Genomic DNA, 55,034 nt, shown 5'->3' with positions numbered 1-55,034 from the left:
GCTTCAGCGCCTCCTGAACACGCTCCATCACGCGCTTGAGGTCCTCGTTCATCAGCTCGGACATGAGCTTGTGCAGCTCCTGCACCTTCTGCACCAGGTCATCACTGAGCAGCGGGCTCTCGGCCAGTAGCTTCTCCGCCTCGGCCATCGCCTGCCGCAGGTCCTCGGCTCGCCCGGCGAGGCGCTGCTGAGCCTCCTGGAGTTCACCGCGGGACACCTGGCCGGAGCTGCCTGAACTCTCCGCCTGCTGCGCCTGCCGGATCATCTCCTGGAGCTGCTGATCGAAGGCTGCTGCCTCGGTCTTCAGGTTCGCGAGCGCATCCTCTTCGCGCGTCTGGGCCTTCTCAACCGTCGCGGGCGTCGGCGGCAAGGGTGGCAGGGCTTTGAGGCCGACTCGGTAGAGGGAAGTCGCGGCGGTCTTGGGGCCGGAGACTAGGTCGGTGTCCTGCGCCACTGCCCGGTACTCAATCGCCTCACCGGGGCGCAGGGCCATCGGCGCAAGGTCCCACTGGAAGGCTGCGTTCAGATGCCGCTCGCCACCGGCGACCTCGAGACTGCGCCAGGTCCGCTCCCCGGCACGCCGGTACTGGAGTCGCAGCGCCGCTACGCCGAAGTCGTCGTCAGCGGAGAGCACCAGCCGCAGGGGCTCCACACGGTCCAGCACCAGGTCGCGGCCGGGCTCCACCAACCGCACCGTCGGCGACTTGTCCTCCTTGACCCGCAGCCTGTAGGGTCCAACAGAGGCGTGCTTGCCCGCTCGCTGCGCAGTCAGGGTCCACTGCAGGCTCCCGGTCGCGGTGAAGCTCCGGCTCAGGTCTGGCCCGCGAAGACCCGAGGCCTGCACCTGCCCGATCTCCAGGACCGCCGTCGCCTCAGGGTCGATGGTAGCGCGAATCGTGACCCGACTCCCCCGGAGTACCTCCAGGCTTCCGAAGTCCTCGTGCAGCGTCTGCCCGGGAAGGCCACTGTAGGCCGGCGGCTCAACCTCGACCGATAGATCGCGCAGCCCCAACTGCTCCAACTCGGGAGGCAGGACGGGCCGCCTCAACGCCGGTCTCTCGGTCTGGCCGATTCCACCCGGTCCCGTCAGCCGCGCCAGACCAACCGGACAGGCTGCCGTAATCAGCGCCGCCGTCAGCAGGAGCGGCAAGGCTGCGAGCGCCAGTCGCCGCAGGCCACGCAAGTCCAGCGCCGTTAGCAGGTCCAGGCCCTCAAGTCGGCGCGAGACCTCCAGTCCCAGTAGGTCGGTCAGTGTCCGCGCCGGCCGTGCCGACTCTTGTGCACTAGCCTTAGTGAACTCCGGCGCCGGATCCACGAGGGTCAGCAGGCCATCCTGCAACTGCGGGAAGCGGCCCTCGACGAGTCGCGCGGCATCTTTGAGGGAAACGGGTCGCAGTGCCGGGACCAACACCAGCGCGACCCACAGCAGAAGAGCCAGGCTAGTCAGCCCGGCGGCGAGGTACGGGGCAATCGCGGCATAGCGGGGAATCTGGTCGAGCAAAGCAACAAGCGCCGCGAGCACAAGGGCAGTCGCGGCGCTCCACAGTACAAGGCCCCGCAGGGCACGGACACAGCGCAGGGCACGAGCCAGCGCCCTCAAGCGCGGCAGCACAGCCTTCGGACCCACAGACGCGTCTCCCATCACGGCACATCGTCCCCCGGGGCCGGTGCAGCGCAGGCCTTAGCCTCCGCTACCGGGGTCGCGCGGACCGCCCATACCCATTCCGCCCGCATTGCCCACACCGGAGGGGATGCCCCAATCCTCCTCAAACTGGAACTGGCGGTTGTACATCTCGGCGTAGAGGCCCTGATTCTCGATCAGCACCTCGTGCCGGTCCTGCTCGACAACCTGCCCGTCATCGATGACCACGATCTTGTCAGCCTTGCGAATCGTCGACAGGCGGTGGGCGATCACGAAGGTCGTCCGCCCGTGCATCAGGTTCGCGAGGGCCTTCTGGATGATCTGCTCCGCCTCGGTATCGACCAGGGAGGTCGCCTCATCCAGGATCAGGATGCGCGGATTCGCCAGCAGCGCCCGGGCAATGGACAGTCGCTGCTTCTGCCCGCCGGAGAGTCTCACTCCGCGCTCGCCGCACATCGTGTCATAGCCCTTCTCCAACTCGACGATGAAGTCGTGGGCATAGGCAGCCTTGGCCGCCTCCACCAACTCCTCCTCGGTCGCGTCGGGTCGGGCGTAGAGGATGTTCTCGCGGATCGTGGCGTTGAACAGGAAGGTTTCCTGCAGCACCATCGCGAGATTGCGGCGCAGGGACTGCTTCGTCACCTCTCGCACGTCATGGCCGTCGACCAGCACCCGGCCCTCGAAGGGGTCATAGAAGCGGGGGATGAGGTTGACCAAGGTGGTCTTGCCCGCGCCGCTGCGGCCCACGATCGCGACAGTCTCACCCGGTGCCGCCGACACCGAGACATCGTGGAGCACGACCTCGCCGGTCGTGTAGCGGAAGCGCACGTGCTCAATGTCGACGCGACCTTCCACCTGTTCCAGCTCGACGGCGCCTTCCTTCTCGGCCACTTCGGGTTTCTCATCCAGCAACTCGAAGATCCGTGCCATCGAGGCCAGCGCCCGGTTCATCGTGTTGTAGGTCTGCACCAGGGTGCTGATGGGCTGGTAGAACTGCTGCAGGTACAGCAGGAAGGCGACCACGTCACCGGCGGTCGCCAGGGCGTTGCCGCCGGTAGCCAGTCGAGCGCCGTACCAGGTCATGACCACGCTGCCGGCTGAGGTGATCAGGCCGACGGCCGGGAAGAAGGTGCTCCACATCCAGATGCTCCTGGCGTTGACCTTCCAGTACTCTTTGGCGGAGACGTCGAAGAACTCGGCCTCCGCGTCCTCGCGGGCGAAGGCCTTGATGACCTGGATGCCCGAGATGCGCTCCTGCAGCTTGACGTTGATGTCGCCCAGCTCTTCGCGGATGCGCCGGAAGACGGGGCGAATCACCCGACCGAAGACGATCATGCTGACCAGAAAGATGGGCAGCGGAACCAGGGCGACCACGGCCATCCGCCAGTTCATCCAGAACATGAAGGCGACGACACCGATGATCCGCAGCGCGTTGCTGATCAGGTTGTCGGTGCCGTGGACCACCATGTCTTCGACGGTCCCCACATCATTGCTGATGCGGGACATGATGTCGCCGGTGCGCTGGTTCTCGAAGTAGGCGATGTCCAGCGTCATCATGTGGCGGTAGCACTGCATCCGCAGCGTGTACATGAACCGCTGCCCCAGCAGGTGCATCACGGTCATCCGGGCAGCGCCGAGCACGCCGCCGAGGATGGTCCACATCATCAGGGCGGCTGCCAGGGGATACAGCAGGTTGGTCTGGCCCTGCCCGATGACCTTGTCGAAGATGTCGCGCAGCAGCTTCGGCTGGTACAGACCTGCCCAGGTCGCGCCGGTCATGGTCAGGACGCCAAGCACGATCTTGTGCCAATGCGGGCCCAGATTCGCGTAGAACCAGCCCAGCATCCGTTTGTCGGTAATGCTCAGCGGCGGTGGCCCTTCACCCTCCCGCCCAGAGTCCTCCCCACGTCCGTGTCCGCGGCCACCTCGCATCGGCTGGCCCATGTTCATACTCGTCGATCCGTCTCCCGTCCCGGGCGTCTGGGCCCGGCTTCTAGAGGTTCGGCTGCTAGGAACTGGACTTGGGAAGCTTGGGAATCAGGAACTTCAGGAAGGCGTCCATGCTCCGGGTCTGCAGGTAAAGTCTTCCCGGTCCGGTGAAGTCGCACACCAGGCCCTCGCCGGAGAGGAAGGTCTCCTTCAGCCCGCCGGCCCCACGCACCTTGTAGGTGATGGTGTCCTCGAAGGCCACCATGTGGCCGGTGTCGACCACGTACTGCTGGCCCTCGGCAAGCTGCACCGCATGGATCGCGCCGTAGGAGCTGATGAACAGGTCGCCCTGGCCCTGGCACCTGAGCAGGAACAGACCCTCGCCGGAGAAGAACAGCTTTGCGCCACCCCACTTGGTGTCCATCTGAATGCCCGGCGTGCTGGCGATGTAGGAGCCCGACTGGACATAGAAGGTCCCGTTCAGCGGCACGTGCAGCAGGTCGCCGGACAGCGACGGAGCCAGCGTCAGCTCGCCCTGGCCGCTCGTGCAGGTGAAGGTGTTCATGAAGAAGCTCTCGCCGCCCAGCAGCGACCGTTTGAGGCCGCCGAGGATGCCGCCGCGAGCCGCCGTCTGCATCAGTACATTCGGCGTCATCGAGACCATTGCGCCTGCTTCGGCCTGTACGGCTTCGCCCTGTTCAAGCACCAACTGCAGCAGCGAGTAGGACGGCTGGTAGAAGACGTGGCTTTGCATGTGCGCCTCCCTGTGTTGTCTTGCTCCGTGCTCTTGCCCGGCCCGGTTTGCAGGCTATCCGGCGGACCACTCGTCTCTCACCGGCTCGCCCTTCAGTGCATGGGACAGGCTGTCGAGGGCCGCAGACTCGGACCTGAGGACCGCGTCGAAAGCCTCCTCCAGATTGCTCTCTTCTTCGGCGGAGTCCAGGTCGTCTCCTTCTAGCTCTTCCTCCAGAGGCACCGGCACCCACTCGATGGCACGGGCCGCTTCCTCGTAGTGGCCAACCGCTGCCTCCAGCCCCTCAAGAGCACTGGCCGGAGCGAGATCCGCACAGCATTCCACGAACTTCGCCGCAGAATAACGAGCATCGGCCAGCCAGGACCGGAGCCGGACATGGGCGGCCAGGCGCTCGCCGAGTGGCTTCGCAGCCTCTTTAGTGCCCTCTTTCTCCCGCTTAAGAACCTGACACCAGGTGTCATGTGCCGCCCTCATTTGCTGACGGCGCGCGAGCGCCCCTTCGAAGCTAGCTGTGGCGGCCTCCCAGGGCGCAGTCGTCTCACAGGTCCCGGCGATGACCACCGTCTTGCAGGCCCGAGGAGGTGCCCCGAGGCAGGTCTTCTCCTCATACCCCGCAGGCCAGCCGACCCAGACCCGCCGGCCGGGATCGACGCCGGTGAGGACCGCCCAGTCGTCCTGCTCCTCGGGCCATCCCAGCACCGGCACACCGAAGCCGGCACGCAGTGCCTGGGTGATCGGCTCCGTCCAGATCTGCGTCTCCTCCGGACCTGTCGCGCAGAGCACCGTTCCCTGCACTCCCAGCGCCCGCAAGGCCTGGGGCAGGAGCTCGCCGACGTCGCCTGTGTCCAACTCCGGTCCGCCGTCCGCGAAGGTGGGTAGCATGAAGGCGAGACCGCTCAGCCCCATGAGACTGTCATAGTCGGCGTCGTGGCCGGAGGGTGTCAGCGCCGCTGAGAGTGCCCGCAAGAACAAGCGGACGCCACCACGGAGGGTAGCCGGGTTCGGGACTGCGGCCAGCATCACCGCTTCCTGGTCGGGCTCTCGCAGCACCTGCAGACGTCTGAGCATCGCGGCAACTCCCCCGCCTCGGGTCGCTCGCAGGTGCGAGGCCCCGGGTCTTGCGCAATCTTGTGAACCGCCTTCGGCTTATGTTATCATGGCGGTGATGGGGGGTACAACCAATGGCGGGCGCACCTGAGCTCAGCTACACCTCGGCAGTCGTGCTCATGGTCATGGCGGTTGCTGTGGCAGTTGGCGCCGCCGTGCAAGTGTCCGGGTACTTCCGCAAGCGGCAACTCATCACACGCCCCCAGCTTGTTTTGCGCCTGGTTACCGCCGCGCTGCTCATGGCGATCATCGGCATGATCTTCTTCGGCACGGTTCACCGCTGGCCAGACGCCCTCTCCGAGCTCGTCTTCTGGTGCGTTCTCACCCTCCTGGCAGTCGTCGTGATCGTCCTCTCGGTCATCGATCTGCGGCTGCTGGAGCGCCAGAGACACCTGGAACAGGCGGCCATCTACAAGGCGTTGCAGGACTTGCAGGACAAGAAAGGTCCGGGAGGGGCCAACTAAGCGTGTCGCAGAGTGACCTGGCCGCAGAGCGCGCGGCAGATGAGAAGTTCATGCGCAGGGCCCTTGAGCTTGCTGCGCGGGGACTGGGCCGCACCAGCCCCAACCCCGCCGTTGGCAGTGTCGTTGTGGCCGAGGGCGAAATCGTCGGCGAGGGCTTCCATTCGCGAGCGGGACAGCCCCATGCAGAGCCTCTGGCCCTGCAAGAGGCCGGAGAGCGTGCCCGTGGCGCCACGATCTATGTGACCCTGGAGCCCTGCTGCCACTGGGGCCGGACGCCCCCTTGTACGGACGCCATCCTCCGGGCTGGGGTTCGTCGCGTCGTCTATGCCTGTGACGACTGTGATGAGCGCTGTGCCGGAAGGGGTGCCCAGAAGCTTCGTGAGGCCGGCCTTGAGGTCACTCCCGAGGTCCTGGCGACCGAGGCGCGACGGCTCAACGAGGCCTACATACATCACAAACAGACGGGGCGGCCCTTCGTCACGCTGAAGATGGCCTGCACCCTTGACGGCAAGATCGCCACGAGCACCGGCGATTCCCGGTGGGTGACCGGTGAGGCGGCTCGCAGACAGGTCCATGAGCTGCGCGACCGGTCGGAGGTCGTCATGGTCGGCGTCGGGACGGTGCTTGCCGATGATCCGCAGTTGACGACGCGCCTGGAGGACCCTTCTGCGCGGGATGCCCTGCGTGTGGTGGTTGACTCGCGGGCACGCACCCCGGTCTCAGCCAGGGTCCTTTGCGCTGAGAGCGAAGCCGGTTGCCTGATTGCCGTCACCAGTCAGGCCGCACCGGAACGCATCGAGGCCCTTCGGAAGGCCGGTGCCGAGGTGCTGGTGCTGGAGCCGATGCCGACCGCAGTCGGTGAGCCCGTGCGGGTGCCCCTGGGTGCGCTCATGGATCATCTGGGCGCACAGGGGCGGATGAGTGTGTTGCTGGAGGGCGGAGGCACTCTGGCCGCTGCAGCCCTTGCCGAGAATCTGGTTCACAAGCTCGTCCTCTTCTACGCGCCGAAGGTGTTGGGCGGCGACGGTATTCCGGTCTTTGCAGGGCCTGGGCCTGAGCGCATGGCCGGTGCTCGACCGCTGTCCATCACCGCCGTGGCGCGCGTGGGAGACGACCTCAGGGTTGACGCCTACCCATGTTCACAGGACTAGTTGAGGAAGTCGGATCGGTGCGCTCGGTGACTCCGGTCACCCTCGGTGCGGATATCACGCTCGAGGCCCGCACCGTTCTGGAGGGCACGCAGGTCGGCGACAGCATCGCCGTGAACGGCTGCTGCCTGACCGTCGTTGCGCTCGGGAGCACTCACTTCACGGCCCATGCGGGCTCGGAGACGCTGTCACGGACAACGCTCTCGGGCTGGCGAGCCGGGAAACGGGCCAACCTCGAGCGAGCGCTGAGCGCCTCCTCACGACTGGGCGGGCACTTCGTCCAGGGCCACGTCGACGGCGTCGGCACGGTCCTGTCCTCCATACCGGAGGGTCAGACGACCCGCTGGCGGTTCTCGCTGCCCGAGAGCCTGAGCCCCTTCGTCGTCGAGAAGGGCAGCATCGCCATGGACGGCATCAGCCTGACCGTTACCGCCTGCGGGAGCGACTACTTCGAGGTCGCGATCATCCCGCACACCGTGGCGCATACCACCTTTGGAAACCTGCGTCCGGGCGAGGACGTTAACCTTGAGACCGATGTCCTGGCCAAGTATGTGCACCGGATGCTGGGTGCGCTGACCGAGCGCAAGCAGGGCATCACCGAGGATTTCCTGAAGCAACACGGCTACCTGTAACCGGCTCCTGAGGGGCCGGAGCCGATACCTGTCGCAGGGCCACACAAAGGCACGGACGTCCTATGCCGACAGACCCGATCACAACTGCAGAGGCCGTCGAGGCGATTGGTCGTGGCGAGTACCTGATCGTCGTCGACGATGCCGGTGAGCGCAACAGCGGCGACCTTATCTTCGCCGCGCGCTTTGCCGATGCCGAACACATCAACTTCCTGCTGATGCACGCCCGGGGTACCCTGTGCGTGGCGATGATGCAGACCCGGCTCGACGAGCTCTCGATTCCGGCGATGCTCACCGACCGAGACCGCGCCGGAGGCCCGAACTTCCACGTGAGCGTGGATGCTCGCAAGGGGGTTCTTGGCGGTGATTCGGCTGCCGATCGTGCGCTGACCATCAGCAAGCTGATTGCCGCCGAAACTCGTCCCGGAGACCTCGTGCGCCCGGGCCATGTGCAGACGGTCCGGGCCGTCGATGGCGGCGTGCTGCGACGCGTCGGTCACACCGAGGCCGCTGTGGACCTGGCGCGTCTCGCCGGGCTGGAGCCGATGGCTGTCACCGCCACGGTTCTCGACGACAGGGGCGAGCCGGCCACGATGGCGGAGCTTGCCGAGCTGGGCGAACGCTTCGGCATCCGCATCGCCTCCATCGCCGGCCTCATCGAGTACCGCCGGAGTACCGAGCGGCTCGTGCGCAAGGAAGCTGAGGCGCTGCTGCCGACACGCTGGGGCGAGTTCCACATCGTCATCTACACCTCCATCATCGACGGCACGGACTACATCGCCCTCATGAAGGGCGATCTGAAGGCCGCCGAGGCCCCGCTGGTGCGCGTCCACTCGGGCTGCGTGACCGGCGACATCCTGGGGTCGCTGAAGTGCGACTGCGGCCAGCAGCTCGCCTCTGCGCTGCAGATGATCGACCAGGAGGGATGCGGGGTTCTGCTGTACATTCCGGGCCACGAGGGACGAGGCATCGGTCTGGCCAACAAGATCCGTGCCTACCACCTCCAGGACGAGGGCTTCGATACCGTCGAGGCCAATGTCGCCCTGGGCTTCGCGCCAGACCTTCGCGACTATGGCTCGGGAGCGCAGGTTCTCGTCGACCTGGGCGTCTCCCGCATGAGGCTGCTCACGAACAACCCGGCCAAGTACGTCGCCCTCACGGGCTTTGGCCTCGATATCGTGGAGCGGGTGCCGCTGGAGATGTGCCCCACGGAGTACAACCGTCGCTACCTGGAGACCAAACGAGAGAAGATGGGTCACCTCATCCATCCGTCGGAGGAGCCGACCCAGTAACCGACTCTGAACCCTGGAGATTCACCATGCCCACAACGATCGAAGGCAAACTGGACGCCTCCGGCCTCAAGTTCGGGATCATCGTCGCCCGCTTCAACGAGTTCATCACCGGCAAGCTGCTGGAGGGCGCTCTCGACTGCCTGCGCCGCCAGAACGCCTGCGAAGACGACATCCGGATCGCCTGGGTGCCGGGCTCCTTTGAGATTCCGCTGGCCGCCAAGAAGATGGCCGAGAGCGGCAAGTTCGACGCCGTCATCTGCATCGGCGCCGTCATCCGTGGTGGCACCGCCCACTTCGACTTCGTGGCCGGGGAGTGTGCCAAGGGCATCGCCCAGGCCTCCATGCAGACGGGAGTGCCCGTGATCTTCGGCGTCATCACCACGGACACCATCGAGCAGGCCATCGAGCGTGCCGGAACCCGCCTGCCCAACCGTGGCTTTGAGGCTGCGACGACGGCCATCGAGATGGCCAACGTGCTCAAGCAAATCTAGGGCGGGGAGCGCCCCGACCTCTGAGCCGGCCAATTGCCTGGCCCTTGCAGGACCGCCTGACTTTGGCGCCTGCCCTGAGGCGTCCATGACTGGAGGCTGACCCCATGACGAGTCGCCATGCGCCCAGCGCCTTTACCGTAGCCTTCCTGTCGCTGATCTTCGGCATCGTCGGCGGCGGGATCGGCGGCTACTACGTGTCGCGGACCCAGGTCCAGCAGGCCCAGACTCCGGGCACCGTGGTCGCGGGCTCACCGGCCGACTCCGCGCCTGCCTCCAAGTTGCAGGTCACCACGGACCAGAACGCCATCGTCAACGCGGTTAAGCGCATCAGCCCGGCAGTGGTCAAGATCACCGGGCAGCGGGAGCCGCGCAGTTGGATGGAGCTGATGTCCTCCGGCGGCGTCATCAGCGGCATCGGCTCGGGCGTCATCTTCGAGTACGAGAAGCGCAAGCTGATCCTGACCAACACGCACGTTATCGGCGATTTCACCGACCTGACGGTGAAGCTGACCGACGGACGCGAACTCAAGGCGCAGCCCCTGGGTCGCATGACGGAGGAAGACCTGGCGGTGCTGGAGATCATCAACCCTCCGGCCGACCTCAAGTCGGCGCCCCTTGGTGACTCCGACAAGCTCCAGGCCGGCGAATGGGTCATTGCGGTCGGCAACCCCTTCAACTTCGAGCACACCGTCACCGTGGGCGTCGTGAGCGCTCTGGGCGCCCGCGACTTCGGTCGTGAGACTCGCAAGGTTATCCAGACCGACGCGGCCATCAATCAGGGCAACAGCGGCGGTCCGCTGGTTGATCTCGCGGGCAATGTAGTCGGGATCAACTTCCGCATCTTCGACCCGCAGGGCAATCCCGTCGCCACCAATGTCGGGATCGGCTTTTCGATCCCCATCAACCAGGCGAAGGAAGCGCTCTACTTCCTCGTCCATCGCGGACCCTTCATCGGCCTCGCCCACGTCATGCCCAACAGCCCGGGCTTCGCGCACTACTATCAGTTGGGCACCGACAAGGGCATCGTCATCCTGGGCGTCTATGAGGGCGGACCGGCCGACCGCGCCGGACTGCGGGCAGGAGATGTCATCATCGCCGTCGACGGCAAGACCGTCACGCAGAACGACGAGATGCAGAAGGCGCTCTTCAAGCACCGCATCGGCGACACCGTGCGACTGACCGTGCAGCGTGGCGGCAATCAGCAAGAGACCAACGTGACTGCCGAGAAGGTGCCCGACAACGCCTTCCGGTAGTGTGGGCCGGAGGGCCCCAGGCTCGTTTTTGGCCGTCGCTACTTTCCTGCCCGGTTTCGCCACGGGGACGCGACCTTTGGCGGTATCGAGCCACGGGGTTATGCCATCATGAGGTTGCGTCCTGCAGTCGGCTTGCTTCTGCTGCTCCAGGTTCTGGCGGTCCCCGGGTTCGCCTGGGATTCACAAGGGCACCGCATGGTGGCCCGCCTTGCAGTATCTCTGCTCCCCGACAGCGGGCTGAAGACCTACCTCAGCTCCAGCGGGCCCCGGGAAGCCTGCATCGACGGCGCTCCGGCCCCGGACACCTGGAAGAGGAACGACCCCTCCGAGGGACCCCGCCACTACGTGAACATGGAGTACTACCAGACCGCCTCCGGTGGCTGGTATCTGCCCGTGAGTCCCGATCCGGCTCGTGCGGAGGAGGGAGTGCTGCCCTGGGCGCTCACTCAACGGTGCGGCGAACTGACCTACCGCCTGCGCACGCGCAGCAGTGATGTCGCCACCTGGTGTGGGGTCCTGTCGCACTACGCCGGCGACACTAGCATGCCCCTTCATACTACGATCAACTACGATGGTCGGGTGCGCCCCGGGACTGCCGCCGACAAGGTTCATCACGGCATCCATCGCGACTACGAGAGCGGGTTCCTGGCCTACCTGACGGCGCAGGGACTCGAGCACGACGTGCTGGCCCTGGCTCAGAACAAGGTCGCCTCCGGAGAAGCCTCTCTGGGTGACCTGCGCAGCGTCTCCGGCGAAGCCCGGCAGGAAGTCCTGCAGTCCTTCTACCGCATCACCCTCCTCTACAGTGTCTTCGACCAGACCCCGGCGTGTGATGCGCCCCGGCGGTATGAGCTATGGTCGCCGCGGTTGCGTCCCGAGGTCACGCGCGAGCTGGCCCAGGCTGCGATCTTCACGGCGCGTCTGTGGCTCACTGCCTGGCACCAGTCCGGCTCGGCTCTGCCCCCTCACTAAGCCCGGCATCGCTTCGCACTTGCAGGCCCCGGTAGTCGGTCCTCTAGCGGGCAGGTTTGTTGTGCCCGACCGCGAACCACCTTTGCAGGAGGGCACTCGGCGCTTGCGCTGCCGGCGCGCGAGCTGATTTGGCCTCTCCATGATAAAGGGGTGACCGCCGATGTCGTCTAGCCGTCTCGTGTTGCTGCTCCTCGCACTCTCGCTGGGGCTTTGCTGCGCCCAGGCGAACCTCGTGCGTAACCCGTCCTTTGAGCAGGGCGACCGCACGCCCTCCGACTGGGTTCTCAGTGCACCACCCGGTGCTTGGGAGACCTCGGGGAACACCGGAGCCCGCTGCGTCAGTGTCGGCTCCACTGCCGCGGACTCCGTCCGGAGCTGGAGTCAGTCCGGTATTGCAGTTCAGCCCTTCACGCCCTACCGTTTTTCGTTCTATGTCAAGTCCGCACTGGACGCCACCGGAGGCTGCGTAGTCTCCGGTCCCGACTTCTGCAACAATGACCTGCAGGCGACTCCCAACTGGCAGCAGCAGTCCCACGTGTTCATCACGCGGCCCGACCAGAAGGAAGCCTCCATCCGCCTCGGGCACTGGAGCCAGCAGGGGAACCTCTACTTCGACGATGTGAGCATCCGGCCCGTGGTGCCGGTGCATAAGGTCTTCGGCGCCGTGACCCTCGGTGCCGGGGAGAAGCTCCTCAACGGGGTCTACGAGTTCTCCGCCCCCCTGAGCGACGACGGAAAGAACTACTCACGACTGCTGCAGGATTTCAACGCGGGCTTCAACTCCTCGCGCTGGGTCTTCGGGCCGGGGAACTTCGTCGTCTACCGGCATGAGGTCGGCGGCGTCGCGCAGACCGAGGCGACCGTCAAGCCCCGCATCGGCTGGTACTCTGCCGGAACCTGCGTGGTGGAGGCCGGTGTGGACGGGAAGCAATGGACGCAGATCGGCAAGCTCGAGGGTATCGGTGGCGGCGAGTTTAGGGTACCCGCTTCGATGCTCCCGGCGAAGGCCATCTACGTCCGTCTCCGCAGCCCCGGCCAGACCGAGGCCCGAGCCGACTCAGCGCCCGGCTCCTTCCAGATTCACGGTTACGAGTACTCGGCTCGCCTGGCTCAGGCTCTGCCCGACGCCGTCGGTGCCACGAGCTACCTGGATGTCGAGTCGACGAGCCCGATGCTTGCGGTGACGGCCGAGGACATGGGCAGCCTCCTTCCCGGCGGCTCCGAGGCCCGGTTCCGACTGCGCAACGTGAGCCCGCTCTCGACTGAGGCGACCGTCGAATTGACCGTTGAGCCCAAGGCCCCGGAGACCGGCCGGGCTCGCACCTTCTCCACCAAAGCCGCTCTCCCGGGATCCGCAGAGCGTGTCGCCTCGGTCCGGTACGAGGTCGGCGGCGCCGGCGACTATCGCCTGCGACTGCGTGTGGCCGCGAACGGGGCGACGCTCTTCCAGGGCAGCACCGAGTTCTCGGTGCCCAGTCTGTATGCGACCGACTACGGCTACCCACTGAAGTCCGATCGCGACTGCGCGCTCTGGTGGTGTGAGGGGACGTACAAGGTCAGCCGTGAGCGTCCAGCCGTCACAGGCGGCAACACGGGACGCGAGGCACTGAAGGTCTCGGCGGCACGCAATGAGTTCGAGCCGGTGCAGCTTGTGCTCTCGCCGAGCCGCGACCTCAGGGGGCTGACCGCCACGAGCTCCGACCTGACTGGCCCCGGTGGAGCCAAGCTCTCGGCCGAGAACGTTAGCCTCTGCTACGTGTGGTACCACTACGTCAAGCGTGCCACGGACCGCGCCGGCTGCCTTGGCTGGTGGCCTGATGCCTTGCCTCCGCTGGACGAGCCGCTCGACCTCAAGGCCGGGCAGAACCAGCCGCTGTGGCTAACCTACCACGTGCCCGAGGGAACCCCAGCGGGCGACTATCAGGGCGAGATCACGCTCCAGGCGCAGGGCTGGTCAAGCCGCGTCCCCGTGCAGTTGCACGTGTGGAACTTCACCTTGCCGAAGGACAGCCATGTGGCCAGCGGCTTCGGCCTAGATCCGGGCAACATCTGGCGCTACAACAACATCAACAACGAGGAAGACCGCAACCGCGTCTGGGACCTGTACATGCAGAACTTCCGCGATCACCGCATCTCGCCCTACACCTTCTGGCGGAACTCGATCAAGACCGAGTTCACCGGCCTGAACTGGTCCGGCGGCGAGGTCGTCTCCGAGGACCCGGCCGAGGGCAAGAGCTGCCTCAAGGTGGCAGACGAGTCGACGACCGCCAACGTCGCCGCTGAGGTTGCGCGGAACATCACTATCGACCCGAACGCGCGGTACACCCTGTCCTTCGCCGCCAAGACTGCTGCGCCCGGCCAGACCTTCCAGGTCACGCTCACCAGTAACGACGCGGCCGGGAACTGGATCTCGGGTCACAACGTCGACCTTCGCTTCACCAACCCCGGCAGGTGGGAGCGGTACTCGGTGACGATTCGACCAGCCGACCGCTCACCGCTGGCCCGGAGTCTGCGTCCGACCTTCCGAGCCACCCAGTGGACGGAGGACGGCAAGCTCACCGGCACCACGTGGTTCGACGACGTCAAGTTCGTCCAGGAGGGCAGCACAACCAACCTCATCACCGACGGCGGCTTTGAGAACGCCCTGGGCGCGATGCACCCGAGCTTCGACTTCACCGCCTGGGACAAGGAAGCCCGCAAGTATCTGGATGACTACCACTTCAGCGCCTTCCGCCTGCCGCTGCAGGGAATGGGTGGCGGCACCTTCTACTCACGCAGCGCGGGCGCGATTGGTCCCTATGCTCAGGGCACGCCGGAGTACCGCCGGATCTTCAAGGAGTACTGCATGGGTCTTCAGGACCACCTGGAGCAGAACGGGTGGCTCGACAAGGCCTACCTGTACTGGTTCGACGAGCCCGATCCGAAGGACTACGACTTCGTGCGCGACGGCATGAACGAGATCAAGCTCGCGGGCCCGAAGCTGAAGCGCATGCTCACCGAGGAACCCGTCGAGCCGTTGTTCGGCTCCGTAGACCTCTGGTGCCCGGTGCTTCCGAACCACCATCCGGAGATCTGCGCCGAGCGGCAGAAGCAGGGCGAGACCATCTGGTGGTACGTCTGCACCGGACCGAAGGCACCATGGCCGACGCTGTTCATCGACCACAACGCGGTGAACCTGCGCGTGTGGCTGTGGATGACCTGGAAGTGGAATGTGCAGGGGATTCTGGTCTGGGAGAGCAACTACTGGACCAGCCCGTCGGCCTTCCCCACCACGCCGCAGAACCCCTGGGAGGACCCGATGGGCTACACCTCGGGTTACGGTCAGGAGGCGGGAACGGTTGGCTACTGGGGCAATGGTGACGGGCGGTTCCTGTACCCGGCCAACAAGAGGGCCGCGGCAGACAAGACCACGTACGTGAGCGGTCCCGTCAACTCGATCCGCTGGGAGATGCTACGCGAGGGTCTGGAGGACTTCGAGTACTTCTCGATGCTCCAGCAGCTCTCGGCCGCACGAGGCGACGCTGCTGCAAAGGCCCTGCTTGAGGTCCCGGAAGCGATCGTCAAGACGCAGACCGACTTCGCGAAGGACCCACGGATCATGTACGAGCACCGTCAGAAGCTGGCCGAGGCCATTGAGAGGCTTCAGGCGGGACGGTAAGCCGCACGGGTATCAGGAGCTCACAACTAAACGGGGCGCCGGTCTTCAGATCGGCGCCCCGCTCGCTGTCCGGCCCCCCTCAGGACCGTCGTGAAGACTACTGAACCAGGTGAGTGGTCTTGATCCCGTACCCGGTGCCACCCGGGGTGGTGAAGTCGATGAACCGCCCCTGAATATACCTGTCAGAACCGTTGGTGATGACGTCCTCCAGCCAGAAAGCGCCAAAGCGCTGGACCGCAAAACGGGCGCCGCTGCCTGTGCCGTCGATGTAGTCCACGAAGGGGACGATCATGATGCGTGGGTTGTCGCCGTGGAAGCTCGCGAAAGTGTCGCCGCTCCACGGCGCAGTGTTCTGTGCACGCTTGAGTCGGGAATCGACATCGCCTATGAGGTCACCGCGGAAGTGCCCTACACCCAGACCGGTGTACGCCCACACGTAGTCGTTCTCCCTGAGCCGCTGCAGCTCGGCCTGCTCGGGCGTGATCAGACCCTTGAGGCACAGGTCGAAATCCACACCGCCGTTCGGGGTCAGGAAGCCGAAGCTGCCGGGGATGCCGGCACAGTGTGGCCCGTCCGACATCAGCATGTTGATCTGCACGCCGTTTTGCACAACCGTCGCGTTGGAGATCCACATCGGCGAGATGCAGGTGCCGGTGATGATCTTCGTCGCCACGGAGGAGCGGTGCACAGTGACGCCCCCGAACCCCAGGGCCCGGAGGAACACGTAGCGCACGTTCTTGGCGGCAGTGACAACGACTGCTCCGCCGTAGGGCGCGATCCCGTAGTTGGGGACTGTGGCGCTCTTGGCGTAGTAGGTCGCGTTGACGCTGAACAACGAACTCTGGCTGCTGGGCACATTCGCCGTGGCGATGCTTCTTGCCATGGCGGTCGCGGGAGTGGAGTAGGGCAGCTCCTGTGATCCTGCCAGGGCCCCCGCGTCGGCCGCATTCTGACACTGCTGCAGCCCGTAGACTGCCTGCCCGACATCGATGCAGAGCCCGCAGACGCCGAGCAGCACAAGCATCGCCATCACTGCAATCGCCAGGACGATGCCTCTGCGACTGCCGAAGCGCCTCTTCCTCGCCCATCTTCCCGCCCTAGGCATCACTTGCCACCTCCCGAGAGCTGCTGTCTCTCCCCCGTGGACAGCGCAGCCGGCCCTTCACTACAACGCCTCTCAAGGCGCAGGGCCATGCTCAAGTATAACTCAAGCTATGAGAAAGATATACCCAAGGCGCAAGCCTGTCAAGCCACTTTGAGTAGATATTCAGGCTTTTTGGAGGCGATAAAGGAGGCAATCTGTGGAGGCTGAGCACGGGACGAGGCAAGGGGAACCCCTGGCTGACAGGAGAGGAGGCGCCACCGGACTGCTGCCGAGGGCCTCCTCCTGCCGCCGATCGGTCTGGGGGACTACTCTTCGTGGTCGCTGCGGAGCAGGTCGACTTGCTCCAGGAGCCACCGGGCGACACTCTCTGCATCCTCGGGGGACAGCAGCACGCCTACCTCGAACTCCCGGGAGACGCGAGGGCTTCCCTCACCCGTCGGAGGCGTCCGGACCATCTCAGCGCCAAGCTGCCCGTCCTCAGTGACGCGGTGCGTGACCGACAGCGGAGCCACGGGCACGTCGACGAAGAAGTTCACCAGGATGTGGCCACGCGGCGTCGGCCCACCCCAGGCTCCATCGGCGGTCACGAGTCGGTAGGAGGGCGATCGCTCGAACTCAATGCGGACGAAGTTGTCGTTGTCGGCCATGGTCATCTCCCCCGGCTACTGTGCGACCTGAATGGAGTCGAAGATATGCACGCCGCCCAGCGTCAGGGACGTGACAATCGCTGCTGCAGCAAGCGTGCCCAGAGTCAGGGCGAGCAGGAACTTCGAGTAGGGCAAGCGGCAAACCGCCGCGAGAACGCTTCCGGTCCACCCGCCGAATCCCGGGCAGGGAACTGCCACGAAGAGCACTACTGCCCAGAAGCCGAAGCTCTCGACCGTCTTCTTCCTCTTCTCGGCCTTCTCCGTCAGCCAGCGGAACATGCTGCCCAGCACCGGCGTTTTGTCAAAGGTAGCCGCCATCCAGTAGTACACCGGCGGGACCCAGAGCACCGAGACGATCGCCGCGATCACGGCAAGGACGAACACGCTCAACACGGGCATCTTGTAGACGCATATCCCGACCGGGATACCGCCGCGAACCTCGCTGATCGGCGCCGCTGATAGGATGGCGACAACCAGCCATTCCGGCAGGCCCTGGAGGGCTTGCCACAGTCTCTCTGCCACGACGGAACTCCTTCCAGAAACCGTCTACTAGCTGCGATTTGGACTTCGCCGCCCGACGGCTCGTTTCCTTCCGCGGGCACGAGGTAGGCCGCCGAAGGGCGAAGTGGCTTCGCAGTCCGGCGGCCTGTTGTGCGGGATATGGTAGCAGAAACCTCGCCGGGGCGCTACTCGGGGCGCGGAATCGGCAGCGGCCCCGGTCCCGGCAGGGGGATCGGTTCGATGGACATCGTCGGGAACAGGCTCACGTGCACCGCGCCCTCGTGGTAGACCAGGGCTCCGCCGCCGGTGCTCGTGCGCTGGTTGCGTAGCCGCAGACTCTCGCCGACTCCAGGGGTGGACACCGAGATACGACTGCACTGCTCGGACCACGCTCGGGCCAGGAATCGGGCTGCGTCGCGCATCTGCGGGGTGTCCTCGCGTCCCGCGCCGAGCTCAGGATGGATCTGGAGCACGTAGGACTTGATCAGCTTGTCGCGCAGAGCGCCGTAGACGTCCTCATGGCCAAACAGGTCGGCCGCGATGGGCTCCTGCCCCGAGAAGGCCACCAGACCCACGACGCGCTCGCCGGAGGGCCGCAGGTGGGACAGGTAGTCGTCGACGCGGCCCTTGACCTCCCGGTCCTCATAGATCTCCTGGAAGGCCCTGCCTGAGGACTGTCGAACGCCCTGTTCACCGGCCACGCGGTCGACCTCGCTCCAGATGCTGCTCTGCTCGGCGCCCGCATAGGCCTGGGCACGCAAGGAGGGAGCGGCGAGCATGTCCTTGGTGCCGAAGGTCGGGCTCACGACGGTCCAGCGTCCGGCCTCCACGCAGTACACCGGCACCGTCACCCAGCCGCTGCGGGGTCCGATCAGCGCATCTTGCTTCAGCGTGCGGTCCTGCTTGCTGCCGATCATGATCTCGCCGGCCATGAGGAACACCGCGCGAGAGCCGTCGTTGCGCACGCGGACCGAGTTGACCTCACCGCCGCCGACCTCCTCAACGATCAGGTCACGGTCACGGACAGCCCGGTCGAAGGTCTTCGGCAGGAAGTCCGCGTAGTCGCGCCGCAAGGATACGGGGAAGAGCGTGAGTCCGTGGTAGCTCACCGGCCTGTCGATCTGGACCGCGTCCAGCAGCCGGTCGATCGCATCATCGCCCCGCGGCGGCACCACCCCCGGTGGGTCGTTGAAGTTGCGTCCCTGGGCGATCCGGATTCCTGACTCCGACTGGGTCGTCGCCGCCTGCGCCCCGACAACCAAGAGCAGTCCCGCGAGGACCACAATCGCGATTCTCAGCCTGTCACACCCGGTGTGAGATCCCATCTGAGCACACCCCCTCGGCAGTATTGGACTGACGCCGATTGGACTGTTCCTTTGCCCCCAGGGTTCTCAGGGTTCTGTGTAGATCACCTCAGGACGGCCCAGAAGGGGAGCGCCGGGCACCGGGGCAGGTGAAGGCCGGTCACGAGCAGAAGGTACATTTCTGATTCACTGCATACCCAACGCTTTGACGCTTAGGGGCGATGATCGATGAGCGAAACGATGAAGGCGGCCGTGCTGCACGGAGTCAATGACCTGCGGGTGGAGGAGGTGCCACGGCCCGAGTTGGCCGGTCCCGACTACTGTCTGGTCAAGATCGGCGCCTGCGGCATCTGCGGCTCCGACGTGCACTTCTTCCGGCACATGCGCATTGGCGAGTTCGTCGTGGACAGGCCGATTAGCCTGGGTCATGAGGCTGCGGGCGTTGTGGTCGAGGTCGGGCCGGCGGTGGCGAATCTGAAGCCCGGCGACCGCGTTGCCATCGAGCCCGGAGTGCCCTGCCGCAAGTGCGAGTTCTGCCGCACAGGCCGCTACAACCTGTGCGCCGAGGTTGTCTTTCTGGCCTGTCCGCCCTATGATGGAGCTTTCGCGGAGTACCTCGCCTGGCCCGCTGACTACCTCTTCAAGCTCCCGGACAACGTGTCGCTGGAGGAGGGCGCCATGGTTGAGCCCTTCTCCGTCGGTCTCCATGCAGCGCGCCGGGCAGGCGTTCGTGGTGGCGACTGGGTACTGGTGACCGGCTCCGGTCCCATCGGTCTGTGCGCCCTGCAGGCGGCCAGGGCCAACGGCGCTACACGCGTCATCGTCACGGATATGGTTGCCTCGCGTCTGGAGCAGGCAGCCAAGCTCGGCGCCAGCGACACCGTGAATCAGAGCACCGACAACCTGCGCGAGGCCGTCGCCGAGATCACCGGCGGCCGCGGCGTAGATATCGTCCTGGAGTGCTCGGGAACCGTCCCGGCCGTGCATGATGCCGTGGAAGTGGTCAAGCGCGGAGGCACGGTGCAACTGGTGGGCAACATCATGGCCACCAAGCCGGAGATTCCGATTCAGCGCATGGTTGAGCGCGAGCTGACCGTCTCCGGGCTGTTCCGCTACATCAATTGCTATCCACCCTCCATCGAGATGATCTCCACCGGCGCCGTGGACGTGAAGTCGCTCATCACGCACCACTTCCCGCTTGCGGAGGCGCCGCAGGCCATGGCCTGGGTGGATGAGAACAAGGACAAGGTCATCAAGGGCGTCATCGAGCCTTAGCGGCACGGTGGACCCGCCTTGAGGTGCCTTTCCCGTTACAGAGGTCGCTTATGCCACAGGGCAACTTGCAGGAACTCATTCCCATCGTCGTTTTCGGAATTCTGATGCTGGTGATGTTTTGGTGGGCCGTGATTCGGCCGACCAGCCTTCGGCAGAAGAAGCACCAGAATCTCGTCGACACCCTCAAGGTGGGTGACCGCGTGGTCACCGTCGGCGGGATGTTCGGCAAGATCGTGAATCTGGGCGAGAAGTCGCTCGGCGTGGAGATCGCCAAGGGTGTCACCGTGACCTTCGACCGGCGCGCGATTCGCCGCAAGCAGGAGCAGGAGGACTTCTAGGGGGCAGCACTCACCGCCCCGCGGAGGTACTCGACAGCATCGGCCTCGCAACCGCCGGTAACGGCGGAGGCAGGGCGGTGCCATCCCTCTTCCGGGACGAGGCAGGGACTATGCAGCCAATTGTCTGGATCGCTCTTGGCGTTGCTTTCGTGGCTCTCGTTCTGGCCGTCTGGTCGCTCCTGGCAGCCCGTGCAGCCTACCGGCGACTGGCGGAGGTTACGCCGGACATCCGGGGCCTTGCCCAGCGGGTTCGCGGGAAGAGCAGCGAGGAAGTCCTTGCCGGCATCTTCACACAACTGAACACCACCGGGCAGCAGATGGACCAGTTGAGGGTGCAGATGGCCGAACTGGAGCGGGTGATGTCGCGAGCCCTGCGCCGGGTCGGCCTGGTGCGGTACGACTCCAACGACGAGATTCGCGGCAATCTGAGCTTCGCCCTGTGCATGCTCGACGGCCGCGACAACGGGCTGATGCTGACCTCAAACTACTCCCTGGACGGGTGTCGCGTGTTCGTCCGCGGCATCCTCGCGGGGAAGGCCCAGCATGACCTGATGCCCGAGGAAGCTGAGGCCCTCGCCCAGGCCCTCAGTGAGAGATAGTGACCACCCGGAACCCCCACGCTGAGGGAGAGAGCTCGCTGAACCAGCCCCCGGAGGGTGCTGCCGCCGATCGCTGGTCGCTGATCCGCGACTTCCGCGGCCAGTTGGACGCGTTGCTCGAGTACCTCATCGTCGACCGTGGCCTTTCGGAGCGCACGCTCGAGGCCTACACCCACGACCTGTACGACTACGCCCGCTTTCTTCACGGCAAGGGCTGCGACGACTTCCTCGGCGCCACCCGCCAGCAGGTGATCGAGTACCTGGATCTCTTGACCGCCCGCCTGGGGCTCAAGCGCAGCAGTGTGGCCCGCAAGCTGGGCAGCCTGCGTCGCATCCACCAGTTCCTAGTGCTGGAGGGACTCACCGACCGGGACCCGACCGCAGACGCAGACGTCTGGTCGCCGCTCGCCGGTTTCGAGGAGCAGTGGTGGCAGCTGTCGGACTACGTCACCGTGGAGCGCGGGCTCTCCCAGCGCACGCTACAGGCCTATGACAACGACCTGTATGACTACGCCCGCTTCCTTCACGCAAAAGGATGCGACGATTTTCTCGGCGCCACCCGCGAGTCTGTGGTCGAGTACTTGGTCCTGCTTAGGAGCCGCAGAGGCCTGAAGCGCAGCACCGTGGCCCGCAAACTGACAAGCCTGCGTTGCATCCACCAGCACCTCGTGCGCGAGGGGCTCACCGAACGAGACCCGACGGCGAACATCGAGACGCCTCAGCCCGCGCCACGCCTTCCGAAGGTCCTCACTGTCGATCAGTGCATCGCGCTCCTGCAGGCTCCCGATCGCGAGACTCCCGAGGGCCTGCGGGATGCGGCCATGCTCACCCTCATGTATGCCACCGGACTGCGCGTGTCGGAGCTCGTGTCGCTGCGGATGCACAACATCGACTTCGAGCGCCGAACCGTGCGCGTGCGAGGCAAGGGTGACAAGGACCGCGTGGTGCCGATTGCCGACCCGGCGCTGGAGTTGGTGCAGCTCTACGTGGAGCAGGCTCGCGGAGTGTCTCTCAAGGACCCCGGCGAGGAGGGGCTGTTTTTGACGCGCCTGGGCAAGCCCATGACCCGGGTACGGTTCCACCAGTTGCTCAAGGGCTACCTGCCCCAGGCAGGCGCTCCCCGGGACACCTCGCCTCACACTCTGCGCCATTCCTTCGCGACGCACCTCATGGAGGGCGGCGCGGATTTGCGGGTGATCCAGGAACTGCTGGGGCACGCCAGCCTGGCCACGACCGAGATCTACACCCACGTATCCACCGAGCGTCTGCGTCAGGTGTACGATGACAAACATCCCCGCGCCAGACGCCCCACTTCGCGAAGCCGATAGAAGGGAGATCCTCCATGTCCTACGCAGGTGCCCTGGGCCTGGTCACCGTGGGCCTGCTGCTTCCGCTGTCCGTCCTCGCCCAGCAAGACGCGCCCTATGCAGTTCTGGAGTTGAGAGTCCGTGCGGGCTCCGAGCCGCTGCTCCCGGCCACCCTCTCTCTCGACCTGGCCGACCTCGCCGCTGCCCTGAGAGTGCCCCTTGAGCACAGTGAACCGCTGTGCCTGTTGGAGGGCAAGGAGGGGCAGCTCACTCGGCTGACGTCGCAGTTCGAGCCCGGTCCGGGATTCGACTGGCAGACCCATGCCCAGGGGACGCTGGCACTTGCCCTGCCCAGGAGTGCCACGGGGGAGCAGCGCGTCCGAATCTACGTAGGCGCCGCTCGCCCGACGATGGCACAGGCTCTGCCAGCCAGTGACCTCAAGGTTGATACCACCGGCGAAAAGGTCGTGGTGGAGAGCAAGTACTACCGCCTCACCCATGATCCGAAGCGCCAGGGAGGACTGCCCTCGTGCTTCGAGTTCAGGGCAACCGGCAAGACCTTCGAGGCCTTCACCTGGAATGACCGGCTCTACGATGCGACGCTGAGGGGCTTCTACCCTCGGGACACAAGGACGCCGCGCGTCGAGGTGCTGGCTCAGGGACCGGTGCGCACCGTGGTCCGCGTTCATCTGGAGTTCGTGCAAGACCGGGACGTGGTCCCGCCCTCTCACCCGACCGCAGTGTATGACTTCGCGTACCTCCCGAACTGTCCCCTGATCGCCTGCAACGCACAGCTCAATCAGGAGCAGGGGTTCACGTGGCGTGAGGCCCACCTGGCCGAGATCAACTTCAAGGGCACAGACTTCAGCCGCTACCTTACCAGCGCGGTCTCGACGCCAACGGCCCTCAAGGCCGACAAGAAGAAGTACTACGGGAGCTGGGGTGCGCTGGTGGAGGGCAGCAGTGTCCTGGGGCTCGTGGCCGACAACGTGAGCATCTACGACGGTCGCGGCGAGTACGGCACCTATGTGCAAGGCGCCTGGGAGTCGATGACGGGCACCGAGCACAAGTACTCGGCGGTGCTGTATGTGTCCGGCGAGGCCGACGCGGCAGCGCAACTGCAGACGATGGCAAAGAACGTGGTGCCGATCTCAGCGGCGATCGTGGGCACCTCGACGCTGGAGTCTCGGCTGTCCTCGCTGCGGACGAAGATCAAGAGCGTGGCCGAGGCGCGTCGTCGTGGGTCCTGGGCCTGGGCGCTGAGTCTGCTCGAACGCGAAACGCGACGGCTCGGACAACTCGCGGCGACGGAACGGGTCGTCGAGGTCATGGCGGGAGCTGTGGCCAAGGCCGACGCGGATCCCTTTGCCCTTCTGCAGCCGCTGCTGGGAACGGATGCCCGGTTTACGCCGGTGGAGAACGGCAGCGTCGGACTGGGGTTCCTGCAGCGTCCCGGACAGGCGCCGCGTCTGGTGAGCCTGTTTGACTTCGTCCGCGAGCGCGAACACCTCCTGGCGGAGGCAGGGCCGCTGTTCCGGCTTGACCTGTCTGCCGGTGCCGAGCAGCTCAAGAGCGTGACAGCCGAGGACGCCTGGAAGGAAGCGACGCTGGAGCCCGGCCCGAAGACGGAGCCCGGCAAGGCAAGCTGCCTCCTGCGCTGGCGAACACCTGCCGATACCAGCCTTGGCGACATCGAAGTGCAGGTGCCGATCAGGCTCGAAGGCCGGCGGATCACCTGGAGCATCGCGGTCAGCCCGCACAGCGACAGCCTGGGCCTGCGCACCATCACCTTCCCGAGCCTGGCCTTGCAGCGGCTCAGGAGCGGTCAGGACTACGCTTTTGTGCCGAAGGGCTCGGGAGTGCTGACGGCCAATCCGACCCAGCGCATGACCTCCTTCAGTCAACTGTGGCCCAGCATCTCCTGCACGATGCAGTTCGGCGGCTACTACGATAGTCTCAGCGGTGTGTACTTCGCTGCCCAGGATGCCGACGCGTCGATCAAGTACCTGCGATTCCTGCGACTCGACAACGGCATCGGCTGCGAGATTGCGACACCGGCTCCGAACACGGGCATCCCCAAGAACGACTTCGTCTCCTTCCCCTGCGTGACCGAGATCTTTGAGGGCGACTGGTTCGACGCCGCCCAGAAGTACAAGAGCTGGGCACGCAAGGAAGCCGGCTGGTGGCCGCTGCAGAACGAACCGGGGCGGACCGACCTCAAGGGCCTGCCAAGGCCGACCCCGCGCTGGATGAGCGATATGCCGCTGTGGGTGGATGTTCGAGTGGGGCCGAAGGAGGCTGTGGAGCCGCTCCTGCAACTGCGCCGGTACCTGGGCGTGCCCTTCGGCATCCACTGGCACAACTGGCATCAGATCCCCTTTGATACCGACTACCCGCACTACTTCCCGGCCAAGGAGGGGTTCGCCGAAGCCCTCAACCGCCTGCAGGAAGGCGGCGTGCGGGTGTTCCCCTACATCAACGGGCGGCTGTGGGATAGCGAGAGCGACGACTTCAAGACCGTAGCCCTGCCCGGCGCGACCAAGAACGAGAAGGGCGACTACTACATCGAGGTCTACGGGTCGAAGCGCAAGCTCGTACCGATGTGCCCGACCAACAAGGTGTGGCAGGACACGATCAAGGAGGTCGAGGTGCGGCTGGGCGGCCCTGAGTTCCATGCGGACGGCATCTACCTCGACCAGATCGCAGCCGCAGGGCCGGTGCAGTGCTTCGATGCCACGCACGGCCACCCACTCGGAGGTGGGAACTGGTGGACGAAGGGCGGGTACTGGCCGCTGATGGGCGACCTGATCTCGCGCCTGCCCGCGGAGACGGCCGTCACCACCGAGTGCAATGCAGAGGCCTATGCCCGCTGGTTCGACGGCTACCTGAACTGGCACTTCCAGGAGCAGGACCAGATCCCGCTCTTTGCCGCGGTGTACGGCGGTCGAATCCAGTGCTTTGGTCGGGCCTACGGAGGCAACGACAAGGTCGGCTTCGTGATGAAGGGAGCTCAGCAGCTCGTCTACGGCGAGCAACTCGGCTGGTTTGGGGCTCGCCTGATACTGGACGATCCGACGGTGCTCGGGCCCTTCTTCCGGCGGCTGGCTCGGATGCGCCATGCACTCGCTCCCTACCTGGGGCGTGGCGAGATGGCACGTCCACCGGTGATTGAGGGTAACGTGCCGGACATCACCGCAAGCTGGACCGGATTCAGCGGCGCACACCCCGTCACCGACTCGGCCCTGCAACGCAGTGCGTGGAGGTCAGCCGACGGCAAGCTGGCAGTCGTGCTGGTGAACGTCCTCGACCGCCCGCTGCAGGCGACACTCAAGATGGACGGCACCCGGTATGGCTTCGCCGCGGGGAGCATGCTGTCGGTCACACCTCGCACTGAGGAGGGGACCGCTCCTGCGCTGACGAAGGCGTGCTCGTTCGAGTTGCCGGTGGAGCTCCCGGCCTACGGTGCCGTGGCCTATGAGATCGCTCCGGCAACAGGTGCGGCGACTCACTAAGGACCCGCAACACAACCAAGCGACCTCTCAGAACCTTCAGGGAAGGAGCCTGTTCATGATTCGCGTCTGTGCTCTCGGTCTGATCCTTCTGGGGCTGATAGCCCCGTTGTCTGTGATGGCCCAGCAGGAAGCGCCCTATGCGGTGCTCGATCTGAGGGTCCCGGAAGGGGCCCTGCTGCCGACGACGATTCCCCTCGACCTCGCCGACATCGCCGCGACGCTGCGAGTGCCGCTCGAGCACAAGGAGCCGCTGTGCCTGCTCGAAGGCGAGGACGGCAAGCTCGCACCGCTGCCGTCGCAGTTCGAGCCCGGTCCCGGCTTCGACTGGCAGGCACAGGCTCAAGGGACTCTGGCCCTTAGGCTGCCTCCGAACGCCACCGGGAATCAGCGCGTCCGCGTTTATGTGGGCAGCGCTCGACCGACGGTCGCAGGAGTCATGCCGACGAGTGACCTCAAGGTGGACACTGCTGGTGGCCGCCTCGTGGTCGAGAGCGAGTACTACCGCCTCACCCATGATCCGGCGAAGCAGGCGGGACTCCCGTCGCGCTTTGAGTTCAAGGCGACGGGCAAGACCTTCGAGGCCTTCACCTGGAACGACCGGCTGTGGGATACCAACCTCAAGGGGTTCAATGCGCGGGACACCCGGAAGCCACGGATCGAACTCGTGGCTCAGGGACCGGTCCGCACGCTGGTTCGGGTCTATGCGGAGTATGTGCAGGGCACGAGCAAGACGCCCGATTCGCACCCGACGGCGGTGTATGAGTTCGCTTATCTCCCGAACTCTCCGCTGATTGGCGTCACCGCGCAGGTCACTCAGCAGCAGGCCTTCGACTGGAGCCAGGCGCACCTCGCGGAGATCAACTTCCCGGGCACCGACTTCAGCCACTACCTCACCAGCGGCCTCACCGCGCCCGCGGAGCTCAAGGCGGAGAAGAAGTCGTACTCGGGAAGCTGGGGAGCGCTGGTGGAGGGTGCCAACGTTCTGGGTCTCGTATCCGAGCGGACGCTGATCTACGACGGGCGGGGCGAGTACGGCACGTACCTGCATGGCCCCTGGGAGGCGATGACCGGCAGCGAGCACAGGCTGGCGACGACGCTGTTCGTCTCGGCTGAGCCCGGGGCGGCGGCGCAGTTGCAGGAGATGGCAAAGGGCGTGACCGTGGCCTCGACGGCGACCGTGACCACCTCGACGCTGCAGTCACGGCTCGCCTCGGTGCGGACGCAGATCAGCACCCTCAGCGATAGCCGACGTGCCGGATTGTGGGCCTGGGCACTCAGTCTCGTCGAGCGCGAGTCGCGGCGAGAGGGACGACTGGCAGCGACCGACCGTGCTCTGGTGACGATGTCGGAGACGCTCGGTAGGGCCGGTGCGGATCCCTTCGCTACGCTCCAGCCGCTACTGGGGAAGGACGCCAGGCTCACGCCGATCGAGAACGGCGAGATTGGTCTGGGATTCCTGCAGCGTGCCGGGCAGGCGCCGCGCCTGGTGAGCCTGTTCGACTTCGACCACCAGCGTGAGCTCCTGTTAGCTGACGGCGGACCGCTGTTCCGGCTGGAGCTGTCGGCGGGCAGCAACCCCTCGAAGACTGTGACCGCTGAGGACTCCTGGGCGGAAGCGGTGTTGGAGCCCGGTTCGAAGACTAAGGCCGGGACGGCAAGCTGCCTTCTGCGCTGGCGCACACCTGCCGACACCAGCGTCGGCGACATCGAGGTGCAGGTACCCGTCCAGTTGGAGGGTCGGCGAATCACCTGGAGCATCGCGGTGCGTCCACACAGCGACGCCCTGGGTCTGCGCTCCGTCGCCTTCCCGAGCATCTCCCTTCAGCGGCTGAGTGAGGGCGAGGACTACGCCTTCGTGCCGGGTGGCTCGGGGACTCTGACCGCCAACCCGACGCAGCGGCTGAGCAACTTCGACGGGCTGTGGCCGAACGGCTGGTGCACACTGCAGTTCGGCGGCTACTACGACAGCCTTGGCGGCGTCTACTTCGCTGCCCATGACGGCGGAGCAACCGCCAAGAACCTGCGCTTCCGCCGCCTCGGGAACGGGATCGGCTGCGAGGTCTCGACACCGGCGCCCAACACGGGAGTGGCCAAGAACGACTTCGCCTCCTTCCCCTGCGTGCTCGAGGTCTTCGACGGCGACTGGTTCGACGCCGCCCAGATTTACAAGACCTGGGCGAAGAAGGAAGCCGCCTGGTGGCCTGTGCAGCGAGAGCCCGGGATTGCAGGCCTCAAGGGCATGCCGCGACCGACGCCGCAGTGGATGGTCGAGATGCCCATGTGGACCATCATGAGCGGCGCACCGACCAACGTCCTCGATCCCTGCCTGAAACTGCGCGAGTACCTGGGAGTGCCGCTGGCGGTACACTGGTACAGTTGGCACCAGATCCCCTTTGACAACGACTACCCGCACTACTTCCCGGTGAAGGAGGGCTTCGCTGAGGGCGTGCGTCGCCTGCAAGAAGGCGGCGTGCGAGTGATGCCCTACATCAACGGGCGGTTGTGGGATAGCGATACCGACGACTTCAAGACCCTCGCACTGCCCAACGCGACCAAGGACGAAAAGGGCGACTACTACATCGAGGTCTACGGGTCCAAGGAGAAGCTGGTCCCGATGTGCCCGACCACGAAGGTGTGGCAGGACAAGGTGAAGGAGATCGTGCTGCGCCTCACCGGGCCGGAGTACAACGTGGACGGCGTCTATATCGACCAGGTGGCAGCGGCGCGGCCGGTGATGTGCTTCGACGCCACGCATGGTCACCCGCTCGGAGGCGGGAACTGGTGGACGCAGAAGGGGTACTGGCCGATGCTGGGCGACCTCGTCTCGCGCCTACCTGCAGACAAGATGCTCACCACCGAGTGCAACGCCGAGCCCTACGCCCGGTGGTTCGACGGTTACCTGACCTGGCACTTCCAGAGCCAGGACATGATCCCGCTGTTCGCTGCTGTGTATGGCGGTCGGCTCCAGATGTTCTCGCGCTCGTACGGCGGCAGCGATAAGCTGAGCTACCGCATGAAGGCGGCCCAGGAGTTTGTCTTCGGCGAGCAACTGGGCTGGATTGGCGCCCCGGTACTCCTCAAGGACCTGGAGGTGACCGGCTCCTTCTTCCGGCGTCTTGCACGGTTGCGCTATGCGCTGGTCCCCTATCTGGCGCGCGGTGAGATGGCGCACCCGCCTGTTGTGGAGGGCGAAGTGCCGGAGGTCACGGCCGACTGGGCCTGGCACGGCCCCACCATGGTCACCGATTCGGCCCTGCAGCGCGGCGCGTGGAAGTCACAGGACGGCAAGCTGGTCGTGCTGCTGGTGAACGTGCTCGACAAGCCGCTGCAGGTGACGCTCAAGATGGACGGCACCCGGTATGGCTTCGCCAAAGGAAGCACGCTGTCGGTGACTCCGCGCAGCGAGGACGGAAGCGGCACAGCCATGACCAGGCCGGCGACCTTTGACCTACCGGTCGAGCTGCCCGCTTACGGCGCGATCGCCTATGAGATCGCGGCCCGAAGTGGGGCAGCGGACCGACCGTAACTCGGGACTCAGGTAGCCTTGCCGGAGTGACTGGTATGCTCATATCCGAGCCGATCCAGGTTGAGATGACCGATGAGGGGGACACGCTGCGCGAGCCGAAGGTCTTCGTGTGGCGCGGCGAGCGCTACGAGGTCGCGCAGGTCGAGAGCATGTGGACGGATACCGGCTTCGTTGCAGGCGAGAGGACGCGCACCTGGTACCGGCGACGACATCGCAACTACTGGAGGGTGAGGACGACGGCGGGAGAGGTGTACGAGCTGTACCTGGATCGTGGTGGGGGCCGCCGCACCTGGATACTGGCACGACGGGTCGACGAGTAGGGCTAGGCAGTCTGATCACGCACGGAAAAGGGGCGGCTCAAAGGCCGCCCCTCTCTGTTGGTCGCAGGACTTTGGCGAGCCGCTACTCCGGATAGCAGGTGACGACGGTCTCAGGGCTCTTCTCGCCAGCGGCTGTCGCGGTGAAGACACGGATCTTGTAGGTGATGTCGGACTTCTTGGCGTTCACTACGCGCGGGGTGGAGATGCGCACGGTGAGAGCGCCATCGTCATTGGTCCAGTGGCGGATGCCCGGGACCGAACCGACCGGCTTGTTATTGCCACGAACATAGACGTCGGTGACGACGATCACGAACTGCTTGCCTTCGGTCTGGATGTTCAGGTACACGCTCGGGCCGATCTTGTCGCCGTCCTTCGGCGAGTTAACAACCGGCGCCGAAGCGGCCAAGGCGACGCTGGCAAGGCACAGCAAGGCCACAACTGCGATGATCTTCTTCACGTCCGATGCCTCCCTTGGGTATTGCTTTGATTCACCCCTGGACCAATTCCCCATGTGGCTAAAGACAACTCCATTATAGCACATCGTTGCTGTTCTCAATCCCTCAAGTGCAGAGGAGGCCAGCGGTGACGGTCCCTGGCGACGGCCAAGGCCAGCACGGAACTGGGACTCAACTCGGCCCTACTTCGTCAGCCAGGACAGTGGGTAGGTGCCGTATTCGTAGAAGCCCGAATAGAGAGCCTCGATGTTCTCGAAAGGAACGTTTGGACCGATCTCGCCATGTAGCATACAGCCGCCGCTGAAGGACCCGAAGGCCTCGATGGCCTCTTTGACGGCCGCCTCAACGTCCTGCGGTGTGCCGAAGGGGATGACCCATTGCCGGTCGATGTCCGTGCGGATGCAAACCCGGCCGCCACAGATATCTCCTACTCTTTTCGTGCCCATGCACGCATGCTGCGGGTTCAAGACGGTGACGCCGATCTCGATGAGGTCGTCGATGATCTCCAGGATCCATCCATCGGTGTGGAACCAGACCTGGGCGCCGGCATCGCGAGCCACGGCAAACATCTTCGCATAGCGGGGCTTGAAGAACCGCCGCCACATGTCGGGGTGAATGAGCAGGCGGTCCTGGGAGCCCCAGTCATCACCAAAGCGGATGCAGTCGCACCCCGCCTTCACGTAGCGCTCGATGGAGTGGAGGTTGAAGTCGACCATGCGGTCGGCCAGCTCGTGGACGCCCTCGTTGTCCTCGGCGAGGTCCTCGAAGTAGTTCGCCGGTCCCCGCATGTGCTGCATGAGCTGGAAGAACCCGCCACCGGAGGCGGTGACGAACTCCTCGGGATGGCGCTGCTGAACGGAGGCCGCGAACTGCTCATAGTGGCTGTCGGGAGGCAAGGCCGGGAACTGGTAGTCGCGCCAGGAACCCCAGTCCGGGATCGCCGGTCGGTAGACCTCGCCGGTGGTGTAGCCGCGCAGACGACGCCAGGTGGTGCCCCAGCCATCCTGCCACTCGATCACATCGTTGACGTCCTGCCCCTCCTCCCAGGCCTGCTGCCCGGAGCGGTAGACCCCGTTGCCGAAGTCGTCCGGGTAGCGCTCCGCCAGGTCCAGCAGGCGCTGACCATGCTGGTGGATAGCGCCCGGGAAAGCGTAGTGCTCGATGGGGCACCGATCGGGACCTTTGAACTCGATGGCGGCGAGAACGCGCTCACGGCGTGTCATGGTGCCTGGACCTCTGCTTCCTTAGCGGTGAGTGTCATGGTGCGCGAGACGACAGTTCCGACGCCTCTGAGCACGAGCCGGTCGGGATAGACCTCGAGAATCCCGTAGCCGTTGCCGCCCTCCGGCGCCTCGACGAGACCGGGCATCGTCAGGTGGTGGATGCCCGCGTGGAAGGCATAGCCTCCGGCATGGTCATGACCGGAGAGGTAGGCGGCGACGCAGCCGGACTGCTCCAGGATTGCGGCGACCTGTTCGTGGTTCCAGATCAGGTGGTAGGCGTTGCTGGCCGGAAGGACCGTCGGGAGATGGCACAGCACGATCGCTCGCTCGCCACACCGGCGGACGTCGGCCAGCCGCTCGCGAAGCCAGCCCAGTTGCCGGTCGGTGAGGGCGCCGTTGTAGGTCTGGAGATTGGGCTGCCGGGCCAGATAGTCCTTGGCCAGGGCCTTCTCCTCCGGGCCGATCGGTGCGAGGCTGCTGATCTCCATCGCGTCAAGGACGAGGAACCGCCAGCCCCTGAGCCGCCACTCGTAGTAGGGCGTCGTCAGGCCGAAGCTGCGCATCAGCGCCGGTCGGCCCACCAGCAGGTCGTGGTTGCCTATCACGTGGTGCACCGGCACCGGAAGAGCCTTGTACAGCGCGCACATCTGGTCAAGCTCTGCCTGGCTGAGTGCGCCGTGACCGTCGATCAGGTCGCCGAGGTCAACCACGAAGTCGAGCTTTCGGGTGGCAAGGTCGGCGACACAGGCACGAAGCTTGTCGCCGGCTTCACGATAGCGGCGACGGCCCACGGTGTCCTTGTCGGCATACTGCACGTCGGCGACGAGGCCGATACACAGAGTCGGGGTCTCTGCGGCCACCTTGGCCGGGCGGGAGTCACTCACGATCTGAGCTCCGATCGGTGCGGGAAGTGCCAGGAGCAAGAAGGGGGCGACCAACAGAGGGAGACGGAAAACTGGGGCGATCATCGGCCTGTCCTCACGGTCGACCTCGCGCAGGGAGCTTGCTCAGGCAAGCCGGCGCTGAGGCGGTACTTCGCCCAGGGCTGCACGGCAAGAAAGGGCGCGCGGAATCCTTCGGCGGAGCATCATCCGAAGGGGTGACGCAAGGTCGGCCAGAAGTCATACAGCAGGAACTGTACGCGGCCGATGAGCAGGGAGATACGGGCCATGACCGTGTTGCCGAAACCCGCACCGAAGGCCACCATCAGGAACCAGATTCCTACCTTGGAGGCCTTGCCCAGCAAGCCCTTGTGTTCGAGCGAGAAGTAGAAATAGCTGAGGGTACAGATGACCCCCAGGACAATCAGGAAGTTGTTGAGGGCATCGGCCGGAGTGACCTGCCCGGCGATCGGCCACAGCGGCTTCATGGTTCCGCTCATCTGCTCCAGGAAGTAGCCCTGGACGGAGACGGGAATGCCCAGACCCGCGGCGGCGCCCATGGACAGGGCGATCGGCCAGCGTGAGAGGTAGTCGATCTTGGGGATGAAGCGCGTCAGCAGCAGCGCCCCGATGGCCAGCGGAACAATCAGTAGGTACTTGGGATGCTCCAGCGGCGGCGTTGCCTCGCCGGGTCGAAACAGCGGGCGGAAGATGTCGGGCATCACGTAGTCGTGGTAGGTGATGACGACACCGTAGGCCGCCGAGACACCCACGAAGAGGTGCTCGGCTGCCTTGTACACCGGGTTATCGGCGTACAGGAAGCTGAAGATCGCCAGCGTGAGAAGGGCAGCGAGCCAGGTGCCCCACACGTCAGCCGAGATCCCCAACCACTGCACTGCCGCCTGTTGGGCTTGTTCCATCGCAGTCTCCTGAGGCGATCACCGAGAGCGGATCCGCGAAGAGCAGACTCCTGCCGACGGTCCTTGCAGACGCCTCGCCTGCCTGTCACTCACTGAAAGCCCTGCGTCCAGCGACCTGTATCAGGCTCAGACTCAGGGGCGCTTCCTTGTGGCGAAATAGCCGATGTTACCCAGGAGGACAAAGAGGATGATGAGCAGGTGTGCGACCGACTGGCTCGTCATCCCCAGGAAGCCGTTGTCCTGCCTGCCAAGCAGCGCCTCGTAATCCGCGGCACCGCGCAGTCCGTTGAGCAGGCCCAGAATCTGCTTGGTGCTCAGATACGGGTAGTAGTCCGTCGCCATGACCGCGGTCACGCCCAGCGCCACGTCGGCTTTGAAGCGCTCGTGTCCGAACAGGATCCAGGTGTCGGGCGTTCGGCTCGAAGCCAGGTCGAGCACCATCCGCAGGTCCTTGAGGCCCATAAGGCCCCGCATCACAGGCAGCGTACCCAGGGGCCGCTTCTTGGAGTCGGCGGGATAGGTCTTGGGGATGTTGTCGCCCATCCCGAGCACGACAAGGTAGCCGCCGGGCTTGAAGCCCAGATTGACGAAGTCGGTGCCGTCCTTCTTGTTGGGGAAGTCTTTGGCGACCTTCGCCAGCGCGTCATCGGCCATCAGGCTGCCCTGCACCGACATGCTCATGGCGACGACGCGCAGGTCCTTGCTGAGGGCATGACGCAGGACGGCCAGCGCCATAGGATGTAGCTCGGGCATGGCCGCCGGGCCATAGGAGAAGGAGATCAGGATCGCGTCGCCCGGCTTGGCCGCCTCGATGTAGTCGTACACGTTCTTGGTGCGGTCGCTAACCGACGCCACCGGCAGCGCCCAATGGAACAGGAAGGGTGCAGCGACGGCGAGGCCGATCACCAGGAAGATCCATCTGCGGTCGAGGGCGACAAATCGTTGCATGAAATCCAAGCCCAGGACCTTCGCGCGGACCCGGCAGGTCGGTGACGAAGGTCAGGATTGCGGGCGACGACGCGCCAGCATGTAGCCAAGGTTGCCCAGCAGCACCAGGAACACGACCATCACATGGGCCACCGACTGGGAAGTCATCCCCAGCGTGCCCTTGTCGGGCTTGCCGAGCAGTGTCTCGTACTCAGCCGCCCCCTTGAGGCCGCTGATGAGGCCGGTTAGCTGCCCGGTCCCCAGGTAGGGATAGAAGTCGGTCGCCATGACCGCCGTCACACCCGCCGCCAGGGGCACATGGAACCGCTCATAGCCGAACAGAATCCACGCCGTCGGTGTGTCGCTCTGGGCCAGGTCGATGACCAGCCGCAGGTCCGACAGCTTCGCCAGGCCTCGCAGGACAGGAAGGCCGGCGGTCGAGTGTCCGGCGGCATCCTGAGCGTAGGTCTTGACGAGATTGGAGCCCATGCCCAGGATCACGAGCTCGTAGCCGGGCTTGAACCCCAGGTTCACATAGTCCCGGGTGGCCTCTTTGCCCGCGATCCCCTTGCTTGCCTGCGCGAAGGCGGCATCGGCCAGCAGCACGCCCTGAAGGTCCAGCGCGACGGCGACGACGCGCAGATTCCGGCTCAGGGCGTGGCGGATCAGAGCGACGGCCATGGGCTGCAGCTCGGGCATCGCCGCCGGGCCGTAGTCAAAGGCGATCATGACCGCCTCACCCGGCTGGGCCTTCTGCAAGACGTCGAACACTCGCTGAGTGCGTGCGTTCACCGAGCCCACGGGCATGACCCACTTCATGACAAAGGGCGCCGTGACGGCGACAGCGATCGCCAGGAAGACCCAACGACGATCAAGGCTCGCAAGGCGCTGCACGAACCGATAGGGATCAGCCGAGTCCTGGCTCACCCCGGCATGCTCATCCTCCGATGTGCGAGCGCTCGATACCCAGGATGATGCGCAGGGAGGTGGCGATGCCGCCCAGCGCCGACCCGAAGATGATGGCACGCTTGCTGGCCACGGCCGGCACGCTCATCAGCCACTCGGTCACCACCGGGAGCTTGTGCCACATCATCTCGCCGATCGGTACCCGGCCCAGCATGACGATGACGGCGGCCACGAGCAGGATGGTGGCCTCAGGCGTACGTGCCCGGAAGGTCCGGTAGGCTGCCGAGGCCATGAAGAAGGCCAGCAGCGCAAACATCGTCGCATCCAGGGGCACCAGCATGTTCTGGAAGCTCCAGGAGAAGGCGGTGCCGGGGTCCTTGCCCTTCCAGATGCCGACGACACAGACGAACACAAAGGAGACGACGGTGAGGATGCTGTACTGCCAGTCCTGCTGGCGGCGGCGAATCTTGGACAGATGGCGCGACATCAGGCTGGCGATCCCCAGGATGATGCCGAAGGCGGCGATGATCCGGAGCCAGATGTTGAACTCCTCGTAGGTGGCCTGGATCGCCTTGTGCGGCATGAAGAACTGCACAAGGAAGAACATGCCGCCGAGAAAGCCGAGCAGGATTGGGATGTGTACGCGCAATGCTTTCATAGTTGATTGGGTGGGACGCCTTGAGTGTGGCTACTGCGCGCTGAACCACTTCAGGACGAGATCGGCGACCTGCTTGAAGCCGAAGGCTTCGGCGGTCGCGGCAAGGGTGCCCAGAACCAGCAGACAGGTGATGATGGCTTTGCCGATGTCCTGGCCTTTGAGCTGCGCCAGGAGGGTCGGGTGACGAGACAGGTAAGCGCTGGCCGCGTACAGCTCTTCGCCCATCAGGGTGTAGTCGCAGGCGGTCACGAAGAAGGGGATCTGGGTGTCGGCGTCGGTGGCGGCGATCTGGATGGCTCCGGTCTGGTTGCCCGTTTCAGCCAGGATCAGGGACTCGGCGTAGAAGAAGCCGACGAAGAAGTTGGCTGCGGGCTTCTCGCGAACCATGAGCCCGTCGACGGCGGCCACGTAGCCGAACTGGCTGTCGGTGACGAAGAAGATGTTGTCGGGCCGGTAGGTCTGCGGGTGGCCGGCCTCGAGGTAGGCCTCGCGGACGATCTCGCGCTCGGCGGCCATGACGAGCGGATCGTAGCAGGGAACCAGAATCGGGGTCTCGTAGGCGGCCGTGCGCCTGGCAAGGTGGCCGAGGAACAGCGCGGAGGCGATGGTGGAGATCTCGCCGAGGTAGGTCAGGCCCGACACGAAGAGCATTGGTCGGCCCATCTCGGTGGCCCGACCAATGGCGTCGTCCACAGCCTGCAGACCGGCAATCGGTCGCACGTACATGTCCTTGCGCCGCGCGTAGGCGAAGCACAGGATGACGACGATGGTATAGAGCAGCACACCGACGAGGACATTGGTCTTGGCCGGATCGTACCACAGTCCTACGGGAACCGCCGGGCCGACTTCGGCGGAGGAGACTACCTCGGCCTGCTTCGCGGCGGGTTTGCCGGGCTCGGGTTTGGGTGCCTCGGCTCCCGGTGCGATCCAGGGCGATCCCGATTCGGCGTAGAGGGCTGCCACCTTGATCCGGTAGGAGCGTCCGGGATAGAGGTCCTTCGCTTTGGAGTCTGTTGCCTTCGGCGGCAGGGGCGATTCGGGCTGGAAGTCCTTACCCTCCTCGGCCACGGATACCTGGTAGCCGACCAACTCCTTGCCCTCGCCGGGCGGGGCTGTCGGCGCTTTCCATTCGACAAGGAGGGTGCTGCCGGCCTTATCCTCGCTGTCGTTGGTCACGGTGACGGCTCTGGGCGCGCGAGGATCGGCGGTCGTGACGGGCGCTGCCTGGCACCTTGCGTGCAAGGCCAGCGTCGCAAAGACCGTCACGGCCAGGGGAAGAAGCAAGCGTCGCCTGAGCGCAGATGCTCTCATGGGTCGGAAGGCCTCGCAGCGGGCTGAGAGTCCCGCGGGCTAGCTCTCGATGGTTTCGACGTTGGCTCTTGGCACGACTACCTGTCGTCCGTCGGGCAACTCGGCGACCAAGACGCGGACCAGGGCCTCGGTCTCGATCTGCCGCAACTCCTCGGGCAAGGCCGCCACGGTGGCCAGAACTCCGAAGTAGGGGTCACGGATGAGGCGGATCGGTGCTCCGATGCGGAGCCCGCCGTCCTGGGCCTCGCCCCTCTGGGCGGCTTTCAGTTCCTGCGAGTGCGTGACGATGACCTCGGGACGGATCACTCCGGCACGGATCTGGGTCGCGCCATTGATCGACGCTTCCTGACCCTCCCTGGCCTTGAGCAGGTCGAAGGAACGCTGCGCCATGGTGATCTGGCCGAAGCCCTCGGTGACGACCAGCGTGATGCCCTTGTGTTCGTGGCCGGTAATGGCCACACCCAGCGGATAGCCGAGGAAGTCGTCGAGGTCCTGATGCCCGATGCCGCCAACGACGATGCCGCGGGCCTTCAGCTCCGCGGCTCGATGCAGGGCCGCACCGGTTACGAGGCACCCGCCGACGATGACCTTGCCCTCGCAGCTCTCATCGAGAGCGGAGGCGTCGAGGACTTCGTCGGGGCCGGAGGCACGCAGCGCGATCTCTCCGTAGGCCTCGCCGCCGAAGCCGAAGATGCCCTGCAGGAGCGCACAGTGGGCCTCGACCACCACACCCTCGCTGCCGAGGATCTCGACCACTTCGCCGCCGACATAGGCTTCGAGATTCACCGGGATCGGCTCGCCGCGTACCAGGACCTGACCGGTGACCGCACTGATGGCCTCGATGGTGCCGGAGACGGTAGAGCGTGCGGTCGAGTGGAACAGACCCCAGAGCGCGCGGGTCTCAGCGAGGAACTCGCCGGCCTGCACCGAGTCGCCCTCGGCCTTGAGCATCGCCGCGGGCACTTCCTCGGGCTGCAAGTTCAGCTCACGCGACACGTTGACCGTCGTGACGTTGCCGGGCAGGGCCGTCGAGGCGACGAGGTCGCGGGCAGTCACCTGCCCGCCGAGCTCAACATGCACGGTGCCGGGCAGAGGCAACCGCCGCTCCTTGCGCAGGACCGTCGAGTCGGTGATTCGCAGGCCGGGTGTGTAGGCGTGGGCCATAGTGCTCCCAGGTACGTACCCGGCCCCGCAGGGACTCAGGTAGCTGTCCGAAGCGCGGGGCCAGGCACGGAGGACTTCGCATCCTGTCTTTTCGTCACAGCGACGGCGGGCACCTTCTGCGCCGACGCTTTTGCTGCGACGGTGCAATCAGAGGTCGTTAGTTGCGTAGCTGCACAAGGTCGTCGATACCGGTGACGTAGAGGACCTTTTCGCTCAGGTTCAGCGTGACGAAGCCGTCGAGCATCCCGAGTTCCACCGGCTTGCCGAGGTAGTCGAAGGCCTCCACCTTCGGCCCCGTAAAGGAGAGATCCACACTCCCGGTTCCACGAGCCAGCCACAAGGCGGCGGTCTTCGAGGTCCCGTTATCGAAGAGGAAGCAGTTGATGCCCTCGCCGAGGTCACGCTTCTCAAGGAACTTGCCCTTACCCAGGGCCTTCGTCATGGTCTGGTAGGCCTGGTAGGCGGGCTTGGGAGCCAGAGCGTTGTGGATAATGCCGAAGCGGTGCTCGTTGTAGGTCGCATCGTTGCCGCCGTCGCGGAACTCGTACCAGAAGACGTTCTCGACGCCGAGGGCGAGGGTGTTCATGTAGGCCCGGGGCAGGTACAGGGCCTCGGTGTCCTCCGGGACACCGTTCGCGTTGACATCTACGATGGCGCTGAGGAAGCCGCCCCTGAGCTCGCTGTCATACAGGTACAAGGCGACGGGGTAGCCGATAAAGTCCTTGCCGTTGTAGGCCGCGACCAGCGGGACGAACTTGTCCTTGCCCTTGAGCCCGCTGTCGGTGAGCCAGCGCGTGGTCTCCAGCTTTTCGGGAAGGGTGATGCCGGACTCGGGGCCGACGACGAGCTTCGCCGAGGCAGCCTTCTCGGGCACACCCTTCTCGATCCACCAGGCCTTCCAGCCCACGTGCAGTGGCGCACGACCGGCGTCGCCGGCACCGGGTGACTCCCACTTGCCGTCCTTGAAGGTGGAGGCGTAGTAGAAGGGCACACCGCCCAGATGGACCAGCAGGCCTCCGTCGCGGACGAACTTGAGCAGAGCCGGGTAGTAGTCGGCGGGGTAGGACTCGTTGGTCGGCATGACGAGAACCTGGGTGGTTGCCGGGGCAAGCTTCTCCAGCTCGGCAAGGCCCACGCTGCGGGCCGAGAAGCCGGGCAGGGCGCTCAGACTGGAGCGGACGAGGCCTCCCACCTGGCTGAGACCGGGCAGACCGGCCTCGTCGATCACTGCGACGCTGAAGTCCGTGCGACCGGGGAATCGTTGCTTCGCCGAGTAGGTGATGATCTGGGTGAGGAAGCCGCCGCTGTCGCCCGTCATCGGGGTGACATGGGTCGGCCAGCCGAACTCGGTGATCCACATCCGCTTGCCGCCGCCGTACTCCTCGAGGAGCTTCCAGGTCTCGGGGATCCGCTCGGCGATGTTGGCAGCTTCTTCGGGACGGGTCGGGTAGTTGTAGGGGTGAATCGCCAGGACGTCAAAGGAGCCGAAGGCGCCTGCGGCAAAGGTCTGGCGCATATAGTCGAGGGGAACGCCTGCGGTTCCGCCATAGACCACCTGCAGCGCCGGGTCGATGGCCTTGATGGTCTTGTAGGTGGCCTTCAGCAGCTCGGCGTACTGAGCGGCATCGGGCTTGGGCTTCCAGAAGCTGATGTTGGGCTCGTTCCAGACTTCCCAGTAACGCAGGTCGGCCTGGTAGCGGGTCACGATGGTGCGTACGTAGTTGCACCAGTCGTCGAGATGCTCGTGGGCGGGGAAGGCCCAGTCGACGTTGTAGCACAGGATCGGGAGCAAGGTGACCTGGTGCTTCTTGGCCGCGGCGACGATGGTGTCGTAGTTGTCGAAGTTCCACTGCCCCTTGGCCCGCTCGAAGTAGCCCCAGGTGAAGTCGGCGCGGGCCCAGTGGATCCCGGCCTCCTCCATCAACTGCAACTCGCGCTCGTGGTCGGCGAACTCCTGACCTCCGCCAAGGTGGGCGCAGACGCCGAAGGGGCTGATCTGCGCCAGTCCGGGCAGGGCCAGAGACAGGAAGGCAGCGGGTAGCAGGACACGCAGCATGGCACAACACTCCTTCTGGTGCGGCCAGTGATTCGGGCCTGGCGACGGCGTCCGCGCAGGTGGCGAGCATGAAGCATGGCATTGTGGCCCGGGCGCGGGTGGCTGTCAATGGCTCAGGAGGGGACGTCTGGCAGGAGGGCAACAAGAAGTGTAGAATAGCGGAAGATCGCCCTCGGCAGTCACTGTCACCTTCCAGGGGAGGCCTTTCCACTGCAGAAGTTGCTCTATCGCATCCCGCCGCTGCGCTTGCGCCAAATCGCCTTCTGCGCGGTGCTGGCTATCGGTTTCATGGTCGGTCTCGACCCCCTGGCGAACTACGACACCTGGTGGCACCTCGCCGGAGGCCGGTATATCGTCGAGCAGGGCGCGATCACCCACACGGACCCGTTCTCCTTCACGATGAACGGACGCGAGTGGGTCATGCACGAGTGGGGCTGGGACCTACTGATCTTCTACCTGTATGCCTGGTTCGGCCCGCTGGGCGTCATCCTGCTCCGCGCCTGTGTGTCGGCGCTCATATTCCTGGCGCTCTACTACCTGGCCCTGCGCCGCGGGGCCAGCGCGTTCATTGCCCTGCTGGTGACTTTGCTCGCGACCCAGGCCATCGGGATCTGGATCAACGAGCGGCCTCAGGTGCTGCAGCCACTGTTCATCCTCTGCGCCCTGCACCTGATGCATTCCTACCGTCAGGGCAAGCGTCGGGCGATGCTTTGGTACCCCGTGCTGATGGTGGTGTGGGTGAACACCCACGGGAGCTTCCCCTTTGGACTGGTGCTGCTGGCCCTGTTCGTCGGCTGTGAACTGCTGCGGGTGCAGAAGTTCGGGCTGCGACGTGCGCTGCCGCTGTTGGTGTCCAGGCCCTCGGTGTTCCTGTTCGCGATCATCCTGCTCGCCGCGATCGCCTGCTTCCTGGGTCCCAACGGCGCCCGCGGTGCGATGTACCCTTTGGACTACGTGAACGGCAAGCTGGCCTGGGCCACTGAAGCGGTGGCGGAGTGGAAGTCGCCGGACTGGCACCACTCCTACATGCGGCCGATTGAGCTGACGATCCTGTTCACCTTCCTGGCCCTGGCCCTGTCGCCGATGAGCCCGGCGCCCTTCGACCTGCTCTCGGTGCTGATGGGCGTCCACATGCTACTGCAGTGGGGTCGCAACGGGCCGCTCTTCGCCACTCTGGCCTCTCCGGTGCTGGCGGTACACCTCTCGTCGTGGACGGACACTGTGTTTCTCGGCGGGCGTAGCCTCGAGAGGGAACTTGACGAACGAGGCGGTCACCGCGAGTTGCCGATGCGCGTGGCGTCCTGGGTGGTCCTTCTCGCGCTGGCAGCGCTAGTGCTGATGAGGGTACCGTCGAATGGCCAGATGAACCGGCTCATCAAGCTCGACCAGTACCCGGTGAAGGCCGCGGAGGTCGTGGCACTCAACAACGTGAAGGGCCGCATGTGGAACGTGTATCACTGGGGCGGCTACCTGGTATGGCGTTTCTACAAGGAGCGCCCGGTCTTCATCGACGGTCGGGCCGACGTGTACGGCAAGGCGATCTGGGATGACTACCAGAAGATCTCGCAAGGGGGCAGCGGCTGGCGCGAGATGCTGGACAGGTGGGACATCCAGTACCTGCTGATCGACTCCTCCTATGGCATGTGCCGCACCCTTGACCTTAGTCGGGATTTCGTGAAAATCTACAGTGACTCCCGGGCTTCGGTCTATGTGCGGGACTCCAAGGTGAATGCCGATGTGCTGGCTCGCTACCGGGCCAGGAAGCTGATCGTGCCGAAGGCAAACCTGCCGGATCTGAATGCCTTCCTGTACCGTTAGCGGCCTGCATCCGCCCAGAAGCTCCTGATCCCGGGCCGACTAAGCAGGCGGCCGGCGACTTCCGACAAGAGGGGGCCTATTCTGATGATCCTTATAGGCGAGCTGATCAACGGGACGCGCAAGAACCCCAAGCAGGCCATCGCGGACAAGAACGCGGACTACATCATCGATCTGGCACGGCGGCAGGATGAGGCCGGCGCTGCCTTCATCGATGTCAATCCGGGCACCACGGGCGACGCTGAGGTCAGCGACATGCGCTGGCTCGTGGAGACCGCGCAGAGCGCGACGAAGAAGCCTCTGAGCTTCGACAGCCCCAATGTGCTGGCGATCGAGGCCGCCTTCGACGCCTACCGCGGCGACCAGATTCCGATGATTAACTCGATCACCGCGGAGAAGGCCAAGATCGACAGCCTGCTGGGACTGGTGGCCGACACCGGGGCAAACGTCGTCGCCCTGGCCATGGGCGATGAGGGGATGCCCTCGCAGGCCGGGCAGCGTGAGGTGACGGCAAAGCGTCTGATTGATGAGCTCACCGGGGCCGGCGTGAAGCCGGAGCGCATCTTCCTGGATCCGGTCATCGCCCCGCTGAGCACGCAGCATGAGACCGGCCGGCACGTGTTCCAGGCCATCCAGGCGGTGCACGAGTTCTGCCCCGAGGCCCACATCACCTGCGGTCTGAGCAACATCTCCTTTGGGCTCCCGAATCGCAAGCTGATGAACCGTGTGTTCCTGGGCCTGGCGATGATGGCGGGGCTGGATTCGGCGATCATGGATCCGCTGGATGAGAAGATCATGGCCGAGCTGCTCGCGGCCAGCGCACTCCTGGGGATGGACGAGTGGTGCATGGGCTACGTGACCGCGAGTCGTGAGGGCAAGCTGGAGGTATAGCCGGCCCTCGCGGCTGCGTGATTGGATTGGACTGGCGCGTTCAGTGTTGCCTGCGGGCGCGCCGGTGTTGTGACTAGCGAACAGGACGGCTGCGACGGCCGTCTTCGACCCCCTCAGGGCAGGTTCTCATCTGTGGTTCCCTTGCGACAGGCAGTGATGCTTGGGCTTCTCCTCGCGCTGGTCAGCCTCGAGGTGTCCTTCCATCGTGCCGGGTACCACCTGGCGCCCTTCTACGAGAACCTGAGCGTGAGCCTGGAGAAGTACGGTCTGTACGGGTACGCAGCGCTCTCGCGGATCACCTCGGCGAGGGCCTACGCCTCAGCGGCCTCGACGGCGGTACTCAACAACACCAGCGCCTCGAAGGCTGCCCTGGAGCGGGCTGCGGACAACCTGGTAGCCGCGGGGCGAATCGTAGCCTTGCAGGGCCATGAGGCGGAGTCCATCGGTCTGCTGGAGCGTGCTCTGCGGCTGGCGCCCTGGCGGCATGAGGTTCGGGCAACGCTGCTGGAGGCGCAGATCAATCAGGGCGACAAGCTCGCGGCGGGGCGAGTGGCCTATCTGGCATACCGCGAGGACGACCCGGAGGCGCAACTGCTCCTGGCGAAGCTGTACGTGCGGGATAAGCGAGTGGGAGACGCCGCCGGATGTCTGCGGCATGCTGCGATCAAGAAGCCGGATAGCTACGGCATCCAGTTGGGGCTGGCGGAGTATCTGATTGGGCAGAAGCTGCCGCGGGAGGCACTGGGACACGCGCAGAAGGCCTGGGGTCTCGCGTCAAACCTTCGGGAGCGAACCCGAGCCGCAGAGGCCGTCACCCAGGCGGGTGGTGAGGCGCCGGCCGCCTCCGACCTGCGCTGGGAGGAGTATCTGCGCGACTACTCCACGACCGCCCTGGTAGCGGCCCTGTACCTGCTCTTCCTGCTGCACCCGGGGTGGACCAGCCTGCTGCGGCGTCTCGGCGGGCGACTGTCGCACTGGCAGGAGAGCTGGGACCCGGCGGACTGAGCGTCCCCGGGGCAGCGTCTACGGCTCTGCGCGACCTGGGTTCTACACCACGGTCTTGAGGGCTTCGTAGAGGGTCTGCGCCACCCTGGGGTAGGAGTAGTCCTGGAGGACTACCTGACGTCCCCGCGAGGCCATCTCTCGGGCCTCCGCCGGATGATCCATGAGGTAGCCGAGCTTGTCGGCGAGGTCGTCGGCGCGCCCCTCGTGGAAGACCAGACCGCCCCCCGTGGTTTTCACCAGTTCGGGAATGTGGCCCGAATCAGACCCCACCAGCGGCACCCCGCAAGCCAGCGCTTCGACGAGAACTCGGCCGAACTGCTCCTTCCAATGCCGCCGCGTGCGTGAGGGCAGGACCAGGACGTCCAGCACGTTCAGGTAGTCGGCCATGGCGTTGTGCGCCACGCTGCCGGTGAACTGAAACACGCCCGGAGGCAGGGAGGCCTCAGCCGCTGCCGCCAACCGCCAGCGCTCCCGGCCGTCGCCGATGAGCAGGACGGTGAAGGTCGGTCCCCGGCGCTCCACGAGCACGCGTGCCGCCTCCAGCAGATCCCACACGCCCTTCTCCCTCTCGATTCGCCCCGCATAGCCAAGGATTGGACGCTTTGCACCCAGCCTTATGCGCAGTTCCTCACTGTCACGTGGTGTCAGGGTGTCGGTATCGACGCCATGGGGCAGGATGGTGATTCCGCCGTCGTAGCCACAGGCACGCAGGACCTGGGCAGCGCCTTCGCTGACGGCCATGGCATGGTCTGTGGCACGCAAGACCTGCCGCTGCATCAGGGAGAAGGGTGGCGGGTAGTGCTTGAGCAGATTCTGCTTGGTGTAGAAGACGAACTTGCAGCCCAGCCGACGGCACAGGGCCAGGCCCTGACTGGTCACGAAGGAGTAGGGCTCCTCATCCATGTAGAGGAGGTCCGGGCGAAAGTGCTCAAGGGCCGGGTACAGGTGCCGGTAGCTGTGGAAGTGGATGCTGCCGGCGAAGAGAATGGGGCTCCCCTGGGAGACCTGCTCCAGGCCTTCGAGCGGGGCAAAGGTGACGGTGCCGCGCAGGGAGGAGCGCCACCGCAGCGGCGCGATCAGCAGCAGCTCGACCTCCGGGTGCTTGCTAAGCTCCAGGTAGATGCGCTGGTTGACGTCGATGGTGCAGGAGTGGCTGATAGCGGCGATTCTCAACGTGCATCGCCGCCCTGCGACCGCTCTTCGGCAGCCGCCATCAGGTCACTGGTGCCAAGGCCGAGGCCGGTGCGCTGCTCGAGGACCCGCATGATGGCGCGAGCCTGCGCATCCCAGGAGAGCTTCAGGGACTTGCGATACACGGCATCGCTCATGGCAGCGAGACGCTCTCGGTCACCCGCGAGCTGGTCAAGGCGATCGGCGATCTGGGCAGCGTCAGGCTGCACGATGAACCCGCTCACACCCTCCTCGACCAGATGCTCGGCGCCGCCGACGGGAGTGATGATAAGGGGCAGACCACAGGAGGCTGCCTCGCCGATGACCAGGGGGAAACCCTCGGCATCGCTGGGGAAACCGAAGCAGTCGGCGGAGGCATAGTAACGTTGAGGCTCGTAGGTTGGCGGACACAGGTGCAGGCGGTCGGCCACTCCCTGCTGTGCGGCGAAGTCCTGGAAAAAGCCCACATCCCCCTTGCCGACCACCACCAGGTGAGCCTGGCGGTCCTTCATCAGGCGCAGCGCCTCCACCAGAAAGGGAACTCCTTTGTCGAACCAACGGCCGCCGACGAACAGGACGACAAAGGCCTCCTCGGGAATGCCCAACTGCTCGCGGACAAGGGGCCGCCAGTGCTCACGCAATCCGGGATGGAAGGTGGCGTGATCGACGCCGTTCTCGGTGACGTGGATGTCTTCCTCGGACAGGCCATGCTGGGCCATGGCGTAGTCCTTGAGGAAGCGCGAGACGGTCATGACGCCACCCTTGCAGCGCTTCACGGCCCGCCCCTCGAAATGCAGGAAGAGCCGTGCCCGTAGTCGCTGCGTCAGACGCTTCGCGAAGCTCGGCGGATGGTAGCGCCACTCGACATCACGCGTTCGTGCCGCCCGGAGCGCGTGGCAGGTATGCATGACGCAGAAGTTCTGCCGGAGGCTGTTTCCGCCCTGGGAGATGACGGCGTCGAAGTGCGGGTCGCGCAGGAAGAAGAGCGAACTGGCCAGTATCCACAGACCTTCGAGACTGGAGGAGTGGAAGGGGCACCAGACGGGATGCACGGTGAGCCGCTCGCCCTTGAGCGGGTCGGCCTCGAAGCAGAAGAGATGGACCTCATGGTAGCGGCTCAGGCGCTCGGCCACTTCGGCCACGACGCGCTCCTGGCCCCCACGACGGTTCACATGCTCGGTGACGATGGCGATGCGCATAGAGTTGCAGGACGCCCTAGAGATGGTGACAGCAATCGATGTGGCCGGCGGCTCAGCGGTTCTGGTTGACGGGAACTTGGCCGCGACTTTGCCGATAGGTGCGCAGGCCGGCGAACTTGCCCCGGGTCGCTGCGACCAGGGAACGGGTCGCCTCCCGAGGCTCTCGCGGCAAGCGCCACAGCCACTTTCCCAGGCCCAGTCGCGACCCGCCGCCCACGAGTACGGCATAGGCGAAAAACACCCAGCGGCGGACAGGCCCCAGGTGCTTGAACATGCAGTAGACCCAGTTGTGGCTGTCTGAGTATACCAGACCGGGGTCCGTCTTGACGCGCGTTGATGTGTCGAAGCGCTGCGCCGGGTAGTGGTCGACGATCGCCAGCGGGTCGTAGATCAGCCGGAAGCCTTGGCCGGTGACGTGCAGCGAGGCATCCGTGTCATTGAGGCAGGAGGAACCGCCGGACATGCGCTCGTCGAAGGGCTGCAGCAACTCACGCCGGAAGCTCATGTTGGCGCCTTTGAGGTGATCGACCCTCAGCGCCGGGCCCTCATAGTCAAGATGATGGTTGCCGATCAGCCGACCGCACCAGGTGAGGCGGCCTACCTCGGTGACCTTGCCGTGCAGGGTCGTGCCTTCCTCGTGGACCAGATCGCGGCCACCGACGCCGCCGACGGAGTCCTGACCGTAGTGCGCGCTGAGGCGCTCCAGCCAGTCGGGACGCGGCACGCAGTCATCGTCGGTGAAGCAGACCACGTCGCCCGTCGCCGCCTGGAGCCCGCAGTTCATGGCGACGATCTGCCCCGGACGATCCGCGAGAGTCTGGCGCAGGTTGGTGCCCGCCGGGAGGGGATGCGTCGCCCGCCAGCCGTCGAGGGCGCGCCGACTGTCCTCGTCAAGGTCGCGCAGGACGACCACGATCTCGTCGGGGAGTCGGCTGCCCAGGAGCAGACTGTCCAGACAGTGCAGCAGCGAGTCTGGACGGCGGTAGCTGGGGATGAGGACGGTGAAGGTCATGGGCAGACAGAGGCGCTGATCGGAATCGCCCCGGTCGGCGCTGCGAAGAGTCGCAGGCACGCGGACAGGGACCGAAAGGAGAGTTTCCGCCCCACGGGGCAGACTACCTTCCTCCCGGTCCCTGTTTGGCGGGACGGAGAGTGCCTGGAGGGCACCTCACCCCCTGCCTTCGGCATCCGCTCTCCGCGCGGTGGCGAGGGGGGAAGTCAACGGCACCTCACCCCCTGCCCCCTCTCCACGCAGTGGCGAGGGGGAAAGGCAACGGCGCAAGACAACGGCCAAAGGCAACGACACGACAGCTCACCCCGGCCCCAAACAGTGGGCAGACAGACGACCTAAGGCTACTCCTCTGTCCGGGTCACGCGGATCGTGTAGGTGACGGTGGCCTCGCCATCCTTCGGCACCGGAACGGAGTACTCGAAGGTCTGCGCGTCCTTCTTGGTGCTGGGCATGCTCTCCTTGAGGATCTGCCAGTCGCCGGAGGCGTGCTCGACACAGGCAACGGTGATGTCCTGCGTCTTGTGGTTACGAAGCTTGACTTCGACGGCGCTCTCGTAGGTGTTCTCGTCGAGTTGCTTGCGGTCAAGCTCGTGTCGCTCGCCCACAACGTCGAAGGCGTTGCCCACGTAGAGGCGGACCTTCTCGTCCTTCGGGGTGTGGTCGATGACGTCCTCGCCGACGAACTGGTGACTCTGGTCATCGTCGGCCTTGTAGACGCGGACCTTGCCCTTCGGCAGCGGCATGCCGAGGTTGTCCTTCTGGGAGTTGATGAGCTCAACCTTGACCCGGCATTTGCCGCGCCCCTCGTAGTCGAGCTTCTGATCCTGGCCATCGAAGAGGTAGAGCTTCTTGACAGGGATGTTGGTGGTGGTCAGGAACTCGATCTGCTTGGACTCGTTGTCGCGCACCGTGGTCGGCCGGGCCAGCGTGTACAGGTGGTACTCGAAGAAGGCCTTCAGCTTGACCGGCGGCTCCCCGGCCATAATGGCCTGCAGCTCGCCCTGCGGAGTGCCCAGCGTCTGCGCCGGCGGCCGGGGCGGCTCAAGCCTCTGCACATCGCCGGCGACAAGCTTGAGGCGAGTGTTCGGGAAGGTCGCCCCGCTGTGGTTGGAGACCGTGACCCAGGCCTTCAGGTCGGCGAGGCTGTCGTCGGCGTTGACGATAGCCACGTAGTCAGCGCTCCACATGACCTGGTTGGTCAGGTAGGACACTTCGACCTTGTGGGTGGCGGCCTGCGAGGACTCTACCGACCAGTTGAGGGTCGGCCTGGTGGTCAGGCCGTCCGGCGCGAGGGGCAGCTCCAGGGCGCCCAGCTTGCACACAACGATCTTGTCTGCCGTCTTGACGGTCACGATGTCCCCGAAACCATCGAAGCTCAGAAGCTCGCCGGTGATCACCGTGGGCGGGGCGTTCCCTTCCGCTCTTCTGACGGTGACAGGCCCGCCAAAGTACGAGTCGAGGATCATTGGGTCGTCTGCCACACCGTCCCGGAAGCTCTGCTCACGCAGCACGACCGCATCCGGCGCAGTGAGTGACCTCAGGTGTACCGAGGTCGGCTCGAGCTCTGAGGGGATGTCGGTGAACTCCACCTCGTTGAGGCCCTTTGTCAGGGATAGCGTACGGAGGTCCTTCACTAGCGCAAGGCGGATGTTGTAGACCGTCAGCTCCATCCCGAGGGAGGGCCCCGGTTGTACCGGCTTCTGCTGAGCGAGGGCAGGTCCGAGGGGCAAAGCGAGGAGACAGGCAACCCATGCGAGGCGTCTCATGACACGACTCCTTTCCATCCCGGTTGTGGTATGAGGCGGTGCGAAGGCACGGGCCCTGTCCGGTATACGGGAAGGAGCAGACACGCAAACAGGGACCGCAAGGAAGGTTTCCACCACGTGGTCAAGACTACCTTCCCTGCGATCCCTGTTTGGTCAATCCATATACTATCTGCGACGGTTTGCCTCTATCCGGTCACTCGAACCGTATAGGTAACCGTGGTCTCGCCGTCCTTCGGCACGGGCAGAGGCACCTCACCCCTGCCTTCGGCATCCCTCTCCACGCGGTGGTGAGAAGAAAAGGCAACGGCACCTCACCCCCTGCCCCCTCTCCACGCAGTGGCGAGGGGGAAAGGCAACGGCGCAAGACAACGGCGAAAGGCGACGGCAACTGCCCCTCACCCCAGCCCTCTCCCGAGGGGAGAGGGAGAAGGGCGGTGCGAGACCAGGTAGGGCGCACCAGCCCCAAACAGTGGACAGACAGACGGCCTGAGGCTGCTGCCCTATCCGGTCACGCGAACCGTATAGGTAACGGTGGCCTCGCCGTCCTTCGGCACGGGAACGGAGTACTCGAAGGTCTGCGCGTCCTTCTTGGTGCTGGGCTGGCTCTCCTTGAGGATCTGCCAGTCGCCGGAGGCGTGCTCGGTGCAGGTGACGTTCACGGCCTCCTGCTTGTGGTTGCGCACCTTGACCTCGATGGTGTTCTCCCAGACGTTGTCGGCGATGCGCCGGGTCTCAAGCTGCCGCCACTCGCCGACCACATCGAAGGCATCGCCCAGGTACAGGCGGACCTTCTCGTCCTTCGGGGTGTGGTCGATCTGGTCCTCGCCGACGAACTGGAGGCTGCCGTCGGTGTCGGCTTTGTAGACGCGGACCTTGCCCTTGGGCAGAGGCATGCCGAGGTTGTTTTGCTCGGAGTTGACCAACTCGAGCTTGACCTGGCACTTGGCGCGGTTCTGGTCATCGAGCTGCCGGTTACGGCCGTCGAAGAAGTAGAGCTTCTTGACGGGCACGTTGGCGGCAGTGAGCAGCTCGATCTGCTTGGTCTCGTTGTCGCGAACCGTGGTCGGCCGAGCCAGGGTGTACATGTGGTACTCGAAGAAGGCCTTCTCCTCGAACTGCCTCTCCACACTCTTCGCAGCGTCCATCATCAGGTATTCCACCTGGCGGTTTGCATTGGCAGGCGGAGTGCGTCGCACGTCACCGGCGATGAGCTTGAGTTTGGCGTTGTCGTAGGTCGCGCCGCTCTTGTTGTCGAGGGTGACCCAACCGTTGAGGTCGGTCAGCGTGTCGTCGGTGTTGACGACGGCCACGTAGTCGGCGCTCCACTGGATGCCGTCGGCGATGTAGGAGACCTCGACCTTGTGGTTGGCCGCCCGCAGGCACTCCACCGACCAGTTGAGGGTCGGCTTGACGATGAGGCCCTCGGGAAGCGAAGGCAGCTCAAGGCTGTCGGGGTTGCTGATAACCAGCTTCTCCGGGGTCCTAAGGACGATACCGTCCTGTGCGCTCATGAGCGTGCCGGTGATGACCGTGGGAGCGGCGCCCTCGTTCTTTTCCTTGATCGTGATGGGCTTGCCCAGGTACTTCTCCAGGAGCTTCTCGCGGCTCACCAGGTCGTACTGGTAGTTCTGCTCACGCACGACTACTGAGGCCGGCGCTGTGATTGACTTGAAGTGCACCGAGGTGGGGTCGATCTGGGCGGCCACGTCGGTGAACTGGACGTCGTTAAGGCCCCGGGCGAGGTTCAGCATCCGGGTGTCCTTGACCAGCGCCATGTTGACGTTGTAGACGGTCAACTCCATCCCGACCGAGGCGCCGGGCTGCACGGTCTTGGTCTGGGCAAAGGCGGGGCTAAGGGCCAGGGACACGAGACAGACAATCCATGCAAGGCGGTTCATGAGGCTATTCCTTTCGATCCCGGTTGGTGTTTCAGGAAGCGCGAGCGCAAGGGCCCGGTGCTTAGCTGGTCACGCGTACCGTGTAGGTGACGACCGTCTCAGCGTCCTTCTTCACCGGCACGGTGAACTCGAAGGTCTGGGCGTCTTTCTTGGTGTACTGGTGGCTGGAGTTGGTGATGGTCCAGTCGCCGCCGGCGTGCTCGGTGCAGGTGACGCTGATGTCCTCGGTCTTGTGGTTGCGCAGCTTGATCTGGACGGAGGTCTCCCAGACGTTGTCAGCGATCTTGCGGCGAGCGGTCTGAGCCCACTGCCCGACGACATCGAAGGCATCGCCCAGATAGAGGCGGACCTTCTCATCCTTGGGCGTGTGGTCGATCTGGTCCTCACCGACGAACTGGAGGCTGCCGTCGGTGTCGGCCTTGTAGACGCGGACCTTGCCCTTGGGCAGCGGCATACCGAGGTTGTTCTGCTGGGAGTTGGCGAACTCGATCTTCACCTGGGCTTTCGCCTTGCCTTCCTCATCCTTGGCCTGGCGCTGGCCGTCGAAGAAGTAGAGCTTCTTGAGCGGGATGTCGGCGGCGGTAAGCAACTCAATCTGCTTGGTCTCGTTGTCGCGGACCGTCGTGCGGCGGCCAAGGGTGTACATGTGGTACTCAAAGAAGGCCTTCTCCTCGAACTGCGGCGCGGCCATTGTCATCACGGCGCCGCCCATGGCCATGCGGCCCGCTGGCATCGGTCTTGGTGGCGTGATTCGGCGCACGTCACCGGCGATGAGCTTGAGCTTGGCGTTGTTGTAGGTGGCGCCGCTCTGGTTGTTGACGGTGACCCAGCCGTTGAGGTCGCCCTGGGTGTCCTTGTCGTTGATGACGGCGACGTAGTCACAGGCCCAGTTGATGCCGTTGGTGATGTAGGAGACCTCGGTGCTGTGGCGGCCGGCCTGGGCGCAATCGACGAGCCAGTTCAGCGTCGGCTTGACGATAAGACCCTCGGGGAGTGAAGGCAGCTCGATGCTGTCGGGGCTGCAGATGATCAGCTTGTCGGGGGTCTTGATGACCAGGCCATCCCTGGCGCTCATGAGGGTGCCGGTGATGACCGTTGGAGCGGCGCCCTCGTTCTTTTGCTTGATCGTGATGGGCTTGCCGAGGAACTTCTCGAGGAGCTTGGCGCGGCTGACGAGGTCGTACTGGTAGTTCTGCTCGCGGATGGTTACGGCGGCCGGAGCAGTCGTGGACTTGAAGTGAACCGAAGTCGGGTCGATCTGTGCGGCGACATCGTCGAACTGGACGTTGTTGAAGCCCTTGGTGAGAATGAGCCCTCGCATGTCCTTCACGAGGGCCATGTTGGAGTTGTACACCGTGATCTCCATGCCCAGACTGGCGGCAGGGGTCACGGGTTGCTGCGCAAAGACGCACGTGACGGTCAAGAGACCTAGCGCGACGACACAGCAGGCTGTTCGCATGATGACCTCCCTGGGTATATGGGGCAGAAGAGACAAGTCGCCATCTTGGGATTCGTGGTGGTGGTCTGTCCCACCTCGTGGAACATGACTTGAGCCGTGAAGGAATTGTTCCCGACCTGGACTAAGGAAGGCCCGAGGCAGGGACTGGACGGCATGCAAGTGAAGGTGGTTCAGCTTCGAGGAGGTGGCTGGGATGAAGACTGCGCGACTGAAACTGGCCGGCATGCACTGCGCCGGCTGTGCTGCGAACATCGAGCGTGCGCTGCGGAGTGCGAAGGGAGTGGCTGCGGCCAACGTCAACTTCGCCGCCGAGACTGCGCAGGTGCAATACGACGAAGAGGAGACCTCCTCCGCCGACCTGATCGCCGTGGTTGAGGACGCGGGCTATGAGGCGGCACTTCCGGAGGACCTCGACCAGGAAGCGGAAGCGCTCAAGCGGGAACGGGAGATCGCTGGGCAGTGGCATCTTGTGGTCCTGGGCGCCGCCGCCTCGGCGATCCTGATGCCGGTGAGTATGATGCCCGCCTTCGCCGGGCAGGGCGCGCTGCTGTTGGTGGTGGCGACGGTGGTGCAGGTGGTCCTGGGCCGGCAGTTCTACGTGAACTCCTGGGCTGCGCTGCGACGGCTCACGACGAACATGGATGTGCTGATTGCGCTGGGCTCGAGTGCGGCGTACCTGTACAGCCTGGCAGCGATGCTGCGGCGGCCCGGAAGTCACCTGTACTTTGATACGGCGGCGATGATCCTGACGCTGATCACGCTGGGGCGGTTCCTGGAGATGCGCGCCCGTGGTCAGACCTCGGCGGCCCTGCTGACGCTGCTGGATCTTGCCCCGCGAACTGCCCGGGTGGTGCAGGAGGGCGACGAAGTGGAGGTGCCCGTGTCGGAGCTTGTGGTGGGCGACGAGTTCATCGTCCGACCCGGCGAACAGGTGGCGACGGATGGCGTCGTGGTCAGTGGGGCCTCGGCGGTGGACGAGGCGATGATCTCGGGTGAGAGCGTACCGGTGGCGAAGGGCGAGGGTGACGAGGTGATCGGCGCCACGGTGAATCGCGAGGGTGTGCTGCGAGTCCGGGCGACCCGTGTGGGGCAGGAGACGGCGTTGCAGCAGATCGTGCTACTCGTGACCGAGGCGCAGGGCTCGAAGCCTCCGATTCAGCGCCTTGCGGACCGCGTTTCGGCGATCTTCGTGCCGGCCATCCTGGCGCTGGCGACGCTGACTCTGGTGCTGTGGGGAGTGCTTGGCCGGGGCGAAGCGCCCTGGACGACGGCGCTGCTGAACGCGACGGCGGTGCTGCTGATCGCGTGTCCGTGTGCCCTGGGACTGGCGACGCCTACGGCCGTGATGGTCGGCACGGGACTCGGAGCGCGGCATGGGATCCTGATTCGCGATGCGGCGGCCCTGGAGACCCTCGGACGAGTTCAGGTGGTGGTGCTGGACAAGACCGGGACGATTACCGAAGGTCGGCCACAGGTGACCGAGGTGATCGCTCGTGCGGGACAATCGGAGAGCGAGCGGCAGAAGGTGCTGTGCCTGGCTGCCGCCGCCGAGAAGTCCTCTGAGCACCCGCTGGCTCGGGCGATCGTGGCGGCCTGCCCGGACACGCCGCCGGAGGTGACGGAGTTCCGTGCGATCCCGGGGCGTGGCGTGGAGGCGAGTCTCGACGGTCAGCGGGTCCTGGTGGGTAGTGCGAGCATGCTGCGGGAGCAGGGAGTGGAACTGGGCGACCTGGAGGCGGAACGGCTGCGCCTGGAGGCTGAGGGCAAGACGGTGTCTGTGGTCGTCGGCGACGGCGCGGCTCTGGGGCTGATCGCGCTACTGGACACCCTCAAGCCCGGCACACGCGAGGTCCTGGCAGGGCTCAAGGGCCTCGGTGTGCGAGTGATGATGGTGACCGGGGATAACGAGGCGACGGCTCAGGCGATTGCCCGGCAGGCGGGAATCGAGGAGGTCTTGGCCGGAGTGCGACCCGAGGATAAGGCGCAGCGCGTGGCCGACCTGCAGGAGCAGGGACTGGCCGTCGCCATGGTCGGCGACGGCATCAATGATGCTCCGGCGCTGGCGCAGGCCGATGTCGGGATCGCGCTCGGAACGGGGACCGATGTTGCCATGCAGACCGGCGAGGTGACGCTCATCAGCGGCGACCTGCAGGGAGTCCTGCGAGCCCTGAACCTCGGCCGAGCGACACTGCGGCATATCCGCCAGAATCTCGGCTGGGCCTTCGGCTACAACGTGGTGGCGATTCCGCCCGCGGCGCTGGGACTGCTGAATCCGGTGATTGCGGCGGCGGCGATGGCGGCCTCCTCGGTGTCGGTGGTCGGCAACTCGCTGCGTCTGCGCCGCGTGCGGCTGGGGTAAGGCAACGGCACCTCACCCCTGCCCCTTCTGCGCGCACGGCAACGGCACCTCACCCCCTTTGTCCCCCTTGTATGATGCGCAAGGGCGTGGGAGGATGGGTCATTCCCCACGGTGTGTGGGGGAGCCCGTCTGCCCCCCTGGCCAGGGGGGCAGACGGCGCGCCGGCCAGACCGGATACCCCTGGGG

43 protein-coding genes are annotated in these 55,034 nt (G+C 65.2%); 19 read left to right on the top strand and 24 right to left on the bottom strand.

Annotation, left to right across the window (positions count from 1 at the left end):
- From ABFE16_17395 to ABFE16_17380, 4 genes are all read right to left on the bottom strand, one after another.
- On the bottom strand, positions 1-1,627 hold a 1,627-nt coding region (locus ABFE16_17395; protein ID MEN6347076.1), incomplete at its 3' end, for a hypothetical protein.
- Positions 1,628-1,681: 54 nt separating this feature from the next.
- The gene (locus ABFE16_17390) at positions 1,682-3,592 is read right to left on the bottom strand and encodes an ABC transporter ATP-binding protein (GenBank protein MEN6347075.1); all 1,911 of its coding nucleotides are present in this window, start codon (positions 3,590-3,592) and stop codon (positions 1,682-1,684) included.
- Between the two features lie 58 nt (positions 3,593-3,650).
- The gene (locus ABFE16_17385; protein ID MEN6347074.1) at positions 3,651-4,325 is read right to left on the bottom strand and encodes a TIGR00266 family protein; all 675 of its coding nucleotides are present in this window, start codon (positions 4,323-4,325) and stop codon (positions 3,651-3,653) included.
- 54 nt (positions 4,326-4,379) lie between these two features.
- Complete coding sequence (locus ABFE16_17380; GenBank protein ID MEN6347073.1) at positions 4,380-5,393, bottom strand: hypothetical protein; 1,014 nt, start codon at positions 5,391-5,393, stop codon at positions 4,380-4,382.
- A gap of 113 nt (positions 5,394-5,506) precedes the next feature.
- On the opposite strand from ABFE16_17380, the gene ABFE16_17375 reads away from it, so the two are divergent.
- From ABFE16_17375 to ABFE16_17340, 8 genes are all read left to right on the top strand, one after another.
- Positions 5,507-5,896: a hypothetical protein gene (locus ABFE16_17375; protein MEN6347072.1), complete on the top strand. Its 390-nt coding sequence runs from the start codon at positions 5,507-5,509 to the stop codon at positions 5,894-5,896.
- 2 nt (positions 5,897-5,898) lie between these two features.
- Complete coding sequence (gene ribD / locus ABFE16_17370) at positions 5,899-7,047, top strand: bifunctional diaminohydroxyphosphoribosylaminopyrimidine deaminase/5-amino-6-(5-phosphoribosylamino)uracil reductase RibD (GenBank protein ID MEN6347071.1); 1,149 nt, start codon at positions 5,899-5,901, stop codon at positions 7,045-7,047.
- Positions 7,032-7,676, top strand: coding sequence for a riboflavin synthase (locus ABFE16_17365; GenBank protein MEN6347070.1), 645 nt, complete (start codon positions 7,032-7,034; stop codon positions 7,674-7,676). Before ribD ends, ABFE16_17365 begins: the two co-directional genes overlap by 16 nt.
- A 62-nt stretch (positions 7,677-7,738) precedes the next feature.
- Complete coding sequence (ribA, locus tag ABFE16_17360; GenBank protein MEN6347069.1) at positions 7,739-8,965, top strand: GTP cyclohydrolase II; 1,227 nt, start codon at positions 7,739-7,741, stop codon at positions 8,963-8,965.
- A 26-nt stretch (positions 8,966-8,991) separates the two neighbouring features.
- Positions 8,992-9,456, top strand: a complete 465-nt coding sequence (ribE, locus tag ABFE16_17355) for a 6,7-dimethyl-8-ribityllumazine synthase (protein MEN6347068.1) — start codon at positions 8,992-8,994, stop codon at positions 9,454-9,456.
- Positions 9,457-9,560: 104 nt separating this feature from the next.
- Positions 9,561-10,709: a trypsin-like peptidase domain-containing protein gene (locus ABFE16_17350; protein MEN6347067.1), complete on the top strand. Its 1,149-nt coding sequence runs from the start codon at positions 9,561-9,563 to the stop codon at positions 10,707-10,709.
- A 108-nt stretch (positions 10,710-10,817) separates the two neighbouring features.
- A complete protein-coding gene (locus tag ABFE16_17345) occupies positions 10,818-11,681 on the top strand; it encodes a S1/P1 nuclease (protein MEN6347066.1) in 864 nt (287 codons plus the stop codon).
- Between the two features lie 160 nt (positions 11,682-11,841).
- The gene (locus ABFE16_17340; protein MEN6347065.1) at positions 11,842-15,339 is read left to right on the top strand and encodes a glycoside hydrolase domain-containing protein; all 3,498 of its coding nucleotides are present in this window, start codon (positions 11,842-11,844) and stop codon (positions 15,337-15,339) included.
- Positions 15,340-15,436: 97 nt separating this feature from the next.
- On the opposite strand, the gene ABFE16_17335 is transcribed toward ABFE16_17340, so the two are convergent.
- From ABFE16_17335 to ABFE16_17320, 4 genes are all read right to left on the bottom strand, one after another.
- A complete protein-coding gene (locus tag ABFE16_17335; GenBank protein MEN6347064.1) occupies positions 15,437-16,444 on the bottom strand; it encodes a TadE/TadG family type IV pilus assembly protein in 1,008 nt (335 codons plus the stop codon).
- Positions 16,445-16,749: 305 nt separating this feature from the next.
- Positions 16,750-17,091: a hypothetical protein gene (locus ABFE16_17330; protein ID MEN6347063.1), complete on the bottom strand. Its 342-nt coding sequence runs from the start codon at positions 17,089-17,091 to the stop codon at positions 16,750-16,752.
- 15 nt (positions 17,092-17,106) lie between these two features.
- Complete coding sequence (locus tag ABFE16_17325) at positions 17,107-17,613, bottom strand: small multi-drug export protein (GenBank protein ID MEN6347062.1); 507 nt, start codon at positions 17,611-17,613, stop codon at positions 17,107-17,109.
- A gap of 164 nt (positions 17,614-17,777) precedes the next feature.
- Positions 17,778-18,917, bottom strand: coding sequence for a DUF6569 family protein (locus ABFE16_17320; GenBank protein MEN6347061.1), 1,140 nt, complete (start codon positions 18,915-18,917; stop codon positions 17,778-17,780).
- A 207-nt stretch (positions 18,918-19,124) separates the two neighbouring features.
- On the opposite strand from ABFE16_17320, the gene ABFE16_17315 reads away from it, so the two are divergent.
- The 7 genes from ABFE16_17315 to ABFE16_17285 all read left to right on the top strand — a co-directional run bounded on the left by ABFE16_17315 (position 19,125) and on the right by ABFE16_17285 (position 29,773).
- A complete protein-coding gene (locus ABFE16_17315) occupies positions 19,125-20,171 on the top strand; it encodes an NAD(P)-dependent alcohol dehydrogenase (protein ID MEN6347060.1) in 1,047 nt (348 codons plus the stop codon).
- A gap of 50 nt (positions 20,172-20,221) precedes the next feature.
- On the top strand, positions 20,222-20,509 hold the full coding sequence (gene yajC, locus ABFE16_17310; protein MEN6347059.1) for a preprotein translocase subunit YajC: 288 nt from the start codon (positions 20,222-20,224) through the stop codon (positions 20,507-20,509).
- Positions 20,510-20,619: 110 nt separating this feature from the next.
- Positions 20,620-21,108 (top strand): DUF4446 family protein, encoded by a 489-nt coding sequence (locus ABFE16_17305; GenBank protein ID MEN6347058.1) that lies wholly within the window; start codon positions 20,620-20,622, stop codon positions 21,106-21,108.
- A complete protein-coding gene (gene xerD, locus ABFE16_17300) occupies positions 21,108-22,436 on the top strand; it encodes a site-specific tyrosine recombinase XerD (GenBank protein MEN6347057.1) in 1,329 nt (442 codons plus the stop codon). Before ABFE16_17305 ends, xerD begins: the two co-directional genes overlap by 1 nt.
- Before the next feature lie 14 nt (positions 22,437-22,450).
- On the top strand, positions 22,451-25,927 hold the full coding sequence (locus ABFE16_17295) for a DUF6259 domain-containing protein (GenBank protein ID MEN6347056.1): 3,477 nt from the start codon (positions 22,451-22,453) through the stop codon (positions 25,925-25,927).
- A 55-nt stretch (positions 25,928-25,982) separates the two neighbouring features.
- Complete coding sequence (locus ABFE16_17290; GenBank protein MEN6347055.1) at positions 25,983-29,453, top strand: DUF6259 domain-containing protein; 3,471 nt, start codon at positions 25,983-25,985, stop codon at positions 29,451-29,453.
- A 35-nt stretch (positions 29,454-29,488) separates the two neighbouring features.
- The gene (locus ABFE16_17285; protein ID MEN6347054.1) at positions 29,489-29,773 is read left to right on the top strand and encodes a DUF6504 family protein; all 285 of its coding nucleotides are present in this window, start codon (positions 29,489-29,491) and stop codon (positions 29,771-29,773) included.
- Between the two features lie 82 nt (positions 29,774-29,855).
- Here the strand turns inward: ABFE16_17285 and ABFE16_17280 are convergent, their stop codons facing one another.
- From ABFE16_17280 to ABFE16_17235, 10 genes are all read right to left on the bottom strand, one after another.
- Positions 29,856-30,230, bottom strand: coding sequence for a hypothetical protein (locus tag ABFE16_17280; GenBank protein MEN6347053.1), 375 nt, complete (start codon positions 30,228-30,230; stop codon positions 29,856-29,858).
- Between the two features lie 180 nt (positions 30,231-30,410).
- On the bottom strand, positions 30,411-31,451 hold the full coding sequence (locus ABFE16_17275) for a uroporphyrinogen decarboxylase family protein (protein ID MEN6347052.1): 1,041 nt from the start codon (positions 31,449-31,451) through the stop codon (positions 30,411-30,413).
- Positions 31,448-32,335, bottom strand: coding sequence for a metallophosphoesterase (locus tag ABFE16_17270; GenBank protein MEN6347051.1), 888 nt, complete (start codon positions 32,333-32,335; stop codon positions 31,448-31,450). The genes ABFE16_17275 and ABFE16_17270 overlap by 4 nt, the downstream gene beginning before the upstream one ends.
- Positions 32,336-32,538: 203 nt before the next feature.
- Complete coding sequence (locus tag ABFE16_17265; GenBank protein ID MEN6347050.1) at positions 32,539-33,252, bottom strand: hypothetical protein; 714 nt, start codon at positions 33,250-33,252, stop codon at positions 32,539-32,541.
- 132 nt (positions 33,253-33,384) lie between these two features.
- The gene (locus tag ABFE16_17260; GenBank protein MEN6347049.1) at positions 33,385-34,200 is read right to left on the bottom strand and encodes a hypothetical protein; all 816 of its coding nucleotides are present in this window, start codon (positions 34,198-34,200) and stop codon (positions 33,385-33,387) included.
- Between the two features lie 51 nt (positions 34,201-34,251).
- Positions 34,252-35,106 carry a hypothetical protein gene (locus ABFE16_17255; protein ID MEN6347048.1) on the bottom strand — a complete coding sequence of 285 codons (855 nt, stop codon included), beginning with the start codon at positions 35,104-35,106 and terminating at the stop codon, positions 34,252-34,254.
- A 10-nt stretch (positions 35,107-35,116) separates the two neighbouring features.
- Positions 35,117-35,743, bottom strand: a complete 627-nt coding sequence (locus ABFE16_17250; protein MEN6347047.1) for a hypothetical protein — start codon at positions 35,741-35,743, stop codon at positions 35,117-35,119.
- Positions 35,744-35,773: 30 nt separating this feature from the next.
- On the bottom strand, positions 35,774-37,054 hold the full coding sequence (locus ABFE16_17245; GenBank protein MEN6347046.1) for a fibronectin type III domain-containing protein: 1,281 nt from the start codon (positions 37,052-37,054) through the stop codon (positions 35,774-35,776).
- A 39-nt stretch (positions 37,055-37,093) separates the two neighbouring features.
- Positions 37,094-38,218: a hypothetical protein gene (locus ABFE16_17240; GenBank protein ID MEN6347045.1), complete on the bottom strand. Its 1,125-nt coding sequence runs from the start codon at positions 38,216-38,218 to the stop codon at positions 37,094-37,096.
- Between the two features lie 157 nt (positions 38,219-38,375).
- Positions 38,376-40,274, bottom strand: coding sequence for a glycosyl hydrolase (locus tag ABFE16_17235; protein MEN6347044.1), 1,899 nt, complete (start codon positions 40,272-40,274; stop codon positions 38,376-38,378).
- A 219-nt stretch (positions 40,275-40,493) separates the two neighbouring features.
- Between ABFE16_17235 and ABFE16_17230 the strand changes: the two genes are divergently transcribed.
- From ABFE16_17230 to ABFE16_17220, 3 genes are all read left to right on the top strand, one after another.
- Positions 40,494-42,092, top strand: coding sequence for a hypothetical protein (locus ABFE16_17230; GenBank protein ID MEN6347043.1), 1,599 nt, complete (start codon positions 40,494-40,496; stop codon positions 42,090-42,092).
- 84 nt (positions 42,093-42,176) lie between these two features.
- A complete protein-coding gene (locus tag ABFE16_17225; GenBank protein MEN6347042.1) occupies positions 42,177-42,980 on the top strand; it encodes a dihydropteroate synthase in 804 nt (267 codons plus the stop codon).
- Between the two features lie 132 nt (positions 42,981-43,112).
- Positions 43,113-43,985 (top strand): hypothetical protein, encoded by an 873-nt coding sequence (locus tag ABFE16_17220; GenBank protein MEN6347041.1) that lies wholly within the window; start codon positions 43,113-43,115, stop codon positions 43,983-43,985.
- Between the two features lie 42 nt (positions 43,986-44,027).
- Here the strand turns inward: ABFE16_17220 and ABFE16_17215 are convergent, their stop codons facing one another.
- The 6 genes from ABFE16_17215 to ABFE16_17190 form a co-directional block, all read right to left on the bottom strand.
- Positions 44,028-45,158, bottom strand: coding sequence for a glycosyltransferase family 4 protein (locus ABFE16_17215; protein MEN6347040.1), 1,131 nt, complete (start codon positions 45,156-45,158; stop codon positions 44,028-44,030).
- Entirely contained in the window at positions 45,155-46,354 is a 1,200-nt protein-coding gene (locus ABFE16_17210) for a glycosyltransferase family 4 protein (protein MEN6347039.1), read from the bottom strand. The genes ABFE16_17215 and ABFE16_17210 overlap by 4 nt, the downstream gene beginning before the upstream one ends.
- Positions 46,355-46,406: 52 nt before the next feature.
- The gene (locus tag ABFE16_17205) at positions 46,407-47,426 is read right to left on the bottom strand and encodes a glycosyltransferase (GenBank protein ID MEN6347038.1); all 1,020 of its coding nucleotides are present in this window, start codon (positions 47,424-47,426) and stop codon (positions 46,407-46,409) included.
- Positions 47,427-47,707: 281 nt separating this feature from the next.
- A complete protein-coding gene (locus ABFE16_17200) occupies positions 47,708-49,132 on the bottom strand; it encodes a DUF4139 domain-containing protein (protein ID MEN6347037.1) in 1,425 nt (474 codons plus the stop codon).
- Between the two features lie 500 nt (positions 49,133-49,632).
- Positions 49,633-51,030, bottom strand: a complete 1,398-nt coding sequence (locus ABFE16_17195) for a DUF4139 domain-containing protein (protein MEN6347036.1) — start codon at positions 51,028-51,030, stop codon at positions 49,633-49,635.
- Positions 51,031-51,091: 61 nt separating this feature from the next.
- Positions 51,092-52,489, bottom strand: coding sequence for a DUF4139 domain-containing protein (locus tag ABFE16_17190; GenBank protein ID MEN6347035.1), 1,398 nt, complete (start codon positions 52,487-52,489; stop codon positions 51,092-51,094).
- A 193-nt stretch (positions 52,490-52,682) separates the two neighbouring features.
- Between ABFE16_17190 and ABFE16_17185 the strand changes: the two genes are divergently transcribed.
- Positions 52,683-54,848 (top strand): heavy metal translocating P-type ATPase, encoded by a 2,166-nt coding sequence (locus ABFE16_17185; protein ID MEN6347034.1) that lies wholly within the window; start codon positions 52,683-52,685, stop codon positions 54,846-54,848.
- Positions 54,849-55,034: the final 186 nt, after the last annotated feature.

Source organism: Armatimonadia bacterium, from assembly GCA_039679385.1.
Taxonomy (GTDB): domain Bacteria; phylum Armatimonadota; class Zipacnadia; order Zipacnadales; family JABUFB01; genus JAJFTQ01.
The sequence above is the reverse complement of the archived record's forward strand: the minus strand, read 5'-3'. Positions and strand labels throughout refer to the sequence as shown.

What these genes read in the sequence shown, in the direction of transcription:
- yajC (MEN6347059.1), top strand. Translation starts at nt 20,222, where the DNA reads ATGCCACAGGGCAACTTGCAGGAACTCATTCCCATCGTCGTTTTCGGA.
- ABFE16_17320 (MEN6347061.1), bottom strand. Translation starts at nt 18,917, where the DNA reads ATGGGATCTCACACCGGGTGTGACAGGCTGAGAATCGCGATTGTGGTC.
- ABFE16_17260 (MEN6347049.1), bottom strand. Translation starts at nt 34,200, where the DNA reads ATGCAACGATTTGTCGCCCTCGACCGCAGATGGATCTTCCTGGTGATC.
- ABFE16_17365 (MEN6347070.1), top strand. Translation starts at nt 7,032, where the DNA reads ATGTTCACAGGACTAGTTGAGGAAGTCGGATCGGTGCGCTCGGTGACT.
- ABFE16_17350 (MEN6347067.1), top strand. Translation starts at nt 9,561, where the DNA reads ATGACGAGTCGCCATGCGCCCAGCGCCTTTACCGTAGCCTTCCTGTCG.
- ABFE16_17235 (MEN6347044.1), bottom strand. Translation starts at nt 40,274, where the DNA reads ATGCTGCGTGTCCTGCTACCCGCTGCCTTCCTGTCTCTGGCCCTGCCC.
- ABFE16_17330 (MEN6347063.1), bottom strand. Translation starts at nt 17,091, where the DNA reads ATGGCCGACAACGACAACTTCGTCCGCATTGAGTTCGAGCGATCGCCC.
- ribE (MEN6347068.1), top strand. Translation starts at nt 8,992, where the DNA reads ATGCCCACAACGATCGAAGGCAAACTGGACGCCTCCGGCCTCAAGTTC.
- ABFE16_17315 (MEN6347060.1), top strand. Translation starts at nt 19,125, where the DNA reads ATGAGCGAAACGATGAAGGCGGCCGTGCTGCACGGAGTCAATGACCTG.
- ABFE16_17380 (MEN6347073.1), bottom strand. Translation starts at nt 5,393, where the DNA reads ATGCTCAGACGTCTGCAGGTGCTGCGAGAGCCCGACCAGGAAGCGGTG.
- ABFE16_17185 (MEN6347034.1), top strand. Translation starts at nt 52,683, where the DNA reads ATGAAGACTGCGCGACTGAAACTGGCCGGCATGCACTGCGCCGGCTGT.
- ABFE16_17265 (MEN6347050.1), bottom strand. Translation starts at nt 33,252, where the DNA reads ATGGAACAAGCCCAACAGGCGGCAGTGCAGTGGTTGGGGATCTCGGCT.
- ABFE16_17245 (MEN6347046.1), bottom strand. Translation starts at nt 37,054, where the DNA reads ATGAGAGCATCTGCGCTCAGGCGACGCTTGCTTCTTCCCCTGGCCGTG.
- ABFE16_17340 (MEN6347065.1), top strand. Translation starts at nt 11,842, where the DNA reads ATGTCGTCTAGCCGTCTCGTGTTGCTGCTCCTCGCACTCTCGCTGGGG.
- ABFE16_17200 (MEN6347037.1), bottom strand. Translation starts at nt 49,132, where the DNA reads ATGAGACGCCTCGCATGGGTTGCCTGTCTCCTCGCTTTGCCCCTCGGA.
- ABFE16_17195 (MEN6347036.1), bottom strand. Translation starts at nt 51,030, where the DNA reads ATGAACCGCCTTGCATGGATTGTCTGTCTCGTGTCCCTGGCCCTTAGC.
- ABFE16_17345 (MEN6347066.1), top strand. Translation starts at nt 10,818, where the DNA reads ATGAGGTTGCGTCCTGCAGTCGGCTTGCTTCTGCTGCTCCAGGTTCTG.
- ABFE16_17385 (MEN6347074.1), bottom strand. Translation starts at nt 4,325, where the DNA reads ATGCAAAGCCACGTCTTCTACCAGCCGTCCTACTCGCTGCTGCAGTTG.
- ABFE16_17295 (MEN6347056.1), top strand. Translation starts at nt 22,451, where the DNA reads ATGTCCTACGCAGGTGCCCTGGGCCTGGTCACCGTGGGCCTGCTGCTT.
- ABFE16_17210 (MEN6347039.1), bottom strand. Translation starts at nt 46,354, where the DNA reads ATGCGCATCGCCATCGTCACCGAGCATGTGAACCGTCGTGGGGGCCAG.
- ABFE16_17305 (MEN6347058.1), top strand. Translation starts at nt 20,620, where the DNA reads ATGCAGCCAATTGTCTGGATCGCTCTTGGCGTTGCTTTCGTGGCTCTC.
- ABFE16_17275 (MEN6347052.1), bottom strand. Translation starts at nt 31,451, where the DNA reads ATGACACGCCGTGAGCGCGTTCTCGCCGCCATCGAGTTCAAAGGTCCC.
- ABFE16_17190 (MEN6347035.1), bottom strand. Translation starts at nt 52,489, where the DNA reads ATGCGAACAGCCTGCTGTGTCGTCGCGCTAGGTCTCTTGACCGTCACG.
- ABFE16_17290 (MEN6347055.1), top strand. Translation starts at nt 25,983, where the DNA reads ATGATTCGCGTCTGTGCTCTCGGTCTGATCCTTCTGGGGCTGATAGCC.
- ABFE16_17225 (MEN6347042.1), top strand. Translation starts at nt 42,177, where the DNA reads ATGATCCTTATAGGCGAGCTGATCAACGGGACGCGCAAGAACCCCAAG.
- ABFE16_17285 (MEN6347054.1), top strand. Translation starts at nt 29,489, where the DNA reads ATGCTCATATCCGAGCCGATCCAGGTTGAGATGACCGATGAGGGGGAC.
- ABFE16_17250 (MEN6347047.1), bottom strand. Translation starts at nt 35,743, where the DNA reads ATGAAAGCATTGCGCGTACACATCCCAATCCTGCTCGGCTTTCTCGGC.
- ABFE16_17390 (MEN6347075.1), bottom strand. Translation starts at nt 3,592, where the DNA reads ATGAACATGGGCCAGCCGATGCGAGGTGGCCGCGGACACGGACGTGGG.
- ABFE16_17375 (MEN6347072.1), top strand. Translation starts at nt 5,507, where the DNA reads ATGGCGGGCGCACCTGAGCTCAGCTACACCTCGGCAGTCGTGCTCATG.
- ribA (MEN6347069.1), top strand. Translation starts at nt 7,739, where the DNA reads ATGCCGACAGACCCGATCACAACTGCAGAGGCCGTCGAGGCGATTGGT.
- ABFE16_17240 (MEN6347045.1), bottom strand. Translation starts at nt 38,218, where the DNA reads ATGGCCCACGCCTACACACCCGGCCTGCGAATCACCGACTCGACGGTC.
- ABFE16_17335 (MEN6347064.1), bottom strand. Translation starts at nt 16,444, where the DNA reads ATGCCTAGGGCGGGAAGATGGGCGAGGAAGAGGCGCTTCGGCAGTCGC.